Source organism: Pseudomonas sp. MYb118 (assembly GCF_040947875.1).
GTDB lineage: Bacteria > Pseudomonadota > Gammaproteobacteria > Pseudomonadales > Pseudomonadaceae > Aquipseudomonas.
This window is the reverse complement of sequence record NZ_JBFRXN010000002.1, coordinates 1,365,559-1,421,680: the sequence shown is the minus strand read 5'-3', so window position 1 is coordinate 1,421,680 and position 56,122 is coordinate 1,365,559. Positions and strand designations below refer to the sequence as shown.

At 63.1% G+C, this 56,122-nt stretch carries 52 protein-coding genes and 1 pseudogene (1 of these 53 cut by a window edge); 33 read left to right on the top strand and 20 right to left on the bottom strand.

Annotated elements, in window-relative coordinates; genetic code table 11:
• The 4 genes from ABVN20_RS12385 to ABVN20_RS12370 all read left to right on the top strand — a co-directional run.
• Positions 1-224, top strand: the 3' end of a protein-coding gene (locus ABVN20_RS12385) for an FAD-binding oxidoreductase (RefSeq protein WP_368555926.1). The gene continues 1,171 nt to the left of window position 1, outside the view; only the last 224 of its 1,395 coding nucleotides appear in the window; its start codon lies off the left edge, out of view; the stop codon is at positions 222-224.
• A 36-nt stretch (positions 225-260) separates the two neighbouring features.
• Positions 261-926 (top strand): fumarylacetoacetate hydrolase family protein, encoded by a 666-nt coding sequence (locus tag ABVN20_RS12380; protein ID WP_368555925.1) that lies wholly within the window; start codon positions 261-263, stop codon positions 924-926.
• A gap of 231 nt (positions 927-1,157) precedes the next feature.
• Positions 1,158-2,087: an SdiA-regulated domain-containing protein gene (locus ABVN20_RS12375; protein WP_368555924.1), complete on the top strand. Its 930-nt coding sequence runs from the start codon at positions 1,158-1,160 to the stop codon at positions 2,085-2,087.
• A gap of 130 nt (positions 2,088-2,217) precedes the next feature.
• Positions 2,218-3,126, top strand: a complete 909-nt coding sequence (locus tag ABVN20_RS12370) for an SdiA-regulated domain-containing protein (protein WP_368555923.1) — start codon at positions 2,218-2,220, stop codon at positions 3,124-3,126.
• Between the two features lie 133 nt (positions 3,127-3,259).
• Here the strand turns inward: ABVN20_RS12370 and rpiA are convergent, their stop codons facing one another.
• Positions 3,260-3,934 carry a ribose-5-phosphate isomerase RpiA gene (gene rpiA, locus ABVN20_RS12365; protein WP_368555922.1) on the bottom strand — a complete coding sequence of 225 codons (675 nt, stop codon included), beginning with the start codon at positions 3,932-3,934 and terminating at the stop codon, positions 3,260-3,262.
• 147 nt (positions 3,935-4,081) lie between these two features.
• Between rpiA and ilvA the strand changes: the two genes are divergently transcribed.
• Positions 4,082-5,596, top strand: coding sequence for a threonine ammonia-lyase, biosynthetic (gene ilvA, locus ABVN20_RS12360; protein ID WP_368555920.1), 1,515 nt, complete (start codon positions 4,082-4,084; stop codon positions 5,594-5,596).
• A gap of 39 nt (positions 5,597-5,635) precedes the next feature.
• Complete coding sequence (locus ABVN20_RS12355; protein WP_368555919.1) at positions 5,636-6,061, top strand: DUF2269 domain-containing protein; 426 nt, start codon at positions 5,636-5,638, stop codon at positions 6,059-6,061.
• A gap of 115 nt (positions 6,062-6,176) precedes the next feature.
• Here the strand turns inward: ABVN20_RS12355 and ABVN20_RS12350 are convergent, their stop codons facing one another.
• The gene (locus tag ABVN20_RS12350; RefSeq protein WP_368555918.1) at positions 6,177-6,833 is read right to left on the bottom strand and encodes an HAD family hydrolase; all 657 of its coding nucleotides are present in this window, start codon (positions 6,831-6,833) and stop codon (positions 6,177-6,179) included.
• Positions 6,834-6,976: 143 nt separating this feature from the next.
• Between ABVN20_RS12350 and ABVN20_RS12345 the strand changes: the two genes are divergently transcribed.
• Both ABVN20_RS12345 and ptsP read left to right on the top strand, forming a co-directional pair.
• Entirely contained in the window at positions 6,977-7,456 is a 480-nt protein-coding gene (locus ABVN20_RS12345) for an RNA pyrophosphohydrolase (protein WP_007897732.1), read from the top strand.
• Positions 7,457-7,478: 22 nt separating this feature from the next.
• Positions 7,479-9,758, top strand: a complete 2,280-nt coding sequence (gene ptsP, locus ABVN20_RS12340; protein WP_368555917.1) for a phosphoenolpyruvate--protein phosphotransferase — start codon at positions 7,479-7,481, stop codon at positions 9,756-9,758.
• A 115-nt stretch (positions 9,759-9,873) separates the two neighbouring features.
• Here the strand turns inward: ptsP and ABVN20_RS12335 are convergent, their stop codons facing one another.
• Positions 9,874-10,620, bottom strand: coding sequence for an NRDE family protein (locus ABVN20_RS12335; RefSeq protein ID WP_368555916.1), 747 nt, complete (start codon positions 10,618-10,620; stop codon positions 9,874-9,876).
• Between the two features lie 135 nt (positions 10,621-10,755).
• On the opposite strand from ABVN20_RS12335, the gene ABVN20_RS12330 reads away from it, so the two are divergent.
• The 4 genes from ABVN20_RS12330 (at position 10,756) to ABVN20_RS12315 (ending at position 14,553) form a co-directional block, all read left to right on the top strand.
• Positions 10,756-11,538 carry a sulfite exporter TauE/SafE family protein gene (locus ABVN20_RS12330; RefSeq protein ID WP_368555915.1) on the top strand — a complete coding sequence of 261 codons (783 nt, stop codon included), beginning with the start codon at positions 10,756-10,758 and terminating at the stop codon, positions 11,536-11,538.
• 83 nt (positions 11,539-11,621) lie between these two features.
• Positions 11,622-12,434, top strand: coding sequence for a prolipoprotein diacylglyceryl transferase (gene lgt / locus ABVN20_RS12325; RefSeq protein WP_368555914.1), 813 nt, complete (start codon positions 11,622-11,624; stop codon positions 12,432-12,434).
• A 48-nt stretch (positions 12,435-12,482) separates the two neighbouring features.
• On the top strand, positions 12,483-13,454 hold the full coding sequence (locus ABVN20_RS12320) for a thymidylate synthase (RefSeq protein ID WP_368555912.1): 972 nt from the start codon (positions 12,483-12,485) through the stop codon (positions 13,452-13,454).
• A 262-nt stretch (positions 13,455-13,716) separates the two neighbouring features.
• Entirely contained in the window at positions 13,717-14,553 is an 837-nt protein-coding gene (locus tag ABVN20_RS12315) for a hypothetical protein (protein WP_368555911.1), read from the top strand.
• Between the two features lie 20 nt (positions 14,554-14,573).
• On the opposite strand, the gene cadR is transcribed toward ABVN20_RS12315, so the two are convergent.
• On the bottom strand, positions 14,574-15,023 hold the full coding sequence (gene cadR / locus ABVN20_RS12310; RefSeq protein ID WP_368555909.1) for a Cd(II)/Pb(II)-responsive transcriptional regulator: 450 nt from the start codon (positions 15,021-15,023) through the stop codon (positions 14,574-14,576).
• An 85-nt stretch (positions 15,024-15,108) separates the two neighbouring features.
• Here cadR and ABVN20_RS12305 point away from each other — a divergent pair, with 85 nt between their 5' ends.
• The 7 genes from ABVN20_RS12305 to ABVN20_RS12275 all read left to right on the top strand — a co-directional run bounded on the left by ABVN20_RS12305 (position 15,109) and on the right by ABVN20_RS12275 (position 24,196).
• Positions 15,109-17,382 (top strand): heavy metal translocating P-type ATPase, encoded by a 2,274-nt coding sequence (locus ABVN20_RS12305; RefSeq protein ID WP_368555908.1) that lies wholly within the window; start codon positions 15,109-15,111, stop codon positions 17,380-17,382.
• A gap of 16 nt (positions 17,383-17,398) precedes the next feature.
• A complete protein-coding gene (locus ABVN20_RS12300) occupies positions 17,399-18,262 on the top strand; it encodes a LysR family transcriptional regulator (protein ID WP_368555907.1) in 864 nt (287 codons plus the stop codon).
• 258 nt (positions 18,263-18,520) lie between these two features.
• Positions 18,521-19,597 (top strand): putative 2-aminoethylphosphonate ABC transporter ATP-binding protein, encoded by a 1,077-nt coding sequence (locus tag ABVN20_RS12295; RefSeq protein WP_368555906.1) that lies wholly within the window; start codon positions 18,521-18,523, stop codon positions 19,595-19,597.
• Entirely contained in the window at positions 19,597-21,321 is a 1,725-nt protein-coding gene (locus ABVN20_RS12290; protein WP_368555904.1) for a putative 2-aminoethylphosphonate ABC transporter permease subunit, read from the top strand. The genes ABVN20_RS12295 and ABVN20_RS12290 overlap by 1 nt, the downstream gene beginning before the upstream one ends.
• A gap of 45 nt (positions 21,322-21,366) precedes the next feature.
• Positions 21,367-22,392, top strand: coding sequence for a putative 2-aminoethylphosphonate ABC transporter substrate-binding protein (locus ABVN20_RS12285; protein ID WP_368555903.1), 1,026 nt, complete (start codon positions 21,367-21,369; stop codon positions 22,390-22,392).
• A gap of 110 nt (positions 22,393-22,502) precedes the next feature.
• Positions 22,503-23,636: a TIGR03364 family FAD-dependent oxidoreductase gene (locus tag ABVN20_RS12280; protein ID WP_368555902.1), complete on the top strand. Its 1,134-nt coding sequence runs from the start codon at positions 22,503-22,505 to the stop codon at positions 23,634-23,636.
• The gene (locus ABVN20_RS12275) at positions 23,636-24,196 is read left to right on the top strand and encodes a phosphonate degradation HD-domain oxygenase (protein ID WP_368555900.1); all 561 of its coding nucleotides are present in this window, start codon (positions 23,636-23,638) and stop codon (positions 24,194-24,196) included. The genes ABVN20_RS12280 and ABVN20_RS12275 overlap by 1 nt, the downstream gene beginning before the upstream one ends.
• A 122-nt stretch (positions 24,197-24,318) precedes the next feature.
• Here the strand turns inward: ABVN20_RS12275 and ABVN20_RS12270 are convergent, their stop codons facing one another.
• Both ABVN20_RS12270 and ABVN20_RS12265 read right to left on the bottom strand, forming a co-directional pair.
• A complete protein-coding gene (locus ABVN20_RS12270) occupies positions 24,319-25,695 on the bottom strand; it encodes a GTPase/DUF3482 domain-containing protein (RefSeq protein ID WP_368555898.1) in 1,377 nt (458 codons plus the stop codon).
• Positions 25,688-27,058, bottom strand: coding sequence for a DUF2868 domain-containing protein (locus ABVN20_RS12265; protein ID WP_368555897.1), 1,371 nt, complete (start codon positions 27,056-27,058; stop codon positions 25,688-25,690). Before ABVN20_RS12265 ends, ABVN20_RS12270 begins: the two co-directional genes overlap by 8 nt.
• 85 nt (positions 27,059-27,143) lie before the next feature.
• Here ABVN20_RS12265 and ABVN20_RS12260 point away from each other — a divergent pair, with 85 nt between their 5' ends.
• Positions 27,144-27,656 (top strand): dihydrofolate reductase, encoded by a 513-nt coding sequence (locus ABVN20_RS12260; protein ID WP_368555896.1) that lies wholly within the window; start codon positions 27,144-27,146, stop codon positions 27,654-27,656.
• A 128-nt stretch (positions 27,657-27,784) separates the two neighbouring features.
• Here ABVN20_RS12260 and ABVN20_RS12255 read toward each other — a convergent pair whose 3' ends face one another.
• Entirely contained in the window at positions 27,785-29,176 is a 1,392-nt protein-coding gene (locus ABVN20_RS12255) for an L-cystine transporter (RefSeq protein WP_368555894.1), read from the bottom strand.
• Between the two features lie 238 nt (positions 29,177-29,414).
• On the opposite strand from ABVN20_RS12255, the gene ABVN20_RS12250 reads away from it, so the two are divergent.
• On the top strand, positions 29,415-30,479 hold the full coding sequence (locus tag ABVN20_RS12250; protein ID WP_368555893.1) for a haloacid dehalogenase-like hydrolase: 1,065 nt from the start codon (positions 29,415-29,417) through the stop codon (positions 30,477-30,479).
• Positions 30,480-30,719: 240 nt separating this feature from the next.
• Here the strand turns inward: ABVN20_RS12250 and ilvD are convergent, their stop codons facing one another.
• The gene (gene ilvD / locus ABVN20_RS12245) at positions 30,720-32,561 is read right to left on the bottom strand and encodes a dihydroxy-acid dehydratase (protein ID WP_368555892.1); all 1,842 of its coding nucleotides are present in this window, start codon (positions 32,559-32,561) and stop codon (positions 30,720-30,722) included.
• Between the two features lie 441 nt (positions 32,562-33,002).
• Between ilvD and ABVN20_RS12240 the strand changes: the two genes are divergently transcribed.
• The gene (locus ABVN20_RS12240) at positions 33,003-33,461 is read left to right on the top strand and encodes a transposase (RefSeq protein ID WP_368557701.1); all 459 of its coding nucleotides are present in this window, start codon (positions 33,003-33,005) and stop codon (positions 33,459-33,461) included.
• A 110-nt stretch (positions 33,462-33,571) separates the two neighbouring features.
• Here ABVN20_RS12240 and ABVN20_RS12235 read toward each other — a convergent pair whose 3' ends face one another.
• On the bottom strand, positions 33,572-34,768 hold the full coding sequence (locus ABVN20_RS12235) for a class I SAM-dependent rRNA methyltransferase (RefSeq protein ID WP_368555890.1): 1,197 nt from the start codon (positions 34,766-34,768) through the stop codon (positions 33,572-33,574).
• Positions 34,769-34,976: 208 nt separating this feature from the next.
• Here ABVN20_RS12235 and ABVN20_RS12230 point away from each other — a divergent pair, with 208 nt between their 5' ends.
• The 3 genes from ABVN20_RS12230 to ABVN20_RS12220 are packed head-to-tail and all read left to right on the top strand — an operon-like array spanning position 34,977 to position 37,010.
• Positions 34,977-35,792, top strand: a complete 816-nt coding sequence (locus ABVN20_RS12230) for an HDOD domain-containing protein (RefSeq protein ID WP_368557700.1) — start codon at positions 34,977-34,979, stop codon at positions 35,790-35,792.
• Positions 35,793-35,819: 27 nt separating this feature from the next.
• On the top strand, positions 35,820-36,632 hold the full coding sequence (gene mutM, locus ABVN20_RS12225) for a bifunctional DNA-formamidopyrimidine glycosylase/DNA-(apurinic or apyrimidinic site) lyase (RefSeq protein ID WP_368555888.1): 813 nt from the start codon (positions 35,820-35,822) through the stop codon (positions 36,630-36,632).
• 54 nt (positions 36,633-36,686) lie between these two features.
• Positions 36,687-37,010, top strand: a complete 324-nt coding sequence (locus ABVN20_RS12220) for a multidrug transporter (protein ID WP_368555887.1) — start codon at positions 36,687-36,689, stop codon at positions 37,008-37,010.
• Between the two features lie 94 nt (positions 37,011-37,104).
• On the opposite strand, the gene ABVN20_RS12215 is transcribed toward ABVN20_RS12220, so the two are convergent.
• The 5 genes from ABVN20_RS12215 to ABVN20_RS12195 form a co-directional block, all read right to left on the bottom strand.
• Entirely contained in the window at positions 37,105-37,356 is a 252-nt protein-coding gene (locus tag ABVN20_RS12215; protein ID WP_003195146.1) for a YfhL family 4Fe-4S dicluster ferredoxin, read from the bottom strand.
• Positions 37,357-37,463: 107 nt separating this feature from the next.
• The gene (coaD, locus tag ABVN20_RS12210) at positions 37,464-37,943 is read right to left on the bottom strand and encodes a pantetheine-phosphate adenylyltransferase (RefSeq protein WP_045059801.1); all 480 of its coding nucleotides are present in this window, start codon (positions 37,941-37,943) and stop codon (positions 37,464-37,466) included.
• A gap of 115 nt (positions 37,944-38,058) precedes the next feature.
• Entirely contained in the window at positions 38,059-39,654 is a 1,596-nt protein-coding gene (locus tag ABVN20_RS12205; RefSeq protein WP_368555885.1) for a GMC family oxidoreductase N-terminal domain-containing protein, read from the bottom strand.
• A 132-nt stretch (positions 39,655-39,786) separates the two neighbouring features.
• Positions 39,787-40,332 (bottom strand): twin-arginine translocation pathway signal protein, encoded by a 546-nt coding sequence (locus tag ABVN20_RS12200; RefSeq protein WP_368555883.1) that lies wholly within the window; start codon positions 40,330-40,332, stop codon positions 39,787-39,789.
• Between the two features lie 27 nt (positions 40,333-40,359).
• Entirely contained in the window at positions 40,360-41,790 is a 1,431-nt protein-coding gene (locus ABVN20_RS12195) for a coniferyl aldehyde dehydrogenase (RefSeq protein ID WP_368555882.1), read from the bottom strand.
• A gap of 148 nt (positions 41,791-41,938) precedes the next feature.
• On the opposite strand from ABVN20_RS12195, the gene ABVN20_RS12190 reads away from it, so the two are divergent.
• Both ABVN20_RS12190 and ABVN20_RS12185 read left to right on the top strand, forming a co-directional pair.
• Positions 41,939-42,610 (top strand): TetR/AcrR family transcriptional regulator, encoded by a 672-nt coding sequence (locus ABVN20_RS12190; protein WP_368555881.1) that lies wholly within the window; start codon positions 41,939-41,941, stop codon positions 42,608-42,610.
• A gap of 45 nt (positions 42,611-42,655) precedes the next feature.
• The gene (locus ABVN20_RS12185; protein WP_368555879.1) at positions 42,656-43,510 is read left to right on the top strand and encodes a sulfurtransferase; all 855 of its coding nucleotides are present in this window, start codon (positions 42,656-42,658) and stop codon (positions 43,508-43,510) included.
• Positions 43,511-43,637: 127 nt separating this feature from the next.
• Here ABVN20_RS12185 and ABVN20_RS12180 read toward each other — a convergent pair.
• The 5 genes and pseudogenes from ABVN20_RS12180 to ABVN20_RS12160 form a co-directional block, all read right to left on the bottom strand.
• A pseudogene (locus ABVN20_RS12180) lies at positions 43,638-44,470 on the bottom strand (AraC family ligand binding domain-containing protein).
• Positions 44,471-44,474: 4 nt separating this feature from the next.
• On the bottom strand, positions 44,475-45,473 hold the full coding sequence (locus ABVN20_RS12175) for a hydrolase (RefSeq protein WP_368555878.1): 999 nt from the start codon (positions 45,471-45,473) through the stop codon (positions 44,475-44,477).
• A gap of 55 nt (positions 45,474-45,528) precedes the next feature.
• The gene (gene rsmD / locus ABVN20_RS12170) at positions 45,529-46,140 is read right to left on the bottom strand and encodes a 16S rRNA (guanine(966)-N(2))-methyltransferase RsmD (protein WP_368555877.1); all 612 of its coding nucleotides are present in this window, start codon (positions 46,138-46,140) and stop codon (positions 45,529-45,531) included.
• Positions 46,140-47,630 (bottom strand): M16 family metallopeptidase, encoded by a 1,491-nt coding sequence (locus ABVN20_RS12165; protein ID WP_368555875.1) that lies wholly within the window; start codon positions 47,628-47,630, stop codon positions 46,140-46,142. The genes rsmD and ABVN20_RS12165 overlap by 1 nt, the downstream gene beginning before the upstream one ends.
• The gene (locus ABVN20_RS12160; protein ID WP_368555874.1) at positions 47,623-48,978 is read right to left on the bottom strand and encodes a M16 family metallopeptidase; all 1,356 of its coding nucleotides are present in this window, start codon (positions 48,976-48,978) and stop codon (positions 47,623-47,625) included. Before ABVN20_RS12160 ends, ABVN20_RS12165 begins: the two co-directional genes overlap by 8 nt.
• A 342-nt stretch (positions 48,979-49,320) precedes the next feature.
• On the opposite strand from ABVN20_RS12160, the gene ftsY reads away from it, so the two are divergent.
• From ftsY to rpoH, 4 genes are all read left to right on the top strand, one after another.
• Positions 49,321-50,838 (top strand): signal recognition particle-docking protein FtsY, encoded by a 1,518-nt coding sequence (gene ftsY, locus ABVN20_RS12155; protein WP_368555873.1) that lies wholly within the window; start codon positions 49,321-49,323, stop codon positions 50,836-50,838.
• The gene (gene ftsE / locus ABVN20_RS12150) at positions 50,835-51,506 is read left to right on the top strand and encodes a cell division ATP-binding protein FtsE (protein ID WP_368555872.1); all 672 of its coding nucleotides are present in this window, start codon (positions 50,835-50,837) and stop codon (positions 51,504-51,506) included. Before ftsY ends, ftsE begins: the two co-directional genes overlap by 4 nt.
• Entirely contained in the window at positions 51,503-52,525 is a 1,023-nt protein-coding gene (gene ftsX / locus ABVN20_RS12145; RefSeq protein ID WP_368555871.1) for a permease-like cell division protein FtsX, read from the top strand. Before ftsE ends, ftsX begins: the two co-directional genes overlap by 4 nt.
• Positions 52,526-52,637: 112 nt before the next feature.
• A complete protein-coding gene (rpoH, locus tag ABVN20_RS12140) occupies positions 52,638-53,492 on the top strand; it encodes an RNA polymerase sigma factor RpoH (protein ID WP_368555870.1) in 855 nt (284 codons plus the stop codon).
• A gap of 634 nt (positions 53,493-54,126) precedes the next feature.
• Here rpoH and mtgA read toward each other — a convergent pair.
• The gene (gene mtgA, locus ABVN20_RS12135; RefSeq protein WP_368555869.1) at positions 54,127-54,849 is read right to left on the bottom strand and encodes a monofunctional biosynthetic peptidoglycan transglycosylase; all 723 of its coding nucleotides are present in this window, start codon (positions 54,847-54,849) and stop codon (positions 54,127-54,129) included.
• 74 nt (positions 54,850-54,923) lie between these two features.
• On the opposite strand from mtgA, the gene ABVN20_RS12130 reads away from it, so the two are divergent.
• Together ABVN20_RS12130 and thiS are read left to right on the top strand one after the other, a co-directional pair.
• A complete protein-coding gene (locus tag ABVN20_RS12130) occupies positions 54,924-55,295 on the top strand; it encodes a DUF423 domain-containing protein (protein WP_368555867.1) in 372 nt (123 codons plus the stop codon).
• Between the two features lie 584 nt (positions 55,296-55,879).
• Positions 55,880-56,080, top strand: coding sequence for a sulfur carrier protein ThiS (gene thiS, locus ABVN20_RS12125; RefSeq protein WP_368555866.1), 201 nt, complete (start codon positions 55,880-55,882; stop codon positions 56,078-56,080).
• Positions 56,081-56,122: the final 42 nt, after the last annotated feature.

Sequence of the window (56,122 nt, the reverse complement as noted above, 5' to 3'; positions counted from 1 at the left end):
ACAAGGACGAGTTTTTCGCCCGCTGCGCGACGGTCAACAAGCGGGTGTTCGAAACCGTCGAGCAGTACAACGGTTCGATTTCCGCCGAGCACGGCGTGGGGCTGGTCAAGCGCGACTACTTGACCTACAGCCGCTCACCGGTTGAGATCGAGTACATGAAAGCGCTCAAGGCGGTGTTCGATCCGAACGGCATCATGAACCCGGGCAAGATTTTCGCTGTTTGAATTCAGCACATAAGAGCCAAGAACCAGGAGTCGGTAATGAGCTATCAGCACCAGTATGTCGACGGCACGCGCATCCACTTTCCATTGGGCAAGGTGGTGTGCATCGGGCGCAACTACGCCGAACACGCCAAGGAGCTGGACAACCCGGTTCCGACGGAGCCTCTGCTGTTCATCAAGCCGGGCAGTTGTGTGGTGCCGCTGGAAGGCGGTTTCAGCATTCCCACCGAGCGCGGTTCGGTGCATTACGAAGCGGAAATCGCCGTGTTGATCGGCAAACCGCTGTCGACCAAGCCCAGCCGTGAAGAAGTGCTGGACGCCATTTCCGGTTTTGCGCCAGCCCTGGACCTGACCCTGCGCGACAAGCAGGCCGAGCTGAAATCCAAGGGCCTGCCGTGGGAAATCGCCAAGTCCTTCGACGGCGCGGCGGTGATCGCCCCGTTCGTGGTGGGCAGCAGCTTCGCTGACCTGACCGACATCGGCATTCGCCTGACCATCAACGGGCAAGTGCGCCAGGACGGCAACAGCAGCGCCATGCTCAACCCCATCGTGCCGATGATCCAGCACATGGCGGGCTGCTTCTCGCTGCAGGCCGGCGACGTGATCCTCACCGGCACCCCGGTGGGCGTCGGCCCGCTGAACGTCGGTGACGAGCTGGTCCTGGAGCTGCCAGGCGCCAGCCGCTTCACCAGCACTGTGCGCTAACTTCGTCCCCTGACACCCCGCGGTGTTCTGGCGTTCATCGCGAGCTTGCTCGCTCCTACAGGTCTGGTGGTGTCCTTGTGGGAGCGAGCTTGGGGGGCGTGAATAACAAGACAAACCCGCCATTTGCCATTTTTTTCACATCTCGTCTGGATAATTCCAGGGTTTACGGCATCTGAGCCGGTCCCAATTGTGCTATTACCTCTAGCCTGAATTTCTGGAACGCATCCCCCGATGGCCACCCAACCGCTGCCTACGCTCAAGTCTGCCCGTCGCCCACGCTTTTTCATGCGCTGGTATTCCTGGCTTTTGCTGGCGGCTGCCGCCGGCTATGGCTTGGCGTTTGCCATGCACTGGGATGACCGTGGCCTGCTTTGGGTGATGGAGCGTTTCGAAAGCCCGGCCGAGCGCCAGGAAAGTATCTGGCTGCCGGATTATCACGCGGTGATTGATGCCAAGGTGTTGCCGGGCATGGAAAAGGACGAAGCGTCCGACCTGGCCTACGACCCTCAGACCAAGACCCTGTTCGCGGTCATGGGCAAGAACCCGTTCCTGGTCGAGCTGACCTTGCAGGGTGACGTACTGCGCAAGATGCCGCTGGTGGGCTGGGCCAACCCGGAAGGGGTGACGGTCATGGGCAACGGCCTGCTGGCCATTGTCGATGAGCGCGAGCATTCGCTGACCATCGTCAAGGTCGACGCCGATACCCGCGAGTTGAACATCGCCAACTTCCCGAAATATGACCTCGGCCCGTCCGAAGATCAGAACAAGGCCTTTGAAGCGGTGGTCTGGGATGCGCACAACCAGTACATGCTGCTGGGTGAGGAGCGTCCGGCGGCCCTGTTCATCTGGAAAAGTACCGACGGCCAGACACTGACCGGTGACAAGCAGAAGCTGGCCAGTGACGAGCTGGACATCCGCAACCTCTCGGCCCTGGCCATCGACCCGCGCACCCGGCACACGCTGGTGTTGTCGGCCGACTCCCACCTGTTACTGGAGCTGGACGAAAAGGGCGAGCAGGTCAGCTTCATGACCTTGCTCGGCGGCTTCAACGGTTTGAAAAAGACAATCCCGCGCGCCGAAGGCGTGACCATGGATGAGGCGGGCACCTTGTACATGGTCAGCGAACCCAACCTGTTCTATCGTTTCGAAAAGCAGCACTGATGGGCGCCCTTCGGCCAAACATTGTAGGAAGGCGCGACGCTCAGTTGTAGGCCAAGGCTAATGGCCATTAAGCTTGAATTCAGACTGCCGTGGTATTTCATCCAGCTGTCCTGATTCCGAGCTTGCCCGCATGCGTCGATTTGCCCGTCCCAAACCCCTGATTCTGATCCTGTTGGCGATCACGCTGCTCGTGCTGGTCGCGGTGGGCCAGTACCTGCGCCTGTTCGAGCGCGCCTGGTTCAACCTGCACACGCTTTGGCAGCCGGAGAGTGCCCGCTCCATCGGGCTGGATCGTTACCAAGTCGCGATCGAGGGCCGCGCCATCGAAGGCCTGGACGACGATGTGTCGGCGCTGACCTTCGATCCGGTGCGCAAAAGCCTGTTCACCGTGACCAACAAAAACTCCGAACTGATCGAGCTTTCACTGCAAGGGCAGATCATCCGGCGTGTCGCGCTGATCGGTTTCGGCGATCCGGAGGCCGTGGAGTTCATCAGCGCCGATACCTATGTGGTCACCGATGAGAGCCAGCAGCGGCTGATCAAGATTCACCTTGAGCACGACACCACCTTCCTCGACGCCGCGGAGGCCGAGCAGATGACGCTTGGCGTGCACATGAGCGGGAACAAGGGGTTCGAAGGCCTGGCCTACGATTCGGTGGGCAAGCGCTTGTTTGTCGCCAAGGAACGCGACCCGATGTTGATTTACGAGGTGTTGGGATTTCCGCATTACAACCCGGAAAAATCCTACGCTGTGCACGTGATCAACAACCCCAAGCGCGATGCCGGGATGTTCGTGCGGGACCTGTCGAGCCTGCAATACGACGAGCGCAGCGGCCATCTGCTGGCGCTGTCCGACGAGTCGCGACTGATTCTGGAACTGGATGTGGACGGACGCCCGTTGAGCACCATGTCACTGAGCAAGGGCCGCCAGGGCCTGAAGAAGACCGTGCCCCAGGCGGAGGGCATCGCCATGGATGACGACGGCACGTTGTACCTGGTGAGCGAGCCGAATCTGTTCTACGTCTTCAAAAAACCCTGAGAACCCAGAACTACTGTAGGAGCGAGCATGCTCGCGATGGTGGCTTAGGCACCGAGGGGTGTCAGGCTACCAGCGTTGCCTGAGCATTCCTTCGCGAGCATGCTCGCTCCTACAGAGGGTATATCGGTGAGGCTTACTGCGCCTTCAGGGTTTTCACCCCTTCACTGGTACCCAGCAGCAACAAATCCGCCGGCCGCGCCGCGAACAGGCCGTTGGTGACCACGCCGACGATGGCGTTGATCTGCGTTTCCAGCTCCACCGGGTTGGTGATCTGCATGTTGAACACATCGAGGATGATGTTGCCGTTGTCGGTGACCACGCCTTCGCGGTAGACCGGGTCGCCGCCCAGCTTGACCAGCTGGCGGGCCACGTGGCTGCGGGCCATCGGGATCACTTCCACCGGCAGCGGGAAGTTGCCCAGTACCGGCACCAGCTTGCTGGCATCGGCGATGCAGATGAAGGTCTTGGCCACGGCGGCGACGATCTTCTCGCGGGTCAGGGCGGCGCCGCCGCCCTTGATCAGGTTCAGGTGCTCGTCGCTTTCGTCGGCGCCGTCGACGTAGAACTCCAGGTCGCTGACGGTATTGAGCTCATACACCGGGATGCCATGGCCCTTGAGGCGCGCGGCGGTGGCTTCGGAGCTGGCGACCGCGCCGTCGAAGGCGCCCTTGTGCTGGGCCAGGGCGTCGATGAAGCAATTGGCGGTGGAGCCGGTGCCGACCCCGACGATGCTCTTGTCATCGAGTTTCGGGAGGATGAAGTCGACGGCAGCCTGGGCCACGGCCTGTTTGAGTTGATCCTGGGTCATGCGGGCTCCGAAAGCGGGCAAGGGTAGACGGAAAGGCCCGCATTATAGCGCCATGCCGGGTTAAAACCTCGTCATTCGTGTGGTCGCATGGCCGAAATGCGGGTTAGACTCCCCGGTTCCGCCCAACCCGCCCAGTGATGCTTTCCGATGCTCGAACAGTACGTCAAGAAGATCCTCACCTCGCGCGTTTATGACGTTGCCGTAGAAACCCCTTTGCAGACTGCCCGCCAGCTCTCCGAGCGGCTGGGCAACAGTATTTTGCTCAAGCGCGAAGACTTGCAGCCGGTGTTCTCGTTCAAGATTCGCGGGGCCTACAACAAGCTCACGCAACTGAGCGATGCTGAGCGCGCGCGTGGCGTGGTCACCGCGTCCGCCGGTAACCATGCGCAGGGCCTGGCCCTGGCGGCGAAAGTGCTGGGCGTGAAAGCCACCATCGTCATGCCCAAGACCACCCCGGAAATCAAGGTCGAGGGCGTGCGTTCGCGCGGCGGCAAAGTGGTGCTGCACGGCGATTCGTTCCCGGAAGCCCTGGCCTATTCGCTCAAACTGGTCGACGAAAAGGGCTACGTCTACATCCACCCCTACGATGATCCGCACACCATCGCGGGGCAGGGCACCGTGGCGATGGAAATCCTGCGCCAGCAGCCGGGGCGCCTGGATGCGATCTTCGTCCCCGTGGGCGGCGGTGGCTTGATTGCCGGCATCGCGGCGTACGCCAAGTACCTGCGCCCGGAGATCAAAATCATTGGCGTCGAGCCGGATGACTCCAACTGCCTGCAAGCGGCCATGGCGGCCGGCGAGCGCGTGGTGCTGCCGACCGTGGGCATCTTTGCCGACGGCGTGGCCGTGGCGCAGATCGGCCAGCACACCTTCGATATCTGCAAAGACTACGTCGATGAAGTGATCACCGTCAGCACCGACGAGATTTGCGCGGCGATCAAGGATATCTACGACGATACCCGCTCGATCACCGAACCTGCCGGCGCCCTGGGCGTGGCCGGGATCAAGAAGTACGTTGAGCAGCATGGCGTCAGCGGGCATACCTTCGTGGCCATCGACTCCGGCGCCAACGTCAACTTCGACCGCCTGCGCCACGTCGCCGAGCGCGCCGAGCTGGGTGAAGGTCGCGAGGCCATCATCGCCGTGACCATCCCGGAGAAGCCAGGCAGCTTCAAGGCGTTCTGCGAGGCCATCGGCAAGCGCCAGATCACCGAGTTCAACTATCGCTACAACACCGGCAGCGAAGCGCACATCTTTGTCGGTGTGCAGACCCACCCGGAGAACGATCCGCGCAGCGCGCTGATCGCCAGCCTCACCGAGCAGGGATTCCCGGTGCTGGACCTGACCGACAACGAGCTGGCCAAGTTGCACATCCGCCACATGGTCGGCGGTCGCGCGGCCCAGGTCGTCGATGAAGTGGTGCTGCGCTTCGAATTTCCGGAACGGCCGGGCGCGTTGTTCAACTTCCTCAATAAGCTGGGCGGGCGCTGGAACATCTCGATGTTCCACTATCGCAACCATGGTGCGGCCGACGGCCGGGTGGTCGCCGGCCTGCAGGTGCCGCACGACGAGCGCCATCTGGTGCCGGCCGCGCTCGAGGAAATCGGCTATCCGTACTGGGACGAAAGCGACAACCCGGCCTATCAGCTGTTTCTTGGCTGAACGGCTACGCTGATGGGCAACGCATAAGGAAATCGAACCATGGAAACGTTGACCGCCCTGAAAATGGCGCATGTCGTGGCCACGGCGCTGGTGTTGCTCAGTGCGTTGGGCCTGGCGATCTGGGTCTGGCGCACGCGGCGCAGTGGCGATGCCACAGCGGCCAGCCGCACGTTGCAACGGCCACGGGTGTTCGTCTGGCTGGTGATGGGGCTGGCGCTGTTGAGCTTGCCATTCACCGGCTGGGGGATGGTGCATCGGGTGGGCTGGCCACTGGGCCAGACCTGGCTGCTGGCCTCCAGCGTGCTCTACACCGTGGCGGCGCTGGCGTGGTTCTGGTTGCTGGTGCGCCTGAACAAGCTGCGCAAGACCCCGGGCGGCGTGGGCAAATTCAGCCTGGCGCTGGCGGTGTTCAGTTTTGTCTGCTTTATCGCCATTGCCGGGTTGATGGGCGCTAAACCCGTCTGAAGCGTACACCTCCCCTGTAGGAGCGAGCTTGCTCGCGATAGCATTGTGTCAGTCACATAATGGTTGACTGACCCACCGCCATCGCGAGCAAGCTCGCTCCTACAGGGGGGCGTTTTCAGTCGCGCAGACTGATGACCGGCCACCCACGCTTCTCGGCCTCGGCGCGCAGGTTCGGGTCCGGGTCCACTGCCACCGGGTTCGTCACCTGCTCCAGCAGCGGCAGGTCATTCATCGAGTCGCTATAGAAGTAGCTGTCTTCCAGCGAATGCCCGGTTTCTTCCAGCCAGCGGGTCAGGCGTGTCACCTTGCCTTCACGGAAGCACGGGATGTCGGTGCTGCGGCCGGTGTAGCGGCCATCGACCATTTCGCATTCGGTGGCGATCAGGGTTTCGACGCCCAGTCGTGCGGCAATTGGCGCGGTGACAAAACGGTTGGTGGCGGTGATGATCACCAGCTTGTCACCCGCTTCACGGTGCTTGGCCAACAGGGCCATGGCCTTGGGCAGCACGATCGGCTCGATGCAGTCGCGCATGTAGTTCAGGTGCCATTCGTCCAGCGTGGCCATTTCGGTGCGGCCGAGCACTTCGAGGCAGAAATTCAGGTAGGCGGCGTTGTCCAGCTGGCCGGCCAGGTAATCCTGGTAGAACGCATCATTGCGGGTCTTGTAGGCGACGGCGTCGAGGAAGCCGCGTTCGCACAGGTAATCGCCCCAGGCGTGGTCACTGTCGCCGCCCAGGAGGGTGTTGTCCAAGTCGAATAAAGCCAGGCGCATTACGGTCGCTCGCTGAAAAGTCTGTAGAAAGGCGCCCAGAATACGGACTTTTCACCAGAGTGCACATAAGGTCGGTCGGCGCGTTGCTGCCTTCACGACCTTTGTGGAACAATGCGGCGACATGCGTTTGCGAGGTTGTTGCCGTGATCGACCCCGATGGTTTCCGCCCCAATGTCGGGATCATTCTCACGAATGATGCCGGACAGGTGCTATGGGCTCGCCGTATCAATCAAGATGCCTGGCAGTTTCCACAAGGGGGGATCAACCCTCAGGAGACGCCGGAAGACGCCTTGTACCGCGAGCTGAACGAAGAAGTGGGCCTGGAGCGCGAAGACGTTGAAATTCTCGCCTGTACCCGCGGCTGGTTGCGCTATCGTTTGCCGCAACGCCTGGTCCGTACCCACAGCCAACCGCTGTGCATCGGCCAGAAACAGAAATGGTTTCTCCTGCGCCTGATCTCCAACGAGCAGCGGGTGCGGATGGATTTGACCGGTAAACCGGAATTCGATGGCTGGCGCTGGGTCAGCTATTGGTATCCGTTGGGCCAGGTGGTGACATTCAAGCGCGAGGTGTATCGACGCGCTCTCAAAGAGCTTGCCCCGCGCCTTTTAGCGCGCGACTGACGACGGAGTTCGACCCCGAGCCATGCTCAATACGCTGCGCAAGATCGTCCAGGAAGTTAACTCCGCCAAGGATCTCAAGGCGGCGTTGGGGATTATTGTGTTGCGCGTCAAAGAGGCCATGGGCAGCCAGGTCTGCTCGGTCTACCTGCTTGATCCCGAGACCAACCGTTTCGTGTTGATGGCGACCGAGGGCTTGAACAAGCGCTCGATCGGCAAGGTCAGCATGGCGCCCAATGAGGGTCTGGTCGGCCTGGTCGGCACGCGTGAAGAACCCCTGAACCTCGAGAACGCCGCGGATCACCCGCGCTACCGCTACTTCGCCGAGACCGGTGAAGAGCGCTACGCCTCGTTCCTCGGGGCGCCGATCATCCACCACCGCCGCGTCGTCGGCGTCCTGGTCATCCAGCAAAAGGAGCGTCGCCAGTTCGACGAAGGCGAAGAAGCCTTCCTCGTGACCATGAGCGCGCAGCTCGCCGGGGTTATCGCCCACGCCGAAGCCACCGGTTCCATCCGTGGCCTGGGCCGCCAGGGCAAGGGTATCCAGGAAGCCAAGTTCGTCGGCGTGCCGGGCTCGCCCGGTGCGGCGGTCGGCACGGCGGTGGTCATGCTGCCACCGGCCGATCTGGACGTGGTGCCCGACAAGACCATCGTTGACATCGACGCGGAACTGAAGCTGTTCAAGACCGCCATCGAAGGCGTGCGCGCCGACATGCGGGCCTTGTCCGCCAAGCTCGCCACCCAGCTGCGGCCCGAGGAGCGGGCGCTGTTCGACGTCTACCTGATGATGCTCGACGACGCCGCACTGGGCAGTGAAGTGACCACGGTGATCAAGACCGGCCAGTGGGCCCAGGGCGCGCTGCGCCAGGTGGTCACCGATCACGTCAACCGTTTCGAACTGATGGACGACGCCTACCTGCGCGAGCGGGCCTCGGACGTCAAGGACCTGGGGCGCCGGTTGCTCGCCTATTTGCAGGAAGAGCGCCAGCAGAGCCTGGTCTATCCGGAAAAAACCATTCTGGTCGCCGAGGAACTGACCCCGGCCATGCTCGGCGAGGTCCCGGAAGGCACCCTGGTCGGCCTGGTCTCGGTGCTCGGCTCGGGCAACTCCCACGTCGCGATCCTGGCTCGGGCCATGGGCATTCCGACGGTGATGGGCCTGGTCGATCTGCCGTACGCCAAGGTCGACGGCATCGAAATGATCGTCGACGGTCTTCGCGGCGAAGTCTTCACCAACCCCAGCGATGTCTTGCGCAAGCAGTTCGCCGAGGTGGTGGAAGAAGAGAAACAACTGGCGCTCGGGCTCGATTCCCTGCGCGACCTGCCGTGCGTGACCGTCGATGGTCATCGCATGCCGTTGTGGGTCAACACCGGCCTGCTGGCGGACGTCGCCCGTGCGCAGAAGCGTGGCGCCGAAGGGGTGGGCCTGTACCGCACCGAAGTGCCGTTCATGATCAACCAGCGCTTCCCGAGCGAAAAGGAACAACTGGCGATCTATCGCGAGCAACTCGCCGCGTTCCACCCGCAACCGGTGACCATGCGTACGCTGGACATCGGCGGTGACAAGGCGCTGTCGTACTTCCCGATCAAGGAAGACAACCCGTTCCTGGGCTGGCGCGGTATTCGCGTCACCCTCGACCACCCGGAAATCTTCCTGGTGCAGACCCGCGCGATGCTCAAGGCCAGCGAAGGCCTGAACAACCTGCGCATTCTGCTGCCGATGATTTCGGGCATTCACGAACTCGAAGAAGCCTTGCACCTGATTCACCGGGCCTGGGGCGAAGTGCGCGACGAAGGCACCGACGTGCCGATGCCGCCGATCGGGGTGATGATCGAGATTCCGGCGGCGGTGTACCAGACCAAAGAGCTCGCGCGGCAGGTGGACTTCCTGTCGGTCGGCTCCAACGACCTGACCCAGTACCTGCTCGCCGTGGACCGCAACAACCCACGGGTGGCAGACCTCTACGACTACCTGCACCCGGCGGTGCTGCAAGCACTGCAAACCGTGGTGCGTGACGCCCATGCCGAAGGCAAGCCGGTGAGTATCTGCGGCGAAATGGCCGGCGACCCGGCGGCGGCGGTGCTGCTGACGGCGATGGGTTTCGACAGCCTGTCGATGAACGCCACCAACCTGCCGAAGGTGAAGTGGATGCTGCGCCAGATCAACCTGGACATGGCCAAGGAACTGCTGGCCGAATTGATGACCATCGACAACCCGCAGGTTATCCACAGCTCGCTGCAACTGGCGCTGAAGAAACTGGGGTTGGCGAAGATGGTCAATCCGGTGGCGGCGAAGGCGGGCTGAGACCGAGTCGCGCCCATCGCGAGCAGGCTCGCCCCCACAGGAGATTTGTGTCGTTCACAGATCCAATGTGGGAGCGAGCCTGCTCGCGATAGCTTCTGCCCAAACACCACACAATCTAGATCCTGACCTCAACCTCCCCAAGATGCCCCCCATACGGCCCAAAGCTGCGCTCAACCAGGTGCCGCGAGCCATCCGCCTGCACGATCAACGCCGTACTTGCCCGGGTCCCATAGCTCTGGCTGGCAATGAAAACACTCGACAGCAACGACTCCGTCGCCAGCCCGACCCCGGTGTCCGGTAACTCGGCGAACGGCGCGGTCTGCGCGTCGCTTAGCAATCCCAGAAGCCGCTCGGGCTGGGGATCGTCGAGCAACGTCTCCAGCCCCGCCCGGGCCTTGAGCAGCTTGGGCCATGGCGTATCCAGCCCGGCATTGGACAACCCATAGACCCCCGGCGGCAACAGTACGGCCTCGGCGTCGCGGGCGTGGTAATGCCACAGTTCGTTGGTGTTGCCGACCAGCAGGTTGAAACCGGCATATTCCAGAGAGCGGGCGACCACATCGTCCAGATAGTCGTCTATCGGCATGCTGCCGCCGAGAAAGCGCGCCACCAGTTCACCCCGGGATTTACGCGCGGCAGGCTGGTGCGGGTCGCGGATGTTGGTCAGCGCGGCAAAGCGCCCATTGGCGCCGACGCCGAGCCAGGTGCCACCCGCTTCCAGATCACGGCCGGCGTAGACCTGCGGGGTTTCCTGCCATTGCCCCAGGGGCAGGCTGGGCCGGGCGTAGAACTCGTCGCGGTTGGCCGCGACGATCAGCGGCTGGGCATGACCCGGGCGCCAGGCAAAGACAATCAGGCACATAAGGTGGTCCTTGTGTGTTTTTTTGCCCACTCTACGCAGACATCGCCCGTCGATCCATCGGCTTCACAGTGGAGCCGCAGGCCCCGCATCCGTTACCATGCCGGTCCGGTTTTGCGTGGTGAACAGGGATCGCCCATGGAATTTCTGCTCTATCTGGCGCTTGGCGCCTGTGCAGGCGTGCTCGCCGGCCTGTTTGGCGTGGGTGGCGGGATCATTATCGTGCCGGTGCTGGTGTTCAGTTTCACCTTGCAGGGTTTCGATGCCTCGATCCTCACGCACCTGGCAGTCGGCACTTCGCTGGCGACGATCATTTTTACCTCGGTCAACGCGGTGCGCGAGCATCATCGCATTGGCGCGGTGCGCTGGCCGATCTTCGCCTGGATGACCGTCGGTATCCTGCTGGGCGCCGGTTTCGGCGCGCTGACCGCCGAGGCGATCTCGGGCCCCAACCTGCAGAAGATCATCGGCGTGTTCGCCCTGGTCATCGCCGTGCAACTGGCCATGGACCTCAAACCCAAGGCCAGCCGAACGGTGCCGGGGAAAGTCGGTCTGACCGTGGCGGGCACGGTGATTGGCTGGGCCTCGGCGATTTTCGGCATTGGCGGCGGCTCGCTGACCGTGCCGTTCCTGACCTGGCGCAGTGTGCCGATGCAGCAGGCGGTGGCCACGTCGTCGGCCTGCGGCCTGCCGATCGCTGTGGCAAGTGCATTAAGTTTCATGATTCTGGGCTGGCACGATCCGCTGTTGCCGGCCCATAGTCTGGGTTTTGTTTATCTGCCGGCGCTGCTGGGCATTGCCCTGACCAGCATGGTCTTCGCCCGGCTGGGCGCGCGATTGGCCCACAGGTTGTCGCCGCGCTTGCTGAAAAGGTTGTTCGCCGCTTTGCTGTTCTGCGTAGGTTTGAGTTTCCTGCTCTGACGCATCGCACAATCCTGGCTTAATCCTGGCGTGACAGCGTCGCCCGGGAATATTGAACGTTTGAACGCTAACGAGGAGTCGCAATGCTGCCTTACCCGCAGATCGATCCGGTGGCCCTGGCCATCGGTCCGCTGAAAATCCACTGGTACGGCTTGATGTACCTGATCGGCATCGGCGGTGCGTGGCTGCTGGCATCGCGCCGGCTGAACCGCTTCGACCCGACCTGGACCAAGGAAAAACTCTCCGACATGGTGTTCTGGATGTCGATGGGCGTCATCGTCGGCGGTCGCCTGGGTTATGTGCTGTTCTACGATCTGAGTGCTTACCTGGCCAACCCGATGCTGATCTTCGAGGTGTGGAAGGGCGGCATGTCGTTCCACGGCGGCTTCATCGGCGTGATGCTGGCGGCGTTGTGGTTCGGCAAGAAGAACAACAAGTCGTTCTTCCAATTGATGGACTTCGTCGCGCCCATGGTACCCATCGGCCTGGGGGCCGGGCGCATTGGCAACTTCATCAATGCCGAATTGTGGGGCAAGGCTACCGACGTACCGTGGGCCATGGTCTTCCCGCCGTTCAGTGATCCGGCGCAACTGCCGCGTCACCCTTCGCAGCTCTATCAGTTCGCCCTGGAAGGCGTCGCGCTGTTCGTCATCCTGTGGCTGTTCTCGCGCAAGCCGCGGCCGACCATGGCGGTGTCGGGGATGTTCGCGCTGTTCTACGGCATCTTCCGTTTCATCGTCGAATTCGTCCGCGTACCGGACGCGCAACTGGGCTACCTGGCCTGGAACTGGCTGACCATGGGTCAGGTGCTGTGTGTGCCGATGATCATCGGTGGCCTGTTCCTCATCTGGCTGGCCTACAATCGCGCACCGGCACCGCCTGCGGCTGCCGCCTAAATTCGAACCCCGGGGCCCGCGCCCCGGGTTCAAGGAAACAGGTAACTCATGAAGCAATATCTCGAACTGGTCGCCCACGTCATCAAGAACGGCACCAAGCAGGCCAACCGCACCGGCGTGAACACCATCAGCTTCCCCGGCGCGATGCTGCGTTATGACCTGCAGGAGGGTTTTCCGGCGATCACCACGCGCAAGATGGCCTTCAAGTCGGCCATCGGCGAAATGTGCGGTTTCCTGCGCGGGGTGAACAACGCCGCCGAATTCCGCGCACTGGGCTGCAAGGTCTGGGATCAGAACGCCAACGAAAATGCACAGTGGCTGGCCAACCCGTTCCGCCAGGGCGAAGACGACCTGGGCGAGATCTACGGCGTGCAATGGCGCAAATGGCCGGCGTACAAGCAGATCCCGCTGAGCAACCGAGCGGCCATCGAGCAGACCCTGGGCCAGGGCTACCGCCAGATCGCCGAAGGTGAAGAAGACGGCCAGGCTTATGTCGTGCTGTACAAGGCCATCGACCAGGTTCGCCAGTGCGTCGACACCATCATCAAGGACCCGGGCAGCCGGCGCATCCTGTTCCACGGCTGGAACGTCGCGCAACTGGATGAAATGGCCCTGCCGCCGTGCCACCTGCTGTACCAGTTCCACCCGAATGTCGAGACGAAAGAGATTTCCCTGACCCTCTACATCCGTTCCAACGACCTGGGCCTGGGCACGCCGTTCAACCTCACCGAAGGCGCCGCGCTGCTGAGCCTGATCGGTCGCCTGACCGGCTACACACCGCGCTGGTTCACCTATTTCATCGGTGACGCCCACGTCTACGAAAACCACCTGGACATGCTCAACGAACAGCTCACCCGCGAGCCGTTCCCGATGCCCAAGCTCAAGATCAGCGACCGTGTGCCGGAGTTCGCCAAGACCGGCGTGTACCAGCCTGAATGGCTGGAGCTGGTGGAGCCGGGTGACTTCTCGCTCGAAGGCTATCAGCACCACGCGCCGATGACGGCGCCGATGGCGGTGTAACACCGCCCAACCTCCGTAGGAGCGAGCTTGCTCGCGATGGAGTGTCAGTCGACACCGGTGTGTCTGAACCGCCATCGCGAGCAAGCTCGCTCCTACAGGGTCAACGGCCGTGAGGTGTAATTCTTCCAAGTAAGGCTGATTGCAAAAAGATCTAACACACTGTTATTTCTGACAGCTGGCGAATAAATCGAAGGGTGTTTGACTGACTTGAAGCCGCCCGGCTTGGGTCGGCAACACCCTTTGTTTATTTGTGGAGGTGCATATGTCAGTCATTACAGATTTTCCAATCCATGGATTCGCGGACCCTGTCGTGGACATTCAAACTCAGGGTTCGAGCGCTCCAATGTACTCCAGGCCAACGGTGAACTGCCGAGGCCGAACGGGAGAGATTCACGCTTTGTCCGGCGTCAGTCCCTGGGGCGCCATGGTTCCCCAGGAGGTATTGGAGGGCGGGCCGGTTTTCGTTGACGCGTTGTTTTTTGGGGTTGATGTCAATGAGATAGAGTTTCAGATGGGTGATGAAGTGCGATTGCAAGGGCACTCGCTCAGCACAGGCGCTAACTTTGAGTTGCCGTCAAAGACAGTGACCGAGTTCTCGCCGATGCATTTCACTTTGCCGGATGTGCAAGCTCTGCAATTTGTGGGGCAACAGTTGGAAGTCATTTTTATCATCATGAGAAATGGAAGCGCGCTGCCTTCCTTATCCAGATTTGTCTCCTTCGTAAAGGCGCTTGAACAGACAGGTTCGATTTCTATTGAAGGCGTCGAGAATGGCGTGCTGGAAGTGGATAAATTTCCGCATGGCATTGTTTTGCATATCCCGAAAATCATCAATCTGGGTGGTAACAATGCCATCCTCATGACAATAAGAAGTGACTTGAACGGAGGCTCTACGGCCGTCAATCTCAGAGACTATCAGCGTCAGTTGACCGTCACCCCCGAGGCGGCCATTGAGTTCCGAATTCAGCCATCCGTCTACCAACCTTATCGTGGGGAAAAGGTTTTTCTGGCCTGCAGTGCGTTTCTAGGCTCAGGTATGCCTCAGGGAATGCTCTACGGCCTGGGCCCGAGAGGCATTATCGAATTTCAGTTGCTCTGATGAACCACGTGGCGGCGGTCTCAATGCCCGTGACTACGGCCCACATGTGAATGCTCCACCTCCGTCGCCACCACGCCGCCACTGACTTCCAGACGTTGCAGAATCCCGCACTGATCAACGTCCGGCCCTTCGCCGCAACGGCGGCGCAGGTCGATCAGTTGCGCCTGCAGTGCCAGCAGCCCGTCGATCCTGGCCTTCACGTGGTGAATGTGCTCGTCCACCAGCGCGTTCACGCTCTCGCACTGGTCCTGTGGGCTGTCGCGAAAGGCCAGCAGGCTGCGGATTTCCTCGAGGGTCATGTCCAGGGTGCGGCAGTTGCGGATGAAGGTCAGGCGCTCGGCATGGGCCTGGGTGTAGACGCGGTAGTTGCCGTCACTGCGCGCCGGTTCCGGCAGCAGATTCTCGCGCTCGTAGTAACGGATGGTCTCTACGGCACAGTCGGTGAGTTTTGCCAGTTCGCCGATCTTCATGACGGTCGTCTCCAAAAAGGGTGCTTGACCCTATAGTGGCTACAGGGTCTTTACTTGGCAACAGGTACTTTCAAGGACGCGACCCATGAGCGATTCCCGGCATTCCTCGACCCACACGCACACCCACGAAGATGGGCACGATCACGGCCACAAGCTGCAGCCTGTGCATAAACACTCGCATGGCGGCCCTGGCGACTCCTGCTGTTCGGCGAAAGCGGCGGCGCCGTCGCGGGTTCAATTGACCGAGGCCCCCAGCGCCAACGCCAGACTCAGCAGCTTTCGCATCGAGGCCATGGACTGCCCGACCGAACAGACGCTGATCCAGAACAAGCTCGGCAAACTGGCCGGCGTGCAACAACTGGAATTCAATTTGATCAACCGTGTGCTCGGCGTAACCCACGAGCTGGCGGATACGGCGCCGATCATCGAGGCGATCAAATCCCTGGGCATGCAGGCCGAGCCGCTGGAGCAGGGCGTCGAAGCGCCGGCAGCCGCGCCGGCGAAAAAACCGTGGTGGCCATTGGCGCTGTCGGGCGTGACTGCGCTTGCCGCCGAAGTGGTGCATTTCACCAGCGCGGCGCCGAGTTGGGTGGTGGCGATCATCGCGCTGATCTCGATCTTCAGCGGTGGCCTGGGCACCTACAAGAAGGGCTGGATTGCCCTGAAGAACCGCAACCTCAACATCAACGCGCTGATGAGCATCGCGGTGACCGGTGCCATCCTGATCGGCCAGTGGCCGGAAGCGGCGATGGTGATGTTCCTGTTCACCGTGGCCGAGTTGATCGAAGCCCGGTCCCTGGACCGCGCACGCAATGCCATCAGCGGCCTGATGCAGATGACCCCGGATCAGGCCACGGTGTTGCAGGCCAACGGCAGTTGGCTGGAGCAGGATGTGAAGACCATCGCCCTCGGCGCGCGGGTGCGCGTGCGGCCGGGCGAGCGTATTGGCCTGGACGGTGAAGTGGTGGCGGGCAGTTCGACCATCGACCAGGCGCCGATCACCGGCGAGAGCCTGCCGGTGGAGAAGGGCGTTGGCGACAAGGTGTTCGCCGGCACCATCAATCAGGCCGGTTCCCTGGAGTACGCGGTCACGGCACTGGCCAACCAGTCGACCCTGGCGCGAATCATCCACGTGGTCGAGCAGGCGCAGGGGGCGCGGGCACCGACCCAGCGCTTCGTCGATCAGTTCTCGAAAATCTACACCCCGGCGGTGTTTGTCCTGGCCCTGGCGGTGGCGGTGATCCCGCCGCTGTTCATGAGTGCGGCGTGGTTCGACTGGATCTACCGTGCGCTGGTGCTGCTGGTGGTGGCCTGTCCGTGTGCGCTGGTGATTTCCACCCCGGTGACCATCGTCAGCGGCCTTGCCGCGGCGGCGCGCAAAGGCATCCTGATCAAGGGCGGCGTTTACCTGGAGGGTGGCCACAAGCTCGATTACCTGGCGCTGGACAAGACCGGCACCATCACCCACGGCAAACCGGTACAGACCGATTACCTGGCGCTCGACCCGACCGCCCAGGCCCTGGCGCCGGCCATTGCTGCCGCGCTCGCCGGGCGCTCGGACCACCCGGTGTCGCTGGCGATAGCCCAGGCGGCTGTGGATAAAAACCTGACGCCGCTGACTGTGGATAACTTCGCGGCGCTGGCCGGGAGGGGTGTGCGTGGTGAGATCAATGGCCAGGTCTACCACCTGGGCAATCACCGTCTGGTGGAAGAGTTGCAGTTGTGTTCCCCGGCGCTGGAGGAAAAACTCTTCGCCCTGGAAAAACAAGGCAAATCCGTGGTGCTGCTGCTCGACGCCTCGGGGCCTCTGGCGCTGTTCGCCGTGGCCGACACGGTGAAGGACTCCAGCCGCGACGCCATCGAACAACTGCATGAGCTGGGCATCAAGACCCTGATGCTCACCGGTGACAACGTCCACACGGCCCAGGCGATTGCTGCGCAGGTGGGCATCGACGAAGCCCAGGGCGATCTGCTGCCGACCGACAAGTTGCAAGCCATCGAGGCGTTGTATGCCAAGGGCCATCAGGTCGGCATGGTGGGCGACGGCATCAACGACGCCCCGGCGCTGGCCCGTGCGCAGATCGGTTTCGCCATGGCGGCCGCCGGCACCGACACCGCCATCGAAACCGCCGATGTCGCCCTGATGGACGACGATTTGCGCAAAATCCCGGCGTTTGTCCGCCTGTCCCGGCAAACCTCGAGCATCCTCAAGCAGAACATCGCCCTGGCATTGGTCATCAAGGCGATCTTTCTTGGGGTAACCTTCTTCGGGGTCGCTACCATGTGGATGGCGGTGTTCGCCGACATGGGCGTGAGCCTGCTGGTGGTGTTCAATGGTTTGCGCCTGTTGCGCAAATAACGGATGAGGGGCGGTTGTGCTGAGTGCCGAGCTGAAGGCGTTTTACATGGTGGCCCGCCTGGGCAGCATTACCCTGGCGGCGAAAAAGCTCGGCCTGAGCCAGCCCACGGTGACGACGCAGATCCGCCACCTGGAAAGCCAGTATTCGGTGGAGCTGTTCTACCGCGGCGGGCGACGCCTGAGCGTCAGCGATGACGGCGCGCGGCTGTTGCCGATGGTCAAGGCGCTGTTGCAGCAGGAAGCCGACATCGAGTTTTTCCTGCGCAACAGCGGCCAGGTCCAGGGCACCTTACGCATCGCGGCCACCGCGCCTTACTACATCCTCGACCTGGTGAAGACCTTTCGCGAACGTCTGCCTCAGGTCGAAGTGTCGGTGGAGATTGGCAACTCCCAGCAGGTGCTCGAAGCGCTGGAGGAATACCGGGTGGACGTCGCCGCATCCTCGCAGTTGCTCGACGATGCGCGGCTGATCCGCCGGGTGCTGGGTAGCGATCCGCTGGTGCTGGCGGTGCATCGCAATCATCCGTTGGCGGTGCACGACCACGTGCCGCTCAGTGCGCTGGTCGGGCACACGCTGCTGATGCGCGAGCCGGGCTCGACCACCCGGCGCCTGACCGAGGAGTTGCTGGCCGGCGCCGGTGTGGATTTCGGGCCACTGCTGGAGATTGGCAGCCGCGAGTCGATTCGCGAAGCGGTACTGCGCAACATCGGCATCAGCATCATTGCCCGCCAGGAAGTGCCCCATGACCCACAACTGCGTGTGCTGACCCTGGAAAATGCGCCGCAGATTCCCGAGTACCTGTATTGCCTCAAGGAGCGCAAAGGCGCGCGGTTGCCGGCGGCGTTCCTGGGGGTGGCGCAGGAGATGGCGCCGGTCTGAGACCTTCGGCGTCTGTGTAAGTGATCGTTCCCACGCTCTGCGTGGGAATGCCTCTTCGGACGCTCCGCGTTCGGCTTCTTGGGACGCAGAGTGTCCCGGGCTGCATTCCCACGCAGACGGTTCGACGCCTCGACGTGGGAACGATCAGGGCTGAACCCAAATCCCCGAATACCACTATCACCAGTTTTTGCCTTACTGCCACATGACGGTCTCATTACAACTCTAGGATGGCTTTCATCTGCTAGATGAGGCCTGTCCATGAACCACTCGACCGCAACTGTCCTGACCACCCCCGGCGCACCGATGAAGGTGCGGGGCGTGCAGAAACGCTTCGGCGCCTTCACTGCGCTGGATAACGTCTCCCTCGACGTGGCGGCCGGTGAGCTGGTGTGTCTGCTGGGCCCGTCCGGTTGCGGCAAGACCACGCTGCTGCGCTGCATCGCCGGCCTGGAGAAACAGGACGATGGTGAGTTGTTCCTCGGTGGCCGCAACGTCTCGGACCTGCCGCCCCAGGCCCGTGACTACGGCATCCTGTTCCAGTCCTACGCGCTGTTCCCCAACCTCACCGTCGAAGCGAACATTGCCTACGGCCTCGCCGGCAGTGGTCGCGAGGAAACGCGTAAGCGGGTCGGTCAGATGCTGGAGCTGGTCGGCCTGACCGGCAGTGAGAAAAAGTACCCCGGCCAATTGTCCGGCGGCCAGCAACAGCGGGTTGCCCTGGCCCGCGCCCTGGCGCCGTCGCCCTCGTTGTTGCTGCTGGACGAGCCGATGTCGGCGCTCGATGCGCGGGTTCGCGAGCACCTGTGCACCGAGTTGCGCCAGTTGCAGCGCAGCCTGGGCATCACCACGCTGATGGTCACGCACAACCAGGATGAGGCCATGCTCATGGCCGACCGTATTGCCGTGATGAACAACGGCAAGGTCGAGCAATACGCCACGCCGCAGGAAATCTACGATCGTCCGGCCACGCCCTTCGTCGCCGAGTTCGTCGGCCAGGGCAACTGGCTGCCGTTCCATCGCAGCAGCGACAGTCACGCCCGGGTTGGCGGGATGAACATGCGCCTGCAGGATGGCTGCGCGAAGACCGCCTCTGGCCGCCTGTTCTGCCGTCCTGAGGCGATCAGCGTGAATCCGCTGGTGCACGAGGAAAACCTGTTCCCGGCCCGGGTTCGCGAAATCACCTTCCTCGGCAACCGCTGCCGCATGAGCTTCGAACTCGACCAGTTGCCCGGCCACGCCCTGTTGGCGGAGCTGGCGCCGGAAGCCATGCCGCGCCTCGGCGCCCAGCAGATCATGGTCGCCTTGCCACCCCGCAGCCTGCAGGTGTTTGCCTGATGAGCGCCAACGTCGCGCTGCCGATGTCGCGCAAGCAGGTGCGGCAGGTCTCCCGTGCCGAGCTCGGCGACCGGCTGTTCGTGGTCGGCGGCAAGGTGCTGTTGTTGGTGTTGCTGGGTATCGCGGTGCTGATGCCGCTGCTGGCGATCTTCTGGCGCGGTTTCAGCGGCGAAGCCGGGCAGGGCGGGGGATGGGTCGCTGCCCGTGAGTTGCTCGGCAGCGCCAATTTCCACTGGCTGCTGGGTAACAGCCTGAAGGTTTCCCTGAGCGTTGCGGCCATCGTCGTGCCGCTGGCCTACCTGTTTGCCTACGCCCTGCAACGCACGTTGATTCCCGGCAAAGGTCTGTGGCGCGGCATCTCGCTGCTACCGCTGATGGCGCCGTCGATGCTGCCGGGTATCGCGCTGGTCTACCTGTTCGGCAACCAGGGCATGCTGCGTGGCTTGCTGTCGGACAACATCTACGGCTTCTGGGGCATCGTGCTGGGTGAGGTCATCTACACCTTCCCACACGCCCTGATGATTCTGCTGTCGGCGCTGTCCCTGGCGGATGCGCGGTTGTTCGACGCCGCCTCGAGCATGGGCGCCAGCCCCGCCAAGGCCTTTCGCAGCATCACCTGGCCGGCCACGCGCCAGGCGGTGTTCGCCGCGTTCTGCCTGGTGTTCACCCTGACCATCACCGATTTTGGCGTGCCGGTGGTGGTCGGTGGCGACTATCAGGTGTTGGCGCTGGAAGCCTACAAGGCGGTGGTCGGCCAGCAACAGTTCGGTCGTGGGGCGTTGATCGGCATGGTCCTGCTGCTGCCGGCGCTGCTGAGTTTCGGCGTGGATGCCTGGTTGCGTCGCCGTCATGGCGACTCCATGAGCGGTCGGGCGCAGGTGTTCAAACCGACGCCGTCCAAGCGTCGTGATGCCGGCTACCTGGCCATCGTGCTGCTGATCTGCGCGGCGTTGCTCGGCGTGTTCGGCATGGCGGTGTTCTCGTCCCTGGTGAAGTTCTGGCCGTACAACCTGTCGCTGTCGCTCAACCACTACCAGTTCAGCGACACCGCCGGCGGCGGTTGGCTGGCCTACGGCAACAGCGTGAAGATGGCCGTGTACTCGGCGCTGATCGGCAGCGTGCTGATCTTCACCGGTGCCTACCTGATGGAAAAGACCAAAGGCCAGCGCGGTCTGAACCTGGCGCTGCGCCTGCTCAGTTTCGTACCGATGGCGGTGCCGGGGCTGGTGCTGGGCCTGGGCTACGTCTTCTTCTTCAACCTCACCGGCAACCCGCTGCATGTGCTCTACGGGACCATGACCCTGCTGGTGGTGTGCACCATCGCTCACTATCTGACCACCGCACAAATGACCGCGACCACTGCGCTACGCCAGCTGGATGCCGAGTTCGAAGCCGCCGCGCTGTCGCTCAAGGCGCCGCTGTATCGGCATTACCTGCGCGTCACCGTGCCGATCTGCCTGCCGGCCTTGCTCGACATCGTGCGCTACCTGTTCGTCTCGGCCATGACCACCGTCTCGGCGGCGATCTTCCTCTACAGCCCCGACACCATCCTCGCGGCGGTGGCGGTGCTGAACATGGATGACGCCGGCAACGTCGGCGGCGCGGCCGCGATGTCGACCCTGATTCTGTTCACCTCGGCGGGCGTGTCCCTGCTGCTGGCCTGGGCTTCGCGCGGCTTGCTGCGCCGCTCCCAAGCCTGGCGGCAGAGCGCGCCCGGTCACTGATTCGCCCGGCGTTTGCCACCCACAACTCACTACAGGAAAAAGATCATGTTCAAGCCCATGGCCCTGGCCGCTGCTGTCCTTACCGCTTTCAGCCTGAACGCCTTCGCGGCGAAAACCGAGTTGACGGTGTACACCGCCCTCGAAGCCGAACAACTGAAGACCTACAAGCAAGCTTTCGAAAAGGCCAACCCGGACGTCGAGATCAAGTGGGTGCGCGACTCCACCGGCATCATCACCGCCAAGCTGCTCGCGGAAAAAGCCCGCCCGCAGGCGGACGCCGTGTGGGGCCTGGCCGCCTCCAGCCTGGCGATTCTCGACCAGCAAGGCATGCTGCAAAGCTACGCACCGAAGGACCTGGCCAAGATCGGCGGCAACTACCGCGACGCCGCCAACCCGCCAGCCTGGGTCGGCATGGACGTCTGGGCCGCGACCATCTGCTTCAACAGCGTCGAAGCGGAAAAGCAGGGCCTGACCAAGCCCGTGAGCTGGCAGGACCTGACCAAGCCTGAGTACAAGGGCAAGATCGTCATGCCGAACCCGGCGTCGTCCGGCACCGGCTTCCTCGATGTCAGCGCCTGGTTGCAGACCTTCGGCGAGAAACAGGGCTGGCAGTACATGGACGACCTGCACCAGAACATCGGCCAGTACGTTCACTCCGGTTCCAAGCCGTGCAAGCTGGCTGCTGCCGGTGAATTCCCGATCGGTATTTCCTTTGAATACCCGGCTGTGCAACTCAAGCGCCAGGGCGCGCCGCTGGACATCATCCTGCCGAAGGAAGGCCTGGGCTGGGAGATCGAGGCGACGGCGGTGATCAAGGGCACGCCACACGAAGAGGCAGCGAAGAAACTCGCGGACTTCTCGGCCAGCCCCGAGGCGATGGAACTGTACAAAGAAAACTTCGCCGTGCTGGCCCAGCCGGGTATCGCCAAGCCGCAGACCGAACTGCCGGCCGACTACGAACAGCGCCTGATCAAGAACGACTTTGCCTGGGCCTCGAAAAACCGCGACGAGATCCTGGCCGAGTGGCGCAAGCGCTATGACGGCAAGTCCGAGAAAGTGGCCGCCAAGTAAAACCGCATCGCGAGCAGGCTCGCTCCCACAGGAAATTTGTGGCGCACACACCACCACTGTGGGAGCGGGCTTGCTCGCGATGGCGGTCTTGAATTCAGAGAAAAAACCCAATGACACACCACAACGACCTGCTCATCGTCGGCGCCGGCATTCTCGGTCTGTCCCACGCCTACGCCGCCGCCCGCCGTGGCCTCAGGGTTCGCGTTTTCGAGCGCAGCGCCACGCCGCTCGGCGCCTCGGTGCGCAACTTCGGCCAGGCGCTGGTCACCGGCCAGCCGCCGGGAATCATGCTCGAACTGGCCAGGCAAAGCCGCGACATCTGGGGCCAGTGGGCGCAAGTCGCCGGCCTGCAACTCAAGCGCAACGGCTCGTACCTGTTTGCCCGTAACGAAGCGGAAGAACACCTGCTCGAAGCCTTCTGCGCCGGTCGCGCCGTGGAATACGGCTACCGCGTCGAGCTGCTGCGCGGCGCCGCCCTGCGTGACCTGTACGGCGGTCAGTTCAGCCATCACCGCGCGGCGCTGCATGGCCTGGACGACCAGCAACTGTATTCCCGTGAAGCGCTGCCAGCGCTGATCGACTACCTGCGCCGCGAACTGAACGTCGAGTTCCACTTCTCGACCCTGGTGCGCGATATCGAACCCGGCCGCCTGCACAGCACGGCGGGCAGCTTCAGCGCCGAACAGATCATCGTCTGCTCCGGCCACGATTATCAGACGCTGCTGGCCGAGCCGATTGCCGCCCTCGAGCCGCAAGTCTGCCGCCTGCAAATGCTCCGCGCCCGGCCGCAGGTCAACCTGAACCTGCAACACGCGCTGCTCACCGGTTTGAGTGGCGTGCATTACGGCGCCTTCGCCGACCTGCCCGAGGCCCGGGCGGTGCAGGCGCAGATCCTGCGTGATGAACCGCACCTGCATGAAAATGGCATTCACCTGCTGATCAGCCCGACGCCTTATGGCGAACTGATCATCGGCGATTCGCACCACTACGGCAGCGACGCCTCGCCGTTCAATGCCGAGCAGGTGGACAACTGGATGCTCGAACTGGCCGAGCAGACGCTGCGCTGCAAGGTGCAGGTGGTCGAGCGTTGGCAGGGGGTCTACGGCTCGCGCGGGCCGGGGCCGTTCTCGTTCCTGCGCCCGGCCGAGGGCGTGAGCGTGGCGCTGATGCACACCGGCGTGGGTATGAGCGTCGGGCCGGCGATGGCCGAGCGCAACGTCGCGACCCTGTTGGGGGAACGTTGATGAACGCGCATGCGCAGGTGATCGAGCAGGTATTCGGCTTGTACGAACGCTTTGGCGATCACGACTACATTGGCGAACCGGTGTCGCAGATCGAGCACATGTCCCAGGCCGCCGAGCTGGCGATAGCCGAGGGCTTCGACGATGAAGTGGTGCTGGCGGCGTTCTTCCACGACATCGGGCACATCTGCGCCGAGGACGCGCAGAACATGGGCGGCTTCGGTGTGGTCAGCCATGAACGCCTGGGCGCCGACTACCTGCGCCGCGCCGGTTTCAGCGAACGCCTGGCCCGGCTGGTGGAGTACCACGTGCAGGCCAAGCGTTACCTGACACTCAAGGAGCCTGGGTACTACGAGCGCCTGAGCGAAGCGAGCCGGCGAACCCTGGAGTACCAGGGTGGGGTGATGAGTGCCGAAGAAGCGCACGCCTTCGAGCAGGACCCACTCTGCGCGGTGAGTTTGCGCATGCGCCAGTGGGATGAAATGGCCAAGCAGATGTGGGTGCCGGTGATGGACCTTGGGGTGTTGAAGGGGATGGCGGTCAGGGTTTTGGCCAGGTCGTAGACCGCGTCGCATTCATCGCGAGCAGGCTCGCTCCCACAGGGATTTAGGGTATCCACAGATTTTGTGTTCACCGAAAATCTACTGTGGGAGCGAGCCTGCTCGCGATGGGTTCAACCCCAAAATCAAAGCTGCTGAGCCAACCCCTCAACCACCTCCTGCCGCTCCGCCTGGCTCAACTTCGCCTGCGGATTGAGCGACGACCACTGCGGATGCGCCCGCGCGCGGGTCAGCGCCTCGGGCAGTTTGCCCTCGCGCCAGGTCTTGTCCTGGGGCGTGGCCACCTGGATGCTGTCCAGTGCCGCATGCCCGCGGGCGTTCAATGCTTGCAGCAATTGCCGCTGGCGCAAGGCCAACAGGCGCAGCACGCTGTCGTCCACGGTCAATTCGCGCTGGCCCTTGAGCTTGCCCAGCAGGCGGCTGCCATAACTGCGTGCGGTTTGCAGCGCACCGCCGGCAATCGCCCCGGCCAGGGCGGCGGCGCCGAGGGTGATGCCGCCCACCAGCAGATCGACCCCGGCCCCGGCGGCCGCACCGGCGGCAATACCGCCGCCGACCCGCACGCCCAGTTGCTTGAGGGTCTCGGGGTTGAACAGGTCGTCGCCCCAGCGCCCATCGAGCAGCGGCAAGTCGCTGGCGGCGGCGTCCTGCGGGCGGAAGGCGTAGAGCTTGAGCAAGGCTTCGACGCAGCGTTGCTCGCGCTGGCGAACCGCCTTGCGCAGCTCGCCGACCGCTTGCTGTTCCTGTTCGGCATCGCTGGCCACGCTGCGCCGGCAGGCCGCGCAATCGACCAGCAGTTCGGCGATCAACCGCGCCGCACTGTGCTGACGGGCCAGGCGTTGGGCCTGTTGATCGGCGATCAGGCGCTGCAATTGTTCGCGGGCGTTTTCCAGCAACAGGGCCAGGCTTTCATACAGCCTGCGCTCGCCATCTTCCGGCGGCGCCACGCTGTCAAAACGCACCAGCGCATGCAGACCCAGGCGTGCCAGGGCTTCGCGCCACTGCGGTTCGCGGTGGTTGGCGCTGCTGACGAAATTGAGCACCGGCAGCAGCGGTTTGCCGCAACTGGCCAGCACTTCCAGTTCGTCGCGGTACTTGGCCAGCACCGGTTCACGGGCGTCGATCACATAGAGGCCGGCGTCGCAGGTGAGCAGTTGGCGCAGCACCTTGGCTTCCTGTTCGAAACGCTGGCGCGCTTCGCTGCCTTCGAGAAAACGCGCCAGGCGGGCCGGGCCGTCGAGGCGTTCGCCCGGTCGCTCCAGGCGTTCGAGGTAGTCGAGCAGGGCGATGGCGTCTTCCAGGCCCGGCGTGTCGAACAGGTCGAGCAACGGCTCGCCGTCCACCGACAGCCGCGCACCTTCGACGTGCCGCGTGGTGCTGGGCCGATGGGACACCTCGCCGAAACCGACGTCGCGGGTCAGCGTGCGCAGCAACGAGGTCTTGCCGACGTTGGTGTGGCCGACCACGGCGAGCTTCAGCGGCGGTTTCCAGGAACTAGTCATGACCGGTCTCCAGCCAGTTCAGCGGCGCGCTGTCGGCGTAGGGCAATTCCAGTTGCTGCAACGCCACATGCCAGTCGCCCAGGCGTTCGCCATCCAGCGCTTCGCCGGGTGGCGCCTGCAACAGCCAGACCCGCGTGGCGCTGGCGTTGCGCGCAAGTTCGGCGATCAGCGCGAGGCTGCCGCGGTCCGGTGAGCGGCGCGGATCGCAGGCGATGGCCAGCCGTGCCGGCGGGAAGCGACTGAGCTGTTCGAGGAGTTTTTGCCGCGATTCACGGCTGTCGAGCACGCCCGCGTCGCTGACGTTTTTCGGCAGGGCCGGCGGCCAGGGGCGCTGGTCGTCGAGTTCGATGGCCACCAGCAACGCGCCAGCGCTTTGCAGATCGCTGCTGGAGGTTTGCACGCGGTGCAGTTGCTCGGGTGCGGCATCGCTGATGCCCAGGCGCTCGCTGGTGGGCATCAGGCGTTCGCGCAGTTGCGCGAAGCCCGGCAGGTTCAGGTCGAGCTTCAGGGTGGCGCGCCCGCACCTCCAGCGCCAGCGGCACAACAGCGCCAGCAGCAGGCGCGGCAGCACGCCATAGACCACCAGCACACCGACCAGCCAGGTGGCCCAGGCCTGCCGGGCGCTTTCGATGTTCAGCGCGCCGTCGCCGCTGGCGCGGATCATCTCCACCGTCGGCACGTTGAAACCCAGCAGGGCAGGCAGGGCGCCGAGGGCCTGGGTCATGGCGACGAAGGTGTCGGCGCCGAGCAGGGTGGTTTCCCAGACAAAACCGTAGCGCCGGGTGGCCATCAGCGTCAGCAGGATGACCAGGGCGCTGAGCATCGCCAGCAGCCACAGGCCGTTGACCAGCACGCCGAGGGCCCAGCGATTGAGTTTGTGCCGTTGCAGCAACAACAGCAGCGCCGGCGCCAGTTGCGCGGCCTTGGCGTCGCGGGCGAGTTTTTCGCTGAGCCACAACCACAGGCGCCCCAGCGTCGCGCCGTGCTCGCCGGCAAACAGCAGGCCCAGCGCCCAGCTCAGCAGCAGAATCAGATTGAGCCCCAGCAGGCTGCCCAGGGCCCAGAACACATTCACCGGTCGTTGCCCGTCGCCCAGCGCGGCAAAGGCCAGCCCGGCGCCGCTGATCACCGCCAGCACGGCCAGCACCAGCAGCGCCAGTCGCGCGCCTTGCAGCCAGTGGCGCAGCGCATTGGTCAGGCCGTCGCGCTCGGCCAGCCACAGGGCGCGGCGTTGAATGCGCGCGGGCAGGTCGCCGCCGGCACTGCGGGCCACTCGGTTGGCTTCCAGGTCGTCCAGGGGGCCGGCGTGCTCTTCACGCAGGCGGATGGTTTCCGTCAGCCACAGGTCATTCAGTTCAGTCACGCGCCATCCCGTCGCTCCATTGAACTGTGAGCATAACCGCTGCTGCGCTTATCGGGGTACGGAAGGCTCTGGTATCCTCGCCGGCATGACTAAATCACTCCCCTTAAGCCTGATCGCAGCCCTCGGTGAAAACCGTGTGATCGGCGTCGACAACAGCATGCCCTGGCACCTGCCGGGGGATTTCAAATACTTCAAGGCCACTACCCTGGGCAAGCCGATCATCATGGGTCGCAAGACCTGGGATTCGCTCGGTCGTCCGTTGCCGGGACGCCTGAACATCGTGGTCAGCCGCCAGGCCGGTCTGGTGCTCGAAGGCGCCGAGGTCTACCCCTCGCTGGAAGCCGCCGTGGTGCGCGCCGAGGCGTGGGCGAAGGAACAGGGCGTCGATGAGCTGATGCTGATTGGCGGGGCGCAGTTGTACGCCCAGGGCCTGGCCCAGGCCGATCGCCTGTACCTGACGCGCGTGGCGCTGAGCCCTGAGGGGGATGCGTGGTTTCCCGAGTTCGATGTGCAGCAATGGAAGCTGGTTTCCAATGTGCAGAACCCGGCGGAGGGGGACAAGCCGGCCTACAGTTTCGAGGTTTGGGAAAGAGCTTAAAAAGCCTAAAAGCATCGCGGGCAAGCCCGCTCCTACAGGGATCTTTGTGTTCACACAATCTGTGTTCGACCGAGACCCTTGTGGGAGCGGGCTTGCCCGCGATGAGGCCCTGACAGGCCCCGAAAATCTTAAGCGTGAGCCAACGCCGAATGCTCATCCGCCTCAAGCAGCGCCTTATCGGTCTGCTGCATCACCTGGCTGGTAATCGCCCCTGCCGTGATCGAACCGCTCACGTTCAACGCTGTGCGCCCCATGTCGATCAGCGGCTCGACGGAAATCAGCAGCGCCACCAGTGACACCGGCAAGCCCATCGCCGGCAGCACGATCAACGCGGCGAACGTCGCGCCGCCACCCACGCCCGCCACACCGGCCGAACTCAGGGTGACGATGGCCACCAGCGTGGCAATCCACAGCGGGTCCAGCGGGTTGATGCCCACGGTCGGCGCCACCATCACGGCGAGCATGGCCGGGTACAAACCGGCGCAGCCGTTCTGGCCGATGGTCGCACCGAACGAGGCGGCGAAACTGGCGACCGATTGCGGGATGCCCAGGCGACTGGTCTGTGCTTCGATGCTCAACGGGATGGTCGCTGCGCTCGAACGGCTGGTGAAGGCGAAGGTCAGCACCGGCCAGATCTTGCGGAAGAAACGCAGCGGATTGATCCCGGCCGCCGACACCAGCACGCCGTGGACGACAAACATCAGGCCCAGGCCGATGTAGGACACCACCACAAAACTGCCCAGCTTGATGATGTCCTGCAGGTTGGAACCGGCCACCACCTTGGTCATCAGCGCCAGCACGCCGTAGGGGGTCAGCTTCATCACCAGGCGCACCAGGCGCATCACCCAGGCTTGCAGGGTGTCGATGGCGTTGATCACTTTCTGACCTTTTTCGGCGTCATCCTTGAGCAGTTGCAACGCGGCAACGCCGAGGAAGGCGGCGAAGATCACCACGCTGATGATCGACGTCGGCTTGGCGCGGGCCAGGTCGGCGAACGGGTTCTGCGGGATGAACGACAGCAGCAGTTGCGGCACATTCAGGTCGGCGACCTTGCCGGCGTAGTCGGTCTGGATGGTTTGCAGGCGCGCCATTTCCTGGGTGCCGGCCACCAGGCCGTCGGCGGTCAGGCCGAACAGGTTGGTCAGGCCGATACCGATCAGCGCCGCGATGGCGGTGGTGAACAGCAGGGTGCCGATGGTCAGGAAGCTGATCTTGCCCAGGGACGAGGCATTGTGCAGCCGGGCCACGGCGCTGAGGATCGAGGCGAACACCAGCGGGATCACGATCATTTGCAGCAACTGCACGTAACCGTTGCCCACCAGATCGAACCAGCCGATCGAGGCTTTCAGCACCGGATTGCCAGCGCCATAAATCGTGTGCAGGGCGATGCCGAACACCACGCCGAGTGCCAGCGCGAGCAGGACCTTCTTCGCCAGGCTCCAGCTGGTGTGACGGGTTTGCGCCAGGCCCAGGAGCAGGGCGAGGAACACCAACAGATTGAGAATCAGCGGCAGATTCATAAAAACTCCGAGTGACTTGTGCCAGCCACTCTGGGAGCAGCTGCGAACCGGCAAGCCTAACAGCTTGATTTGCAATGAATTAATACCGAAATGGTCTGGCGACTGTCGTTTTTGGAATAAGCGCATGTCGCTGTCAGCGATGCAACTGACGCGAAAGGGACGTGTGCGGTCGCTGACAGACGAGGGCTGTCACACTTATTTGTTAGCGTCGATCTTTTCCAAACAGGGAGCGATGTCGATGAAGCTAGCACCGAAATTTCTGGCCGCATTGGGATTGAGTCTGAGCCTGGGTCTGGCCGGCCAGGCCCTCGCCACGGATTTGAAACATTGGCCCGCCGATCAGGCCAAGGCCCTGGACGCGATGATCGCGGCCAACGCCAACAAGGGTAACTACGCGGTGTTCGACATGGACAACACCAGTTACCGCTACGACCTTGAAGAGTCGCTGTTGCCGTTCATGGAAAACAAGGGCCTGATCACCCGCGACAAACTCGACCCGTCGCTGAAACTGATCCCGTTCAAGGACACCGCCGACCACAAGGAAAGCCTGTTCAGCTACTACTACCGCCTCTGCGAAATCGACGACATGGTGTGCTACCCATGGGTTGCCCAAGTGTTCTCGGGCTTCACGTTGCAGGAGCTCAAGGGCTACGTCGATGAGCTGATGGCCTCCGGCAAGCCGGTGCCGGCCACTTACTACGAAGGCGATGTGGTCAAGAAACTCGACGTTAACCCGCCGAAAATCTTCACCGGCCAGCAGGAGCTGTACAACAAGCTGATGGAGAACGGCATCGAGGTCTACGTGATGACCGCCGCCTCCGAAGAACTGGTGCGCATGGTCGCTGCCGATCCGAAGTACGGCTACAACGTCAAACCGCAGAATGTGATCGGCGTTTCGCTGCTGCTCAAGGACCGCAAGACCGGTGAGCTGACCACTGCGCGCAAACAGATCACTGCCGGCAAATACGACGAGAAGGCCAACCTCGGCCTGGAACTGACCCCCTACCTGTGGACCCCGGCGACCTGGATGGCCGGTAAACACGCAGCGATCCTGACCTACATCGACGAGTGGAAAAAACCGGTGCTGGTTGGCGGCGACACACCGACCAGCGACGGCTACATGCTGTTCCACGATGTCGACGTGGCCAAGGGCGGCATCCACCTGTGGATCAACCGCAAGGACAAATACATGACCCAGCTCAACGGCATGATGACCAAGAACGCCGAAGCCCAGGCCAAGCAAGGGCTGCCGGTAACGGCGGACAAGAACTGGGTGATCGTCAAGCCTGAGGAGATCCAGTAAGACCGCGTCGCTTGACCTGATCGCTCCCACGCTCTGCGTGGGAATGATCAACCGCTCGCTGAACCCTGTAGGAGCGAGCTTGCTCGCGATGGACGTCAACGATAACGCTGACTACCTGATACCCCGCGGTGTCTGGTCTACCATCGCGAGCAAGCTCGCTCCTACAGGGGGAGGGCGGTGGCCGGTAGAAACAAAAATGCCCCGCACATGGCGGGGCATTTTCATTGCGGCAACTGACGCTTACAGCCCGTCAAGCATCGCCTTGTTACGCACCGCACCCTTGTCGGCACTGGTGGCCAGCAGGGCGTAGGCCTTCAGTGCGGTGGTCACTTTACGTGGGCGCACTTCAGCCGGTTTCCAGCCTTTCTTGTCCTGCTCGACGCGGCGCGCGGCCAGTTCTTCGTCGCTGATCAACAGGTTGATCGAGCGGTTCGGAATGTCGATCAGCACCTTGTCGCCATCCTGCACCAGGCCAATCGCGCCGCCGGCAGCGGCTTCCGGGGAAGCGTGGCCGATGGACAGGCCCGAGGTGCCGCCGGAGAAACGGCCGTCGGTGAGCAGGGCGCAGGCTTTGCCCAGGCCCTTGGATTTCAGGTAGGACGTCGGGTAGAGCATTTCCTGCATGCCCGGGCCGCCTTTCGGACCTTCGTAGCGAATGATGACGATGTCGCCTTCCTTCACTTCGTCGGCGAGGATGCCGCGTACGGCGCTGTCCTGGCTTTCGAAGATCTTCGCGTTGCCTTCGAACACGTGGATCGACTCGTCGACGCCGGCGGTTTTCACCACGCAGCCGTCCAGGGCGATGTTGCCGTAGAGCACGGCCAGGCCGCCTTCTTTGGAGTAGGCGTGTTCGAAGCTGCGGATGCAGCCGTTTTCACGGTCGTCGTCCAGGGTTTCCCAACGGGTCGACTGGCTGAACGCGGTTTGCGTCGGGATGCCTGCCGGGCCGGCCTTGAAGAAGTGATGCACGGCTTCGTCGTCGGTCTGGGTGATGTCCCACTTGGCGATGGCTTCTTCCATGCTGCGGCTGTGCACGGTCGGCAGGTCGGTGTGCAGCAGGCCGCCACGGGCCAGGGAACCGAGGATGCTGAAGATGCCGCCAGCGCGGTGCACGTCTTCCATGTGGTACTTCTGGATGTTCGGCGCCACCTTGCACAGCTGCGGTACCTTGCGCGACAGGCGATCAATGTCGCGCAGGTCGAAGGCGATCTCGGCTTCCTGGGCGGCGGCCAGCAGGTGCAGGATGGTGTTGGTCGAACCGCCCATGGCGATGTCGAGCATCATGGCGTTTTCGAACGCCTTGAAGTTGGCGATGTTGCGCGGCAGCACCGACTCATCGTTCTCGCCGTAGTAGCGCTTGCACAGCTCGACGATGGTGCGGCCCGCCTGCAGGAACAGCTGCTCGCGGTCGCTGTGGGTGGCCAGGGTCGAACCGTTGCCCGGCAGGGCCAGGCCCAGGGCTTCGGTCAGGCAGTTCATCGAGTTGGCGGTGAACATGCCGGAGCACGAACCGCAGGTCGGGCAGGCGCTGCGCTCGTACTCGGCAACCTTCTCGTCAGAAGCGCTGGAGTCGGCGGCGATCACCATGGCGTCGACCAGGTCCAGGCCGTGGCTGGCCAGCTTGGTCTTGCCGGCTTCCATCGGGCCGCCGGAGACGAAGATCACCGGGATGTTCAGGCGCAGGGCGGCCATCAGCATGCCAGGGGTGATCTTGTCGCAGTTGGAAATGCAGACGATGGCGTCGGCGCAGTGGGCGTTGACCATGTACTCGACGGAGTCGGCGATGATCTCGCGGCTCGGCAGCGAGTACAGCATGCCGTCGTGGCCCATGGCGATGCCGTCGTCCACGGCGATGGTGTTGAATTCCTTGGCCACACCGCCGGCGCGTTCGATCTCGCGGGCGACCAGTTGGCCCAGGTCCTTGAGGTGGACGTGGCCCGGTACGAACTGGGTGAACGAGTTGGCAATGGCGATGATCGGCTTCTTGAAGTCGTCATCCTTCATCCCCGTGGCGCGCCACAAGGCACGGGCGCCGGCCATGTTGCGGCCGTGGGTGGATGTTTTCGAGCGGTAATCAGGCATGAAGCACTCCGGGCGGCTAATCAGGTATCAAAAGGGAAGTGAGCTTCTATTGACGCCTGGAACACTTGGAAATGGCCGTGTGTCCGGGACGCTGCCGATAACTTTGCGGGATCGCCGCGCGCTTCAGCTTGAGCTCATAAACCCGCCGGGGGATGAATGGCGATGAATGTTCGCGATTCTACACGGCTGGCGGCTGGAGGGAATGGGTGGGCGTGTTGGCGAGACGTGTGGAGCGGGTGTTGGCTTGACGCAAAACCTGTAGGAGCGAGCTTGCTCGCGATGGCGCCCTGTCAGCCGGCATTTGTTTTGCTGACACAACGCATCGCGAGCAAGCTCGCTCCTACAGGGGTTGGCGTTACACATCCAGATGCGCTTTTGCTGCGCTGGCTTGGTACGAGGCGGCTACCGTTTTCTCTTTCAATCAGGGAAGAGGACAACGGAATGTCCAGTACACCACAGGGTCACCGGCTGCGTTATGGCCGACATTCGGAGCATGGCCGGATTTATTTACTGACAGCGGTTACCTATCAGCGGGAACCCTTCTTCAAGGATTGGCGTGTGGGTCGCCTGCTTGTGCATGAATTCAGAAGAGCGCAGGAATCCGGCAAAGCCACCTCCATCGCCTGGGTGGTGATGCCCGATCACTTTCACTGGCTGGTGGAATTGCACAATGGGGATTTACCGAAATTGATGCGCACGGCCAAGTCCTTGAGCGCCCGCGTCATCAATCAACATCTGGGTCGCGCCGATAGGCTTTGGCAGAAAGGTTATTTCGATCGCGCGTTGCGCAAAGAGGAAGACTTGAAAGCGGCGGCACGCTACGTCATCGCCAATCCCTTGCGCGCCGGCCTGGTCAGCCATATCGGCGAATATCCGCTATGGGATGCCATCTGGATCTGAACAGCTGTCCTCTGTAGGAGCGAGCTTGCTCGCGATGGGGCGTGTCAGCCGACAATTGTTTTGCCTGACACAACGCATCGCGAGCAAGCTCGCTTCTACAGGGGTATCAATCAGCTATTCGGCAGCAACCGGCAGGTAATGCTCTTGATGTAGCGCGTTTCGACGATTGCCGGGTGGACCGGGTGGTCCGGGCCCTGGCCGCCGCGTTCGAGCATCTGGATGTTGCGGTCCAGGTGGCGGGCGCTGGTGAGCAGGATGTTTTGCAGGTCGTCTTCGGGCAGGTGCATCGAGCAGGAGGCGCTGACGAGGATGCCGTCCTTGGTCAGCAGGCGCATGGCTTGCTCGTTCAGGCGGCGGTAGGCGCCTTCACCATTTTTCATGTCTTTCTTGCGCTTGATGAACGCCGGTGGGTCGGCGACGATCACGTCGAAGCGTTCTTCGCTGGCCTTGAGCTCTTTCAGGGCTTCGAAGACGTCGCCTTCGAGGCAGGTCATCTTGTCGGCGAAACCGTTCAGTGCGGCGTTGCGCTCGACGCCGTCGAGGGCGAAGCCCGAGGCATCGACGCAGAACACTTCACTGGCGCCGAACGCGGCCGCTTGCACGCCCCAGCCGCCGATGTAGCTGTACAGGTCGAGCACGCGCTTGCCTTTGGCATACGGAGCCAGGCGGGCGCGGTTCATGCGGTGGTCGTAGAACCAGCCGGTTTTCTGGCCCTGGATGACCGGTGCTTCGAACTTCACGCCGTTCTCTTCCAGTGCGACCCACTCCGGCACCACGCCGAATACCGTGTCGACGTAGCGCTCCAGGCCTTCGGCGTCGCGGGCTGCCGAGTCGTTCTTGAACAGGATGCCGCTGGGCTTGAGCACCTGGGTCAACGCAGCGATCACGTCATCCTTGTGCGCTTCCATGGTCGCCGAAGCGATCTGCACCACCAGGATGTCGCCGAAACGGTCGACCACCAGGCCCGGCAGCAGGTCCGAATCGCCGTAAACCAGGCGGTAGAACGGCTTGTCGAACAGGCGGTCGCGAATCGACAGGGCCACGTTCAGGCGGTGTACCAGCAACGACTTGTCCAGCGGCAGCTTGATGTCGCGGGACAGGACACGGGCGCAGATCAGGTTGTTCGGGCTCATGGCGACGATGCCCAGCGGCTTGCCGCCGGCAGCTTCGAGGATCGCCTGGTCGCCGGCCTTGAAACCGTGCAGGGGCGTGGCGGCTACGTCGATTTCGTTGCTGTAGACCCACAAGTGGCCGTTTCGCAGGCGACGGTCGGCGTTGGCTTTGAGGCGCAGGCTAGGCAGGGACATGTCGTCGCTCCGGAAAAAAAGAGCGGGAGTATACCGTGTTGCAGCCCGCGCAGGTTCAGCGCTGGACATGCGGTGACACCCTTGGGCCTGATATTTGAATTTCGGATCCAGGATTTAGAAGCTAGAATCAGCGTCTCTCCAAGAGTGTGTACTAATGTCCCAAGACCTGACTCCCGAACAGATCCAACAGTCCCTGCAAGGCATCAGCGTGCCAGCCCAGCCGCAGATCATGGTGGATCTGCAAATGGAGCAGTACATGCCCGACCCGGACCTGGAGGTGATCGCCAAGCTGATCTCCCAGGACCCGGGTCTTTCCGGTTCCCTGCTCAAGATCGTCAACTCGCCGTATTACGGCCTGAGCAACAAGATCGCCTCGATCCAGCGTGCGGTGAACCTGCTGGGCAGCCGTTCGATCATCAACCTGATCAACGCGCAGTCGATCAAGGGTGAAATGAACGACGACACCATCGTCACCCTCAACCGTTTCTGGGACACCGCGCAGGACGTGGCCATGACCTGCCTGACCCTGGCCAAGCGCATCGGCGTCGAGGCGGGCGATGAAGCCTACGCGCTGGGGCTGTTCCACGACTGCGGCGTGCCGCTGATGCTGCAGCGTTTCCCCAACTACATGACCGTGCTGGAAGAAGCCTACGCCAGCGCGAGCGCCGAATGCCGGGTGGTGGACACCGAAAACCGTGTGTTCAACACCAACCACTCGGTGGTCGGTTACTACACGGCCAAATCCTGGCGCCTGCCGGAGCACGTCAGCACCGCGATCGCCAACCATCACAATGCGCTGCGCATCTTCAGCGATGAATCCTCGCGCAACAGCCAGCTGAAAAACCTGCTGGCGATCCTGAAGATGGCCGAACACATCTGTGCGTCCTACCGTGTACTGGGTAACCAGACCGAGGACCACGAATGGAATTGCATCGCGCCATTGGTGCTCGATTATGTCGGGCTGTCGGATTACGATTTCGAGACCCTCAAACAAACGATTCGCGATCTCGGCACTCACCACTGAGTGTCCGACGCCTGACCCGAGAGCCTCATGCCTGAACTGCCGGAAGTCGAAACCACCCGCCGCGGCATCGCCCCCCACCTGGAGGGCCAGCGCGTCAGCCGGGTGATCGTGCGTGACCGGCGCCTGCGCTGGCCGATCCCCGAGGACCTCGATGTGCGGCTGTCCGGCCAGCGCATCGTGCTGGTCGAGCGCCGCGCCAAGTACCTGTTGATCAACGCCGAAGTGGGCACGCTGATCAGTCACCTGGGCATGTCGGGCAATTTGCGCCTGGTGGAAATCGGCATGCCGGCGGCCAAGCACGAGCATGTGGACATCGAGCTGGAATCGGGCCTGGCCCTGCGCTACACCGACCCGCGCCGCTTTGGCGCGATGCTCTGGAGCCTCGACCCGCTCAACCACGAATTGCTGGCTCGCCTGGGGCCGGAACCGCTCACCGACCTGTTCGATGGCGAGCGCCTGTTCCAGCAATCGCGCGGGCGCTCGATGGCGGTCAAGCCGTTCATCATGGACAACGCGGTGGTGGTGGGCGTCGGCAATATCTACGCCACCGAAGCCTTGTTCGCCGCCGGCATCGACCCGCGTCGCGAGGCCGGGAGCATTTCCCGGGCGCGCTACCTGAAGCTCTCCATCGAGATCAAGCGGGTGCTGGCGGCCGCCATCGAGCGCGGCGGCACCACGTTGCGTGATTTCATTGGTGGCGACGGCCAACCCGGCTATTTCCAGCAGGAATTGTTCGTCTACGGTCGTGGTGGCGAGGGCTGCAAGGTCTGCGGGACGCAACTGCGCGAGGTCAAGCTCGGCCAGCGCGCCAGCGTGTTTTGCCCGCGTTGCCAGAGCTGAAAAAACCGACGGTCTATAGTCAGTATTCTTACTGACCAGTCGAAGGACCGTGCCATGAACCTGTTTCGAACCCTTGCCGTTGTTGTGATGCTGAGCGTCGGTGCGCCCGCGCTGGCGTCAAATACCGGCAGCGGGGACCCACGCTACACCATCCAGAACCCACCGGCCTACGCCATGCTTGGCGATCTGCTGATCGCCCGGCCCTTGCTGATTGCCGCGACGGTGATCGGTGCGGGGGCGTTCGTGGTGTCGCTGCCCTTCACTGCGCTGGGCGGCAATGTCGGCGAGGCGGGGCAGGCGCTGGTGGTCGACCCGGGGAAGGCGGCGTTCGTGCGGTGCCTGGGGTGCATTGGGGAGGGGTTTGAGCAGCGGGAGTGAGTCAGTTCGAGCATTGAAACCCAATCGCGAGCAGGCTCGCTCCCACAGGGTTATTGGTGATCCTGTGGGAGCGAGCCTGCTCGCGATGGCGTACTCAAGCCTTCCCGGTAATCTTGCGGTACTTCTCCATCAACTGCTCTTCAGTCTCCGGATGCGCCTCGTCCAGCGGGATGCAATCCACCGGGCAGACCTGCTGGCACTGAGGTTCGTCGTAGTGGCCGACGCACTGCGTGCACAGGTTAGGGTCGATCACGTAGATCTCTTCGCCTTGGGAAATGGCGGCGTTCGGGCACTCGGGTTCGCAGACGTCGCAGTTGATGCAATCGTCGGTGATGATCAGGGACATGCTAACTCCAGCCGGGGCGGACAACCCTGGCGCAATAAACCAATGGGCGCAATTGTGCCGCATTGGCGCTGCCGGGGCCAGCGTGCTGGCTCCGGCAGGGACGGATGCTACTTCTTGAAGCGCTCGGTCAGGGCGTCGGCCACGGCAGGGTGGACGAACTTGGTGATGTCGCCGCCCAGGGCCGCGATTTCACGGACCAGGGTCGAGGAAATGAACGAATAACGCTCGGACGGGGTGAGAAACAGGCTCTCCACATCCGGTGCCAGTTGGCGGTTCATGTTGGCCAGCTGGAATTCGTATTCGAAGTCCGACACCGCGCGCAGGCCGCGCAGGAACACATTGGCGTTCTTCTCCTTGGCAAAATGCGCCAACAGCGTGGAGAAGCCGACGACTTCAACGTTCGGCAGATGTTTAGTGACCTCGCGGGCCAGCTCCACACGTTGTTCCAGCGGGAACAGCGGGTTTTTCTTCGGGCTGGCGGCGACGGCGATGATCACATGATCGAACAGGCGCGAGGCACGCTCGACCAGATCGCCATGGCCCTTGGTAATAGGGTCGAAGGTACCTGGGTACAACACTCGGTTCATCGCGTCGTCCTGGCGGGAGTCCGTTGGGGAGTCGGATGGTATCGCAGCCGTCCCGGTCGGCCAAGTCGCATGATCGGTAAGAAAGCACTATAGACCATGGGAATATTCGCTCTTTTCAAGCCGTTTTTAAACGTTCGGCGAGGGAAGTCGCCAGTTGCGCGGTCAGCCCGTAGACCGATAACTGCGGGTTCGCGCCAATGCTGGTGGGGAACAGCGAGCCATCGTGGACCGACAGGTTGCCCAGTTGGTGATGCCGGCCCAGGCTGTCGGTGACGGCGTTTTTCGCGTCTTCGCCCATGGCGCAACCGCCCATCACATGGGCACTGCCCAGGCGTGTGCGGTATAGCTCAAGGCTCAGCCCGTCGATCAGCGAGCGCGCTTCGGCCAGGGTTTTCACGTAGCCGGCGTCCGCGTGCATCGGCATCACCGCTCTGGCACCGCCGGCGAACTGGATCTCGGCCATGCTGTGGAAGGCCCGGCGCACGCCGTCCCAGGCGTAGGGCGAGACCTGATAGTCGAGCACCGGCGTGTTGTCGCCGCGCAACTCGACGCTGCCGCCGGGGCTGTCAGGGTGAAAACCGTCGCGCAGCAAGGCCAGCATGGCGTGGGTGTGGGGCAGTTGCGCCATGCGCTGCGCGTTGTCCTGGCCAAAACCGCCGAGCAGGGTGGCGGCCAGCGCCGGGTGCAGGGGCGGCACTTCGAGTTTGTAGGCCATCTTGCCGGTCGCGCCGTCCTGCCACTGGAAATGGTCGCTGTAGATCGACTGCGGCGCGCCGTAGAACGGGTTGATCACCTCGTCGAACAGCGCGGCGGACATGTTTACCAGGTGCAGGAAGGTGCGCTTGCCCAGGCGCCGGTGCGGGTCGGGTGCATCGGAGCGCAACAGCAGGGCGGGGCTGTTGATCCCGCCGCCGGCCAGCACGTAGTGCCGCGCCTTGACCGTGATGGTCTTGCCCGTGGGCGCCACGCAGCGCTCGTCCATCGCCACGCATTCCAGGCCGGTGACTTGATCGCCTTTGATCACCAATTTCTCGGCGCGGGCCAGGTACAGCAGTTCGCCGCCCTGTTCCAGGGTCGCCGGGATCGTGGTGACCAGCATCGACTGCTTGGCGTTGACCGCACAGCCCATGCCGCAATACCCCAGGTTCCAGCAGCCGCGCACGTTGCGCGGGATGACGTGCCAGGCGTAGCCGAGCTTCTCGCAGCCCTTGCGAATCACGTCGTTGTTGGCGTTGGGTGGGACCATCCAGGGGGCGACGCCGAGGCGTTGCTCCATCTTCTCGAACCACGGCGCCATCTCGGCCGGGCTGTGGCCCTTGACGTTGTGCTCGCGGGCCCAGTGTTCGAGGGTCGGCTCGGGCGTGCGGAAGCTCGAGGTCCAGTTGATCAGCGTGGAACCACCCACTGCGCGGCCTTGCAGGATGGTGATGGCGCCGTCCTTGCTCATGCGGCCGATGCCTTCCTGGTAGAGCTGGGTGTAGGCCTGGTCTTCGAGCAGCTTGAAGTCGCTGCTGGTCTTGAGCGGACCTTCTTCGATCAACAGCACCTTGTAGCCGGCGGCGCTGAGGATTTCAGCGGTGGTGCCACCGCCCGCGCCGCTGCCGACGATCGCCACGTCGGCCTGCAGGGTCAGGTCTTCGGTGAGTTGCGCGGCATTGCGGGTTTTCCAGCCACGGGCCATGCCTTCGCGGAACGGGTCGGGTACGGGCATTTGGGGTGCTCTCTTATTCTTTTCTTTATGAGTTGTTCTTCCGGACGCCATCGCGAGCAAGCTCGCTCCTACAGGGGGGGGGCGTAGAACCTGTAGGAGCGGGCTTGCCCGCGATGGGGTCGACTCGATCTATCAGACCACCGGCGGCCCCGGATACCCGCAGTGAACCCAGGATTCGCGCCGGCCATACCAGGCCATCATCACCATCTGCTGCAACGAGCTGTGCCCCATGCGCAACAGGCTCAGCGAGCTGTTCTGCCAGCGGGCGAGGAAATGCCGCATCTGCTCGGGACTGGCGTTTTCCCAACTGCCCCAGATCCCGGTCAAGGGTCCGCGCGTTACGGCCATGGCCAGGACGTCGAACAATTGCCGGGTCAGCTTGAGCATTTCCGGCGACAGGTGCGCCAGGCCGTTATCCAGGCTGTGCAGGGTGCCTTCGACGGCATCCGGCAGCTTTTCGACGGCCACGGCGCCGTCGAGCATCACCGGGACCAACGCGCGCAAAAACAGCAGGTCGGCGCTGCGCAGCACGGCAAAACCATCGGCTGGAATGCTCGACGAGCAGCCACTGAGGCTGGCGCCCAACCCGGCGGTGGCGAGGAAGGCGGTCGCCCCGAGACTCAGTTGCAGCAAGCCGCGCCGCGACAGCGCGGGTGTATCGGACAGGCCTGGGCTCATTATTGTTATTACCCGAGCAGAGCAGCGTTAGCGGATGAACAGCTTCTGGATCAGCTTCTGGATGGATTTGCCGTAGGGCGGGTAGATCAGCTTCGCGGCATTGAAGCGCTGTTTGACCAGCACGCCCTTGGCCTTGCTGAAGGTCAGGAAACCTTCGTGGCCGTGGTAATGACCCATGCCCGAGGCGCCGACGCCACCGAAGGGCATGTCGTCCTGGGCGACGTGCAGCAGAGTGTCGTTGAGGCACACGCCGCCGGAGTGGGTTTCATGGAGCACGCGGTTCTGTTCGCGCTTGTCGTAGCCGAAGTAATACAGCGCCAGTGGCCGTGGTCGCTGATTGATGTAGGCAAATGCTTGGTCCAGGTCGCTGTACGGCACGATGGGCAGCAGCGGGCCGAAGATTTCGTCTTGCATCACCACCATGTCGTCGCTGACGTTGAGCAGCAGGCTGTGATTCATCCGACGGGCCTGGCCCTGGTCGAACAGCGGGATCAGCAGCGCGCCTTTGCTGGTGGCGTCGCTGATGTAGCCGTTGAGTCGAGCCAGCTGTCGTTCATTGATGATTGCGGTGTAGTCCGGGTTGTCTGCCAGGGTCGGATAAAACCCGCGAACCGCCTGGCGATAGGCTTCGACGAAAGAGCCTACCCGGTCTTCCGGCACCAGTACGTAGTCCGGCGCCACACAGGTTTGCCCGGCGTTGAGCGTCTTGCCGAAGGCGATGCGTTCGGCGGCGTCCTTGAGCGGCACGTCGCGCGAGACAATGGCCGGCGACTTGCCGCCTAATTCCAGGGTGACCGGGGTCAGGTTTTCCGCGGCGGCGCGCATTACATGCTTGCCGATGCTGGTAGCGCCGGTAAACAGCAGGTGATCGAAAGGCAGCCGGGAGAAGGCGACGCCGATGTCGGCTTCACCGAGCACCACGCCCACCAGGTCTTCGGGAAAGATCCGCCCCAGCAGTTGCTTGAGCAGCAAGCCAGTGGCGGGGGTCGACTCGCTGAGTTCGAGCATCACCCGGTTGCCCGCCGCCAGGGCGCCGACCAACGGGCCGATGGCCAGGTACAGCGGGTAATTCCACGGCACGATCACCCCGACCACGCCCAGTGGCTGGTAGACGACCTTGGCCGCTGCGGGCTGGAAGGCCAGGCCGACCTTGCGCCGCGAGGGTTTCATCCAGCCGTTGAGGTGACTGCTGGCGTAATGAATGCCGTGCAGGCTGGGCATCAGTTCGGCGAGCAGGGTCTCATCGGCGCTGCGATGGCTGAAGTCCTGGCTGATGGCTTCGATCAGGGCCTGGCGCTCATTGTTGAGCAGCTCGCGCAGGGCCTTGAGCCACTGCTGGCGCTGCGCGGCGGGCGGCATCGGGTTGGCGGCGTAGGCGGCGCGCTGGGCGTCGAACAGGCTTTGGAGCTCTGCCAGGGGCTGCTGCAGGTCTTGCAGGTAGGCGATGTCAGCCGTCATGGTCATCTCTCTTGTTTTAATGTGGTGAAGAGCTTTTTAGAGTCTATGCTCTATAAAGTCAAATGACATCCCGACACGGCTTTGTTTTATCCACTCGCGGATAGGTCGTAAGATGCCCATCAACGCACTCTGGATTAAAGCTCAAGTCATGGCACCCAGGATTAAAACCAGCGAGCGCATCGTGCAGAACAGCCTGGAGCTGTTCAACCAGCAGGGTGAGCGCAGCATCAGCACCAACCACATTGCTGCCCACATGGAAATTTCCCCGGGCAACCTGTACTACCACTTCCCCAACAAGCAGGCGATCATCGCCGTGCTGTTCAGTGAGTACGAAAGCCTGGTGGACAGCTTCCTGCGCCCACCCCAGGGGCGTGCCGCCACGGTCGAGGACAAGCGCTACTACCTCAAGGAGCTGCTGGCGGCCATGTGGCGCTACCGCTTTTTGCATCGCGACCTCGAGCACCTGCTCGACAGCGACCCGGAGCTGGCCGCGCGCTACCGGCGCTTTTCCCAGCGCTGCGTGATCCAGGGCACGGCGATCTACAAGGGCTTCGTCGAGGCCGGCATCCTCAAGATGGACCGGGTGCAGATCGAATCCCTGACGATCAATGCCTGGATCATCCTGACGTCCTGGGTGCGGTTTCTGTGCACCACGCGGGAAAACTCCAATCACCTGAGCGAACAGGCGATCAAGCGCGGGGTTTACCAGGTGCTGGTGCTGGAGGCCGGCTTCGTCACCGAGCAGGCCCGCGATGAGGTCAACGCGCTGTTCGAAGAGTTTTATGTACCGCTCGCCCAGGCGCTGGAGGAAGTGGGCTGACGAACTGCGGTAGGATTCGGTAACGACCCTCACTGGAGCCCCGTTATGCCCATTGCGCAATTGATCAGCCCACAAGCGTTGGACCTGAAGAAGGAGCAGCCGGGGCTGGTGATCCTCGATTGTCGTTTTGCCCTCGAAGACCCGGATTACGGTCAGCGCAGCTACGCCGAAGGGCACATCGCCGGGGCGAGCTTTGCCGACCTCGAGCGCGACTTGAGCGGGGCGGTGACCAAGGGTGTGACCGGGCGCCACCCCCTGCCGGAGCCGGCGCCGCTGCTTGAACGGTTACAGGCCTGGGGCATCAATGCCGACAGCGAAGTGGTGCTGTATGACGACGGTCCGGGCGCTTTCGCGGCGCGGGCCTGGTGGTTGCTGGCATGGCTGGGCAAGCGCGACGGCGTGTTCATCCTCGATGGCGGGCTCAAGGCCTGGCATGCGGCGGGCCTGCCGTTGAGCCTGGATGCACCGCAGGTCCAGCGCGGCTACTTCGACGGCGCCCCGGACAAATCATTGCTGTTGAGCGCCGAACAGCTGCAACAGCGCCTCGGCCAACCCGCCCTGACCCTGCTCGATGCCCGCGCCTTGCCGCGCTTCAAGGGCGAAGTCGAGCCCATCGACCCGATTGCCGGGCACATCCCCGGTGCGCAATGCGCGGCCTTCACCGACAACCTGGGCAGCGACGGGCGCTTCCTGCCGGCCGATCAGCTCAAGCTGCGCTTTGCCGAAAAACTGGGCAACCGCTCGCCGACCGACCTGGTGGCGTACTGCGGCTCGGGGGTGACGGCGTGCCACAACCTGTTCGCCCTGTGTCTGGCGGGGTATCCGTTGGGTTCGCTGTATGCCGGGTCGTGGAGTGAGTGGATCAATGATCCGGGGCGGGGGATCGCGACTGGCGAGTAGGCTCATCACAGATCCCCCTCTGTGGGAGCGAGCCTGCTCGCGATTGCGGTGCATCAGTTGGCAATATCGGAACTGACACGCAGCCATCGCGAGCAGGCTCGCTCCCACAATGGGAACATCTCGGCTCTCAGAATCCGGTTTCTTGCCGCGCCCTGCGATACGCCCCAGGCCCCACCCCATACACCTGCTTGAACTGCCGGCTCAAATGACTCTGGTCGGCAAACCCCAGTTGCGTGGCCACTTCCAGCGGTAGGCAGCCACCCTGCAATAACGTGCGCGCGCGGGCGATGCGCTGCTGCATCAGCCAGGTGTGCGGCGGGATGCCGGTGGCGTGGCGGAACACCCGGGCGAAGTGGAAGGGCGACAGGTTCACCGCCTCCGCCAGCTCTTCCAGGGACGGTGGCGCCGCCAACCGCTCGTGCAGCAGCTCCTTGGCCCGCGTCACGGCGCGGTGTTCCTTGCCCGGTTTGCCCGCATCCGGCACGGCGGCGTGGCGTTGTAACAGCGAGAGCATCAGTTCGCGCCAGGCAGTTTGCTGTTGCAGCGCGGTGGCCGGGCTTTCCAGCAGGCGGTGCAGCTGGCAGAAGCCGTTGACCAGGTCCGGGTCGCGGTACAGCGTGGCGCCAACGCCGGCAAGGCATGGGTCGGCAGTTCCAGCTCGGTCAGCAGCGAAAGGATCTTGCCGGTATCCGGATAGAACGCCCGGTACAGCCAGCCGTCCTCGGTGCCCTTGTGGCCGGTGTGCACTTCATCGGGGTTGATCAACACCAGCGTGCCGCTGCCCGCCAGGTGCTCGGCGCCGCGATAGCGATAACGCTGGGCGCCGGCCATGATCATGCCGATCACGAAGCCGTCGTGCACATGGGGGGCGAAACGGTGGTCGATGTAGCGCGCCGACAACAGCTCGACCCCGGCCAGCGGCGCGGTTTGCCAGAAACGGATCGACTCGCCGCCGTCCATCGCGTCAGCCCCGACCGGTGGCGGCCAGCCACTGCGGGATGCGCCGTTCCAGGTAGTAGCCCGGTTGGCGGAACGAGCCATCGACGAAGCCGACGTGCCCGCCCTGGGCTTGCAGCTCGAACTCGGTGCTGGCGGACAGCTCGTCAGCCTGTGGCAGGCTGTGGGGGAACACGAACGGATCGTCGGCGGCCTGGATGATCAGGGTCGGCGTGCGAATCTCGCCCAAAAAATAGCGGCTCGAGGCGCGGCGGTAGTAATCCTGCGCATCGGCGAAGCCGTGCAGCGGCGCAGTAATGCGGCCATCGAAGTCCCAGAAGGTGCGCATGTTTTCCAGCGAGCCCAGGGCCGCCAGCTTCGCCAGACTGTCTTCGCGCCCGTCGTGCTGGAACTGGCGCTGCTTGTTCTTGATGTAGGCAACCATCTCGCGCATGAAGTGCGCCTGGTAGACCCTGGAGAAACCCTGGCCGATCCGGTCGGCACACTGGTCCAGGCGGAACGGCACCGACACCGCCACGGCGCCGAGCACGCCGCTGTCACTGCCGGCCTCGCCCAGGTGCTTGAGCAGGACATTGCCGCCCAGCGAATAACCCACCGCGTACAGCGGCGCCATGGGACGCTTGGCCCCCAGGTGTGCGATGGCCTCGGCGAGGTCTTCGCTGGCGCCGGAGTGGTAACTGCGCGGCAACAGGTTGGGCTCGCCGGAGCAGCCACGCCAGTTCAGGGCGACGCTGGCCCAGCCCTGTTCGCCCAGGGCCTTCTGGATGCCGGCCACGTAGGGCGAATTGGATGAGCCGGTCAGGCCGTGCAGGACCAGTACCAGCGGCGTTTCGGCGTTGTGTGGGCCGTGCCAGTCCAGGTCGAGAAAGTCGCCGTCTTCGAGCCACAAGCGCTCGCGCTCGCGTTCGATGTGGGTGGTTTTGCGCCAGAGCGGTCCCCACAAGGTCTGCAAGTGCGGGTTGCCAAGGCCGAAGGCGGGGGTGAAGCGTTCTGGTGCAAGGGACACGATTGTTTCCAGGTGCAGCGGTGCGCAACCTGTGCGCACCTTTCAGGTCGGTCGATTAACCGACGATCTCTGCCATACGTTGCCACAACGAGTAGTACACGCGCCCGGATTTTTGTTCACGATGCAGGCGCCAGTTGCCCGGCAGGCCGAGCGTCGAGGGTGCGCTTTCGCTTTCGGTGTAGATCCAGGCGTCAGCCGCCAGCCATTGCCGCTCTTCGAGCAGCGTGCACACCGCCGGCAACAGGTTCTGGTTGAACGGCGGGTCGAGGAACACCAGGTCGTAGGCCACTGCGGCTTGGGTTTCCAGGTAGCGCAGGGCGTCGGCGGTCTGTACCTGGCCGTTGGTGCAGCGCAAGGTGCCCAGATGTTCCTTCAGGCTGGACACCGCCACATGGCTGGCATCCAGCGCCTGGCCGCTCGCCGCGCCACGGGACAGGGCTTCGAGGAACAGCGCGCCGCTGCCGGCGAACGGGTCCAGTACCTTGGCCCCTGGCACATAGGGCGCGAGCCAGTTGAACAGGGTTTCACGCACCCGGTCCGGGGTCGGCCGCAGCCCCAGGACATCGGGAAAGCTCAGTTTGCGGCTGCGCCATTCGCCGCCGATGATGCGCAGCTGGTTGACGCCGTTGTGCACGTTTTGCGCAGGTTTTTTTGCACGGGTAGCCATTAATGCTCCGGAACCCCGAGCGGTTGCTCGGCAGGTTTGTCAGTAGGGGCCGGTAACGGCTTTTGCGGCACGGTCGGGCCAGCGGTGACGATGACCATCTTGTCCGCGCTCAGGTGTTTGTTCAAAGCGGCCTTGACCTGCTCGACGGTGAGGCTCTGGGACTGCTGCATGAAGTCTTCCAGGTAGCTCAGCGGCAGATTATAGAAGCCCATGGCACCGAGTTGGCCAACGATGTCGGCGTTGCTGGCGGTGGACAGCGGGAAGCTGCCGGCCAGTTCACGCTTGGCGTCGTCGAGTTCTTTCTGGGTCGGGCCGGTCTTGAGGTAGTCGGCGAGCACGTCCTGCACCAGTTTGAGCGTGCCTTCGCTCATCTCGGCGCGGGTCTGCAGGTTGATCATGAACGGGCCACGGGCCTGCATCGGGGTGAAGCCCGAATACACGCCGTAGGTCAGGCCGCGCTTCTCGCGCACTTCGCTCATCAGGCGCGTGCCGAAACCACCGCCGCCGAGAATCTGGTTGCCCAGGGACAGGGCGGCGTAGTCCGGGTCGTCGCGGTCGATGCCCAATTGCGACAGCATCAGGTTGGTCTGCTTGGACGGGAACTCGATGTGGCCGACGCTGGCCTTGGGTTCCACCGGTTGCGCCACTTTCGCCAACGCCGGGCCCTTGGGCAATGCACTGGACACCTGGTTGGCAATCGCCTCGGCTTCGGCGCGGGACAGGTCGCCCACCAGCGCAATCACCACGTTGCCGGCCGCGTAGGCTTTTTCGTGGAACGCCTTCAACTGGGCCAGGGTAATGGCCGGGACGGTTTGCGCGGTGCCATCGCTGCTGTGCGCGTAAGGGTGGTCACCGTACAGGCGCTTCATCAGTTCGATGCTGGCCAGCTTGCCGGGGTTCTGCTTCTGGTATTCGAAGCCGGCGAGCATCTGGTTCTTGATGCGCGCGAACGAATCGGCAGGGAAGGTCGGCTTGCCCACCACCTCGGAAAACAGCTGCAACGCCGGTTCGCGTTTGTCGGGAGCACTGAGGCTGCGCAGCGAGGCCAGCGCCATGTCCTTGAACGCGCCGTTGCCGAAGTCGGCACCCAGGCCTTCGAAGCCCTGGGCGATGGCGCCCACGTCCTTGCCGGCCACGCCTTCGTTGAGCATCGCGTTGGTCAGCACCGCCAGGCCCGGTGCGTTGCCGTCCTGGCTGCTGCCGGCGGCGAAGATCAGGCGCATGTCGAACATCGGCAGTTCATGGGCTTCGACGAACAGCACTTTGGTGCCTTCGGCGGTGTTCCAGGTCTGCACGTTCAGGGTACGGCGGCTCGGTGCCTTGCCGTCGAGCTCGGCCAGAGATTGCAGCTTCTGGCTGGACTGGGCCTTGTCGAGGGCTTCGCTGGCAACGGTCTCGCCGGTTTTGCCGAAGTAGAACGCCGCCGAACCGATGGCCGCGACGGCAATCAGGGCAACCAGCAGCAAGGGTGATTTTTTACGCTCACTCATGAGTCGTCTCCAGGGGCAGGACATGGGCGACGCTGAGACGTTCGCGGGTGAAGTACAGCTTGGCGGCGTTCTGGATGTCTTGCGGGGTGACGCTTTCCAGGTCAGCCAGTTCGGTGTCCATCAGTTTCCACGACAGGCCGACGGTTTCCAGCTGGCCGATGGCGGTGGCCTGGCTGGTGATCGAGTCGCGCTCGTAGACCAGGCCGGCAATGACCTGCGCACGTACGCGCTCCAGCTCTTCGGCGGACGGTGCCGTGGTCTTCAGCTGATCGAGCAGTTTCCACAGGCCGGCTTCGGCCTGGGCGATGGTCTTGTTTTTCTGCGTGTTTGGCGTCGCCGACAGGGTGAACAGGCTGTCGCCACGGGTGTAGGCGTCGTAGTTCGACGAGCCGCCGGACACCAGTTCTTCACCGCGTTCCAGCTGCGTCGGGATGCGTCCGCTGTAGCCGCCGTCGAGCAGGGCCGAAATCAGGCGCAGGGCGTTGACCGAGCGCTTGTCCTCGGCGGTGGCGATGCTCGGCACGTTGAAGCCCAGCATCAGGCTCGGCAACTGCGTTTGCACGTGCAGGGTGATCTGGCGTTCGCCGGGTTCGGCCAGTTCCAGCGGGATTTTCGCCGGCGGCACGTCACGCTTGGCGATCGGGCCGAAGTAGCGCTGGGCCAGGGTCTTGACCTCATCCGGAGTAACGTCGCCAACCACCACCAGGGTGGCATTGTTCGGCACATACCAGGACTGGTACCAGTGGCGCAGCTCCTCGACCTTCATGCGGTCCAGGTCGGCCATCCAGCCGATGGTCGGCGTGTGGTAGCCGCTGGCGGGGTAGGCCATGGCCTTGAAGCGCTCGTAGGCCTTGGACATCGGTTTGTCATCGGTGCGCAGGCGGCGCTCTTCCTTGATGACTTCGATTTCCCGGGCGAATTCGTCGGCCGGCAGGCGCAGGCTGGCCATGCGGTCGGCCTCCAGCTCGAAGGCGACGCCCAGGCGATCACGGGCCAGCACCTGGTAATAAGCGGTGAAGTCGTCGCTGGTGAAGGCGTTTTCCTCGGCGCCGAGGTCGCGCAGGATCAGCGAAGCTTCGCCGGGGCCGACCTTCTCGCTGCCCTTGAACATCATGTGTTCCAGGGCGTGGGACAAGCCGGTCTGGCCCGGTGTCTCGTAGCTCGAACCGACCTTGTACCAGACCTGGGACACCACCACCGGCGCACGGTGGTCTTCGCGCACAACCACCTTCAGGCCGTTGTCGAGGGTGAACTCATGGGTCGGTTGCGGGTCGGCAGCAAGGGCTGAAAATGGCAGACAAACTGTGCTGAGCAGCAGGCCTGCAGCGCGGCGGGCTAGAGCATTCATTCGTTTTTAAACCTGTTGGGCTGCCCGCTTGCTTAGCGTCGGCGGGCGAGAGGGTGCTAGGATACTGATCCGTTTTACTGGCGGCCACGCCTATCCGGCGTTCGATCGGTCGGCAGGTTGTTTGGGTTCGCGCCGAAAATCTTGAGTTTGTCAGCTAAACTCCGCGTTTTCGCCGACGATGCCGTTCCAGTCCATCGTATTAGTCGACCTTTGAGGCGCTGTTTGCACCTCGACAAAATGTTGCGCGTGAACAAGCTGGGTCAATCGCAGTCTGTTCTGCATCGAATATTCAATTGCCGGGGCGCCCTTTGGCGCGTCGCTACCGTGAGATAGCCGTCCTCCATGTTTGGTTCCAACGACGACAAGAAAGCCCCAGCCGCGGCTGGCGAAAAGAAAGGCCTGTTCGGATGGCTGCGTAAAAAACCGCAGGAAACCGTCGTCGAACAGCCGCAGCCACTCCCTGAGCCCGCGCCGGCGCCGGTGGTCGAAGAGCCTGCGCCAATTGTCCTGGCCAATGCCGAGCCGGTACTCCAGCCGGTTGCCGAGCCTGAGGCCGAGGTGGTCGAACAGCCGCTGACGCCCGTGGCCGAACCCTGGCTGAAACTGCCGGTGGCGGAAGAGCCGGTGGCGCTGGTCGAGGATGATCTGGCACCGCACGTCATGCCGCCGATTCCGGCACCGAATGAATTTACGCCCGAGCCTGTGCCGGTGGCACCAGCGGTCGTCGAGGCGGCTCCCGCAGTTGTGGAAACTATTGCACAACCTGCGTCCGAGCCTGTTGCACCAGCACCAGCACCAGCACCAGCACCAGCACCAGCACCAGCACCAGCACCAGCACCTGTGCCTGCTCCGGCAGTAGTTGCCGCCACGCCAACGCCGGTTGCGGCGGTCGAAGCCCCTGCCGAGCCGGTGCGCACCGAAGAGGCCAAGGCCGGTTTCTTCGCCCGCCTCAAGCAAGGCCTGTCCAAGACCAGCGCCAGCATCGGCGAAGGCATGGCCAGCCTGTTTCTTGGCAAGAAAACCATCGACGACGACCTGCTCGACGAGATCGAAACCCGCCTGCTGACCGCCGACGTCGGCGTCGAGGCCACTTCGGTGATCATTCAGCGCCTGACCCAGAAAGTCGCGCGCAAGGAGCTGGCGGATGCCGATGCCCTCTACAAATCCCTGCAGGCCGAGCTGGCCGCCATGCTCAAGCCGGTCGAGCAGCCACTGAAGATCGCCTCGCAGAACAAGCCGTTCGTGATCCTGGTGGTGGGCGTCAATGGCGCCGGCAAGACCACCACCATCGGCAAGCTGGCGAAGAAGCTGCAGCTCGAGGGCAAGAAAGTCATGCTCGCCGCCGGTGACACCTTCCGTGCGGCAGCGGTGGAGCAGTTGCAGGTCTGGGGTGAGCGCAACAAGATTCCGGTCATCGCCCAGCACACCGGCGCCGACTCCGCTTCGGTGATCTTCGACGCCGTGCAGGCGGCCAAGGCCCGTGGCATCGACGTGCTGATCGCCGACACCGCCGGTCGCCTGCACACCAAAGACAACCTGATGGAAGAGTTGAAGAAGGTGCGCCGGGTCATCGGCAAGCTCGACGCCGACGCACCGCACGAAGTGCTGCTGGTGCTCGACGCCGGCACCGGCCAGAACGCCATCAACCAGGCCAAGCAATTCAACCAGACCGTCGAACTGACCGGCCTGGCGCTGACCAAGCTCGACGGCACCGCCAAGGGCGGGGTGATCTTCGCCCTGGCCAAGCAGTTTGGTTTGCCGATTCGCTACATCGGCGTCGGTGAAGGCATCGACGACTTGCGCACCTTTGAAGCCGAACCCTTTGTCCAGGCACTGTTTGCCGAGCGGGAGCGTTCATGATTCGTTTCGAACAGGTCGGTAAACGCTACCCGAACGGTCACGTCGGCTTGCACGAGCTGAGCTTTCGGGTCCGTCGCGGTGAATTCCTGTTTGTCACCGGCCACTCCGGCGCCGGTAAAAGCACCCTGTTGCGCCTGCTGCTGGCGATGGAGCGGCCGACCACCGGCAAACTGCTGCTCGCGGGCCAGGACCTGGCCACCATCAGCAATGCGCAGATCCCGTTCCTGCGCCGGCAGATCGGCGTAGTGTTCCAGAACCACCAGCTGCTGTTCGATCGCACGGTGTTCAACAACGTCGCGCTACCCTTGCAGATTCTCGGCCTGTCCAAGGTCGAGATCGCCAAGCGCGTGGATTCGGCCCTGGAGCGCGTGGCGCTGTCGGATAAAGCCGACCTGTACCCAGGCGATCTGTCCACCGGTCAGCAGCAACGCGTCGGCATTGCCCGCGCCATCGTGCACCGCCCGGCCCTGCTGCTGGCGGACGAACCCACCGGTAACCTCGACCCGCGTCTGGCGGCGGAAATCATGGGCGTATTCGAAGACATCAACCGCCTGGGAACCAGCGTGCTGATCGCCAGTCACGACCTGGCCCTGATCGCCCGCATGCGTCACCGCATGCTGACCCTGCAACGCGGCCGATTGATTGGCGACGGGGAGGCCGGCGTATGAGTGCGACACGTAGCCCCAAGGTTTCCGAGCGCGTGGCGCCAAAGGCCGCCGACCCGCAACCGCAGAAGAAAAAACGCGACGATGACGACGGCCCGGACTTCGCCACGCTGTTCGCCGCCTGGATTGAAAGCCATCGCGCCAGCCTGCTCGACAGCCTGCGGCGCCTGGGCAAGCAGCCGATCGGCAGCTTTTTCACCTGCATGGTGATGGCGGTGGCCTTGAGCTTGCCCATGGGCCTGTCACTTTTGCTGAGTAATGTGGAGCGCCTCGGCGGTTCCTGGCAGCGTGCGGCGCAGATTTCCCTGTACCTCGAGCTTGAGGCCAGCCCGGCGGAAGGTGAATCGCTGCGCGAGCAGATCAAGCGTCTGCCTGGCGTGGCGGATGCCGAATACGTCGGTCGCGACCAGGCACTGGAAGAGTTCCAGCAGCAGTCGGGCCTGGGCGATGCCCTCAAGGAATTGCCGGAAAACCCGCTGCCCGGCGTGGTGCTGGTAACGCCCAACGAGGTGGACAAGCCCGCGCTTGAAGCATTACGACAAAAACTTTCCGAATTGCCCAAGGTACAACAGGCGCAACTTGATCTAGTCTGGGTCGAGCGTCTGGCGGCCATCCTCAAGCTGGGTGACCGGTTTGTCTTCGGTCTGACCGTGCTCCTGGTTTCTGCATTACTTTTGGTGATAGGCAATACCATTCGTCTTCATATTGAAAACCGCCGCACAGAGATAGAAGTGATTAAACTCGTGGGCGGCACCGACAGTTATGTGCGCAGGCCCTTCCTTTATATGGGCGCGTTGTATGGCTTCGGTGCGGGGATACTTTCCTGGGGCGTATTGGCGTTTGGCCTTGACTGGCTGAACGACGCGGTGGTCGGGTTGGCCGGCTTGTACGGCAGCGATTTTGCGCTGGCCGGTGTGCCGGTGGCCGACGGTCTGTCGCTCTTGCTTGGCGCGGTGCTGTTGGGGTATATCGGTGCATGGATTGCAGTCGCACGCCACCTGAGGGAGCTTGCGCCTAAGTAGTATCAATTTGCTCGTATTGACCTTTCAGCGTTTTTGGGAACTTGTTTTTCGGTTTCCGGTCAATTTTCGCAGTGCTGAACTGCACGAGTTTGTAAGTCGGAGGTTTTGACGTATGACCAATTCTTTGCAACCTGCCTATGCGCTGGTCCCGGGTGCGAACCTGGAGGCCTACGTGCACACCGTCAACAGCATTCCATTGCTGACGCCGGAGCAGGAGCGTGAACTGGCCGAGAGTCTCTACTATGAGCAGGATTTGGGGGCGGCTCGGCAGATGGTGCTCGCCCACCTGCGTTTTGTCGTACATATCGCCCGTAGCTATTCCGGCTACGGTCTGGCTCAGGCTGACCTGATCCAGGAAGGTAACGTCGGCCTGATGAAGGCCGTGAAGCGCTTCAACCCGGAAATGGGCGTGCGCCTGGTGTCGTTCGCCGTGCACTGGATCAAGGCGGAAATCCACGAATTCATCCTGCGCAACTGGCGCATCGTGAAAGTCGCGACCACCAAGGCCCAGCGCAAGCTGTTCTTCAACCTGCGCAGCCAGAAAAAACGCCTGGCGTGGCTGAACAACGAGGAAGTCCACCGTGTGGCGGAAAGCCTCGGCGTGGAGCCGCGGGAAGTGCGCGAGATGGAAAGTCGCCTGACCGGCCAGGACATGGCCTTCGACCCGGCTGCCGAAGCCGACGACGACAGCGCCTTCCAATCGCCGGCCAACTACCTGGAAGACCACCGGTATGACCCGGCGCGTCAACTGGAAGATGCCGACTGGAGCGACAACTCCAACCACAACCTGCACGAAGCGCTGGAAGTGCTGGACGACCGTAGCCGTGACATCCTCTACCAGCGCTGGCTGGCGGAAGAGAAAGCCACGCTGCACGACCTGGCGCAGAAGTACAACGTGTCGGCCGAGCGTATTCGCCAGCTCGAGAAGAGTGCGATGAACAAGCTCAAGCTGTCGATTGCGGCGTAACCTGCAAAATGGCAATAAAAAACGCCCCGATCATTGATTGGGGCGTTTTTGTTTGTGCCGGATTTGTCATTCGCTGCCTATTCCCCCCTGTAGGAGCTGGCTTGCCAGCGATGGCGGTCTTACGGCGTACATATCCATTTCTGCTATCACGGCCGCTTAAGGTTCCGCCCTTACGGCGGGTGACTCTGTGGGAGCGGGCTTGCCCGCGATGGCGGCCTTACGGGTGTACATATCCGTTTCTGCGGGCGCGGCCGCTTAGGGTTCCGCCCTTACGGCGGGTGACTTTGGGGCGCCAAAGTCACCAAAACGCCTGGCTCCTGACGTACGGCCCTTCGCTGGCGCTCCGGGTTCCCTCGCTCCGGTCCTGCTCCGTGGGCCCGCCGCCATCGGCCATCCTTGGCCGAGGGCGGCTAACCCGGCATCCATGCCGGGTTGCCCACTGCGCAGAACCTCCACTCGGCCTTCCGACGGGGCAATCTGTGTCGCCTGTGGGATCGCGGTTCTGTTTCCGTTTCTGTAGGAGCGAGCTTGCTCGCGATCGCGGTGTGTCGGTCAGCTGATTTGTTGATTGATGCATCGCAATCGTCGGAACGCCGCCCGGAGCAAGCTCGCTCCTACAGGGGGATGCACGGGGTTATTTGGCCCAAGGCGCTCGCCGCGAATCATTGAGCCCGACCAGGTAACTGTCACCGCCCAGCTGGCTCATCTGCTGGCGAATCCAGCCGGCCCGCCGTGCGACATAGTTGGTCGGGTGGCTCGCGCTCCACACCCGTGGGTTGGGCAGGACTGCGGCCAGCAAGCTCGATTGCTGGCGGCTGAGGTTTTTCGCGCTGACACCGAAATGATGCCGGGCCGCGGCTTCTGCGCCGAACACACCGTCATCCCATTCCACGCTGTTGAGGTAGACCTCGAGAATCCGCTGCTTGGGCCAGAACACTTCGATCAGCGCGGTGAACCAGGCCTCCAGGCCTTTGCGCAGCCAGCTGCGACCGGACCACAGGAACAGGTTTTTCGACACTTGCTGGCTCAATGTGCTGGCGCCGCGCACCGAACCGCCCAGTTCGTTGTGGGCCAGGGCGGCGCGAATCGCACCGATGTCGAAGCCCCAGTGCTCGGGGAATTTCTGGTCTTCGCCGGCGATCACCGCGACTTTCAGGTCGTCGGAGATCTCGTCCCAGGGTTTCCAGGTGCGTTGCAGGTCGATCGGTTCGCCGTCGACCCAGGACTCGATCTTGCGCTCTACCATCAACGCCGTGCCCGGTGGCGGCACCACACGGAAAATCAACACCAGCACGACACTGCCGCCCGCGAACCAGAGCGAGGCTTTCGTGAGTCGTCGTAGAAATGAACGCAGCATAGAGATGGCTTGGCCGAACCGGTGGAGCGGGCCATTATACAGACCCTGTTGATCGAGTCTGACTGGAGTTCTACATGCTGCGTGGCTTTCTGATGCTGGCTGCTTTCTTCGGTTTCACCGGTGTCGGCCTGGGCGCTTTCGCCGCCCACGGCTTGAAAAACCGCCTGACACCCGAATACCTGGCAATCTTCCATACCGGCGTCACCTACCAACTGGTGCACGCCCTGGCGCTGTTCGGCGTGGCCCTGCTGGCCACACAAATTCAAGGACGCCTGGTGGCCTGGGCCGGTATCTCGTTCACCGTCGGCATCCTGCTGTTTTCCGGCAGCCTCTATCTTCTGACCACCATCGGCATCGGCAAACTCGGCATCATCACCCCCTTCGGCGGCCTGGCCTTCCTCATCGGCTGGCTATGCCTGGGCCTTGCCGCCTGGCGGCTGGCCTGAACCCGTTCCACCTCTTTCCACCCGCGGTGCCTGATCCACCATCGCGAGCAAGCTCGCTCCTACAGAAAGAGAAACAGAGACAGAAATAAAGCCGCGATCCCACAGGCGACACAGATTGCCCCGTCGGAAGGCCGAGTGGAGGTTCTGCGCAGTGGGCAACCCGGCAAGGATGCCGGGTTAGCCGCCCTCGGCCAAGGATGGCCGATGGCGGCGGGCCCACGGAGCAGGACCGGAGCGAGGGAACCCGGAGCGTCAGCGAAGGGCCGTACGTCAGGGGCGGGGCGATTTGGTGACTTTGGCGCCCCAAAGTCACCCGCCGTAAGGGCGGAACCAAAAGCAGCCGTGACCGCAGAAATGGATATGTACACCTGTCAGGCCGTCATCGCGAGCAGGCTCGCTCCCACAGTAGGCACAAGGCACAAGGCACAAGGCACAAGGCACAAGGCAGGAGGCAGAGGGCACAAGGTAGGAGGCAGAGGGCTGAAGGCAGAAGGCAGGTCGAGGGGTGCGACGACGAATGGCTTGGGTCATCCTGACCGATCGGGCTAGAATGCCAGCCCCTAAAAATGATGGCGGCATTTGGCATGCGCATTCAGTTGAACGGCGAATCCCTTGAACTGCCCGACGGTGAAACCGTTGCGGCCCTGCTGGCCCGTCTGGAACTGACCGGACGCCGGGTCGCAGTCGAGCTCAACCTGGATATCGTCCCGCGCAGCCAACACGCGGACACCACCCTCAATGACGGCGACAGCGTCGAAGTGGTGCACGCCATCGGCGGCGGCTAGTCGCCCGGCCCGCGCGGCCATAGCATTATTGTGCAAGAACCT

Coding starts and splice junctions, on each gene's coding strand:
- ABVN20_RS12215 (WP_003195146.1), bottom strand. CDS start 37,356: ATGTCCCTGATCATCACCGACGATTGCATCAACTGCGACGTCTGCGAA.
- thiS (WP_368555866.1), top strand. CDS start 55,880: ATGCGCATTCAGTTGAACGGCGAATCCCTTGAACTGCCCGACGGTGAA.
- ABVN20_RS12320 (WP_368555912.1), top strand. CDS start 12,483: ATGAAGCAATATCTCGAACTGGTCGCCCACGTCATCAAGAACGGCACC.
- ABVN20_RS12375 (WP_368555924.1), top strand. CDS start 1,158: ATGGCCACCCAACCGCTGCCTACGCTCAAGTCTGCCCGTCGCCCACGC.
- ABVN20_RS12235 (WP_368555890.1), bottom strand. CDS start 34,768: ATGTCCCTGCCTAGCCTGCGCCTCAAAGCCAACGCCGACCGTCGCCTG.
- ABVN20_RS12190 (WP_368555881.1), top strand. CDS start 41,939: ATGGCACCCAGGATTAAAACCAGCGAGCGCATCGTGCAGAACAGCCTG.
- ABVN20_RS12260 (WP_368555896.1), top strand. CDS start 27,144: ATGACTAAATCACTCCCCTTAAGCCTGATCGCAGCCCTCGGTGAAAAC.
- ftsY (WP_368555873.1), top strand. CDS start 49,321: ATGTTTGGTTCCAACGACGACAAGAAAGCCCCAGCCGCGGCTGGCGAA.
- ABVN20_RS12275 (WP_368555900.1), top strand. CDS start 23,636: ATGAACGCGCATGCGCAGGTGATCGAGCAGGTATTCGGCTTGTACGAA.
- ABVN20_RS12335 (WP_368555916.1), bottom strand. CDS start 10,620: ATGTGCCTGATTGTCTTTGCCTGGCGCCCGGGTCATGCCCAGCCGCTG.
- ABVN20_RS12350 (WP_368555918.1), bottom strand. CDS start 6,833: ATGCGCCTGGCTTTATTCGACTTGGACAACACCCTCCTGGGCGGCGAC.
- ABVN20_RS12240 (WP_368557701.1), top strand. CDS start 33,003: ATGTCCAGTACACCACAGGGTCACCGGCTGCGTTATGGCCGACATTCG.
- ABVN20_RS12355 (WP_368555919.1), top strand. CDS start 5,636: ATGGAAACGTTGACCGCCCTGAAAATGGCGCATGTCGTGGCCACGGCG.
- ftsX (WP_368555871.1), top strand. CDS start 51,503: ATGAGTGCGACACGTAGCCCCAAGGTTTCCGAGCGCGTGGCGCCAAAG.
- ptsP (WP_368555917.1), top strand. CDS start 7,479: ATGCTCAATACGCTGCGCAAGATCGTCCAGGAAGTTAACTCCGCCAAG.
- ABVN20_RS12315 (WP_368555911.1), top strand. CDS start 13,717: ATGTCAGTCATTACAGATTTTCCAATCCATGGATTCGCGGACCCTGTC.
- rsmD (WP_368555877.1), bottom strand. CDS start 46,140: ATGGCTACCCGTGCAAAAAAACCTGCGCAAAACGTGCACAACGGCGTC.
- ABVN20_RS12250 (WP_368555893.1), top strand. CDS start 29,415: ATGAAGCTAGCACCGAAATTTCTGGCCGCATTGGGATTGAGTCTGAGC.
- ABVN20_RS12285 (WP_368555903.1), top strand. CDS start 21,367: ATGTTCAAGCCCATGGCCCTGGCCGCTGCTGTCCTTACCGCTTTCAGC.
- ABVN20_RS12270 (WP_368555898.1), bottom strand. CDS start 25,695: ATGACTAGTTCCTGGAAACCGCCGCTGAAGCTCGCCGTGGTCGGCCAC.
- lgt (WP_368555914.1), top strand. CDS start 11,622: ATGCTGCCTTACCCGCAGATCGATCCGGTGGCCCTGGCCATCGGTCCG.
- ABVN20_RS12130 (WP_368555867.1), top strand. CDS start 54,924: ATGCTGCGTGGCTTTCTGATGCTGGCTGCTTTCTTCGGTTTCACCGGT.
- ABVN20_RS12330 (WP_368555915.1), top strand. CDS start 10,756: ATGGAATTTCTGCTCTATCTGGCGCTTGGCGCCTGTGCAGGCGTGCTC.
- ABVN20_RS12255 (WP_368555894.1), bottom strand. CDS start 29,176: ATGAATCTGCCGCTGATTCTCAATCTGTTGGTGTTCCTCGCCCTGCTC.
- ABVN20_RS12295 (WP_368555906.1), top strand. CDS start 18,521: ATGAACCACTCGACCGCAACTGTCCTGACCACCCCCGGCGCACCGATG.
- ilvA (WP_368555920.1), top strand. CDS start 4,082: ATGCTCGAACAGTACGTCAAGAAGATCCTCACCTCGCGCGTTTATGAC.
- ftsE (WP_368555872.1), top strand. CDS start 50,835: ATGATTCGTTTCGAACAGGTCGGTAAACGCTACCCGAACGGTCACGTC.
- rpoH (WP_368555870.1), top strand. CDS start 52,638: ATGACCAATTCTTTGCAACCTGCCTATGCGCTGGTCCCGGGTGCGAAC.
- ABVN20_RS12370 (WP_368555923.1), top strand. CDS start 2,218: ATGCGTCGATTTGCCCGTCCCAAACCCCTGATTCTGATCCTGTTGGCG.
- ABVN20_RS12290 (WP_368555904.1), top strand. CDS start 19,597: ATGAGCGCCAACGTCGCGCTGCCGATGTCGCGCAAGCAGGTGCGGCAG.
- mtgA (WP_368555869.1), bottom strand. CDS start 54,849: ATGCTGCGTTCATTTCTACGACGACTCACGAAAGCCTCGCTCTGGTTC.
- ilvD (WP_368555892.1), bottom strand. CDS start 32,561: ATGCCTGATTACCGCTCGAAAACATCCACCCACGGCCGCAACATGGCC.
- ABVN20_RS12195 (WP_368555882.1), bottom strand. CDS start 41,790: ATGACGGCTGACATCGCCTACCTGCAAGACCTGCAGCAGCCCCTGGCA.
- ABVN20_RS12220 (WP_368555887.1), top strand. CDS start 36,687: ATGAACCTGTTTCGAACCCTTGCCGTTGTTGTGATGCTGAGCGTCGGT.
- ABVN20_RS12200 (WP_368555883.1), bottom strand. CDS start 40,332: ATGAGCCCAGGCCTGTCCGATACACCCGCGCTGTCGCGGCGCGGCTTG.
- rpiA (WP_368555922.1), bottom strand. CDS start 3,934: ATGACCCAGGATCAACTCAAACAGGCCGTGGCCCAGGCTGCCGTCGAC.
- mutM (WP_368555888.1), top strand. CDS start 35,820: ATGCCTGAACTGCCGGAAGTCGAAACCACCCGCCGCGGCATCGCCCCC.
- coaD (WP_045059801.1), bottom strand. CDS start 37,943: ATGAACCGAGTGTTGTACCCAGGTACCTTCGACCCTATTACCAAGGGC.
- ABVN20_RS12205 (WP_368555885.1), bottom strand. CDS start 39,654: ATGCCCGTACCCGACCCGTTCCGCGAAGGCATGGCCCGTGGCTGGAAA.
- ABVN20_RS12185 (WP_368555879.1), top strand. CDS start 42,656: ATGCCCATTGCGCAATTGATCAGCCCACAAGCGTTGGACCTGAAGAAG.
- ABVN20_RS12305 (WP_368555908.1), top strand. CDS start 15,109: ATGAGCGATTCCCGGCATTCCTCGACCCACACGCACACCCACGAAGAT.
- cadR (WP_368555909.1), bottom strand. CDS start 15,023: ATGAAGATCGGCGAACTGGCAAAACTCACCGACTGTGCCGTAGAGACC.
- ABVN20_RS12165 (WP_368555875.1), bottom strand. CDS start 47,630: ATGAGTGAGCGTAAAAAATCACCCTTGCTGCTGGTTGCCCTGATTGCC.
- ABVN20_RS12280 (WP_368555902.1), top strand. CDS start 22,503: ATGACACACCACAACGACCTGCTCATCGTCGGCGCCGGCATTCTCGGT.
- ABVN20_RS12380 (WP_368555925.1), top strand. CDS start 261: ATGAGCTATCAGCACCAGTATGTCGACGGCACGCGCATCCACTTTCCA.
- ABVN20_RS12160 (WP_368555874.1), bottom strand. CDS start 48,978: ATGAATGCTCTAGCCCGCCGCGCTGCAGGCCTGCTGCTCAGCACAGTT.